At 55.3% G+C, this 44,947-nt stretch carries 50 protein-coding genes, 4 tRNA genes, 1 rRNA gene and 1 pseudogene; 1 reads left to right on the plus strand and 55 read right to left on the minus strand.

Features of this window, described 5'->3' with window-relative positions; all coding sequences use genetic code 11:
• Positions 1-438: 438 nt before the first annotated feature.
• From BMZ57_RS29320 to BMZ57_RS21790, 5 genes and pseudogenes are all read right to left on the minus strand, one after another.
• Positions 439-693 carry a hypothetical protein gene (locus tag BMZ57_RS29320; RefSeq protein ID WP_069673118.1) on the minus strand — a complete coding sequence of 85 codons (255 nt, stop codon included), beginning with the start codon at positions 691-693 and terminating at the stop codon, positions 439-441.
• Positions 690-3,038: pseudogene (locus tag BMZ57_RS21775) on the minus strand (DUF637 domain-containing protein); the annotation flags it as partial. The gene BMZ57_RS29320 and the pseudogene BMZ57_RS21775, both read right to left, overlap by 4 nt.
• 654 nt (positions 3,039-3,692) lie before the next feature.
• Positions 3,693-3,980 carry a hypothetical protein gene (locus tag BMZ57_RS21780; protein ID WP_010206872.1) on the minus strand — a complete coding sequence of 96 codons (288 nt, stop codon included), beginning with the start codon at positions 3,978-3,980 and terminating at the stop codon, positions 3,693-3,695.
• A 63-nt stretch (positions 3,981-4,043) separates the two neighbouring features.
• Complete coding sequence (locus BMZ57_RS21785) at positions 4,044-4,559, minus strand: single-stranded DNA-binding protein (protein ID WP_003232445.1); 516 nt, start codon at positions 4,557-4,559, stop codon at positions 4,044-4,046.
• 9 nt (positions 4,560-4,568) lie between these two features.
• Positions 4,569-5,963 (minus strand): MFS transporter, encoded by a 1,395-nt coding sequence (locus BMZ57_RS21790; RefSeq protein WP_010206876.1) that lies wholly within the window; start codon positions 5,961-5,963, stop codon positions 4,569-4,571.
• Between the two features lie 178 nt (positions 5,964-6,141).
• Here BMZ57_RS21790 and uvrA point away from each other — a divergent pair, with 178 nt between their 5' ends.
• Positions 6,142-8,976 (plus strand): excinuclease ABC subunit UvrA, encoded by a 2,835-nt coding sequence (uvrA, locus tag BMZ57_RS21795; protein WP_010206877.1) that lies wholly within the window; start codon positions 6,142-6,144, stop codon positions 8,974-8,976.
• Positions 8,977-9,042: 66 nt separating this feature from the next.
• On the opposite strand, the gene bfr is transcribed toward uvrA, so the two are convergent.
• From bfr to rrf, 50 genes are all read right to left on the minus strand, one after another.
• Positions 9,043-9,507 (minus strand): bacterioferritin, encoded by a 465-nt coding sequence (gene bfr / locus BMZ57_RS21800; protein WP_003176400.1) that lies wholly within the window; start codon positions 9,505-9,507, stop codon positions 9,043-9,045.
• Positions 9,508-9,662: 155 nt separating this feature from the next.
• Positions 9,663-11,111 carry a catalase gene (locus tag BMZ57_RS21805; protein ID WP_010206879.1) on the minus strand — a complete coding sequence of 483 codons (1,449 nt, stop codon included), beginning with the start codon at positions 11,109-11,111 and terminating at the stop codon, positions 9,663-9,665.
• 238 nt (positions 11,112-11,349) lie between these two features.
• Positions 11,350-11,736: a 50S ribosomal protein L17 gene (gene rplQ / locus BMZ57_RS21810; RefSeq protein ID WP_003176402.1), complete on the minus strand. Its 387-nt coding sequence runs from the start codon at positions 11,734-11,736 to the stop codon at positions 11,350-11,352.
• A gap of 41 nt (positions 11,737-11,777) precedes the next feature.
• Positions 11,778-12,779 carry a DNA-directed RNA polymerase subunit alpha gene (locus BMZ57_RS21815; protein ID WP_003176403.1) on the minus strand — a complete coding sequence of 334 codons (1,002 nt, stop codon included), beginning with the start codon at positions 12,777-12,779 and terminating at the stop codon, positions 11,778-11,780.
• Between the two features lie 22 nt (positions 12,780-12,801).
• On the minus strand, positions 12,802-13,422 hold the full coding sequence (gene rpsD / locus BMZ57_RS21820) for a 30S ribosomal protein S4 (protein WP_003176404.1): 621 nt from the start codon (positions 13,420-13,422) through the stop codon (positions 12,802-12,804).
• Between the two features lie 18 nt (positions 13,423-13,440).
• On the minus strand, positions 13,441-13,830 hold the full coding sequence (rpsK, locus tag BMZ57_RS21825) for a 30S ribosomal protein S11 (RefSeq protein WP_002555466.1): 390 nt from the start codon (positions 13,828-13,830) through the stop codon (positions 13,441-13,443).
• Between the two features lie 30 nt (positions 13,831-13,860).
• Positions 13,861-14,217, minus strand: coding sequence for a 30S ribosomal protein S13 (rpsM, locus tag BMZ57_RS21830; RefSeq protein WP_003194635.1), 357 nt, complete (start codon positions 14,215-14,217; stop codon positions 13,861-13,863).
• A gap of 129 nt (positions 14,218-14,346) precedes the next feature.
• Positions 14,347-14,463: a 50S ribosomal protein L36 gene (rpmJ, locus tag BMZ57_RS21835; protein WP_002555468.1), complete on the minus strand. Its 117-nt coding sequence runs from the start codon at positions 14,461-14,463 to the stop codon at positions 14,347-14,349.
• A 28-nt stretch (positions 14,464-14,491) separates the two neighbouring features.
• Positions 14,492-15,820, minus strand: coding sequence for a preprotein translocase subunit SecY (gene secY, locus BMZ57_RS21840; protein WP_003194637.1), 1,329 nt, complete (start codon positions 15,818-15,820; stop codon positions 14,492-14,494).
• On the minus strand, positions 15,821-16,258 hold the full coding sequence (gene rplO / locus BMZ57_RS21845; protein ID WP_003176407.1) for a 50S ribosomal protein L15: 438 nt from the start codon (positions 16,256-16,258) through the stop codon (positions 15,821-15,823).
• A 3-nt stretch (positions 16,259-16,261) separates the two neighbouring features.
• On the minus strand, positions 16,262-16,438 hold the full coding sequence (rpmD, locus tag BMZ57_RS21850; protein WP_003176408.1) for a 50S ribosomal protein L30: 177 nt from the start codon (positions 16,436-16,438) through the stop codon (positions 16,262-16,264).
• Between the two features lie 2 nt (positions 16,439-16,440).
• Positions 16,441-16,941 (minus strand): 30S ribosomal protein S5, encoded by a 501-nt coding sequence (gene rpsE / locus BMZ57_RS21855; protein ID WP_003176409.1) that lies wholly within the window; start codon positions 16,939-16,941, stop codon positions 16,441-16,443.
• Between the two features lie 3 nt (positions 16,942-16,944).
• Complete coding sequence (gene rplR, locus BMZ57_RS21860) at positions 16,945-17,295, minus strand: 50S ribosomal protein L18 (RefSeq protein WP_003186037.1); 351 nt, start codon at positions 17,293-17,295, stop codon at positions 16,945-16,947.
• A 10-nt stretch (positions 17,296-17,305) separates the two neighbouring features.
• A complete protein-coding gene (gene rplF / locus BMZ57_RS21865) occupies positions 17,306-17,839 on the minus strand; it encodes a 50S ribosomal protein L6 (RefSeq protein ID WP_003194640.1) in 534 nt (177 codons plus the stop codon).
• 12 nt (positions 17,840-17,851) lie between these two features.
• Positions 17,852-18,244, minus strand: coding sequence for a 30S ribosomal protein S8 (rpsH, locus tag BMZ57_RS21870; protein WP_010206883.1), 393 nt, complete (start codon positions 18,242-18,244; stop codon positions 17,852-17,854).
• Between the two features lie 206 nt (positions 18,245-18,450).
• Positions 18,451-18,756 carry a 30S ribosomal protein S14 gene (rpsN, locus tag BMZ57_RS21875; RefSeq protein WP_003176414.1) on the minus strand — a complete coding sequence of 102 codons (306 nt, stop codon included), beginning with the start codon at positions 18,754-18,756 and terminating at the stop codon, positions 18,451-18,453.
• A 13-nt stretch (positions 18,757-18,769) separates the two neighbouring features.
• On the minus strand, positions 18,770-19,309 hold the full coding sequence (rplE, locus tag BMZ57_RS21880) for a 50S ribosomal protein L5 (protein WP_003194642.1): 540 nt from the start codon (positions 19,307-19,309) through the stop codon (positions 18,770-18,772).
• A gap of 22 nt (positions 19,310-19,331) precedes the next feature.
• A complete protein-coding gene (rplX, locus tag BMZ57_RS21885) occupies positions 19,332-19,646 on the minus strand; it encodes a 50S ribosomal protein L24 (protein WP_003176416.1) in 315 nt (104 codons plus the stop codon).
• 11 nt (positions 19,647-19,657) lie between these two features.
• Positions 19,658-20,026, minus strand: a complete 369-nt coding sequence (gene rplN / locus BMZ57_RS21890) for a 50S ribosomal protein L14 (RefSeq protein ID WP_002555479.1) — start codon at positions 20,024-20,026, stop codon at positions 19,658-19,660.
• Positions 20,027-20,049: 23 nt separating this feature from the next.
• A complete protein-coding gene (rpsQ, locus tag BMZ57_RS21895; protein WP_003176419.1) occupies positions 20,050-20,316 on the minus strand; it encodes a 30S ribosomal protein S17 in 267 nt (88 codons plus the stop codon).
• A 2-nt stretch (positions 20,317-20,318) separates the two neighbouring features.
• Entirely contained in the window at positions 20,319-20,510 is a 192-nt protein-coding gene (gene rpmC / locus BMZ57_RS21900) for a 50S ribosomal protein L29 (RefSeq protein WP_002555481.1), read from the minus strand.
• The gene (gene rplP, locus BMZ57_RS21905) at positions 20,510-20,923 is read right to left on the minus strand and encodes a 50S ribosomal protein L16 (RefSeq protein WP_003176421.1); all 414 of its coding nucleotides are present in this window, start codon (positions 20,921-20,923) and stop codon (positions 20,510-20,512) included. The genes rpmC and rplP overlap by 1 nt, the downstream gene beginning before the upstream one ends.
• A gap of 12 nt (positions 20,924-20,935) precedes the next feature.
• A complete protein-coding gene (gene rpsC, locus BMZ57_RS21910; protein WP_003176422.1) occupies positions 20,936-21,622 on the minus strand; it encodes a 30S ribosomal protein S3 in 687 nt (228 codons plus the stop codon).
• 13 nt (positions 21,623-21,635) lie between these two features.
• Positions 21,636-21,968, minus strand: a complete 333-nt coding sequence (rplV, locus tag BMZ57_RS21915; protein WP_003103908.1) for a 50S ribosomal protein L22 — start codon at positions 21,966-21,968, stop codon at positions 21,636-21,638.
• 11 nt (positions 21,969-21,979) lie between these two features.
• A complete protein-coding gene (rpsS, locus tag BMZ57_RS21920; protein ID WP_003232420.1) occupies positions 21,980-22,255 on the minus strand; it encodes a 30S ribosomal protein S19 in 276 nt (91 codons plus the stop codon).
• Positions 22,256-22,271: 16 nt separating this feature from the next.
• Positions 22,272-23,096 (minus strand): 50S ribosomal protein L2, encoded by an 825-nt coding sequence (gene rplB / locus BMZ57_RS21925; RefSeq protein ID WP_003186055.1) that lies wholly within the window; start codon positions 23,094-23,096, stop codon positions 22,272-22,274.
• 14 nt (positions 23,097-23,110) lie between these two features.
• Complete coding sequence (gene rplW, locus BMZ57_RS21930) at positions 23,111-23,410, minus strand: 50S ribosomal protein L23 (protein ID WP_002555488.1); 300 nt, start codon at positions 23,408-23,410, stop codon at positions 23,111-23,113.
• A complete protein-coding gene (gene rplD, locus BMZ57_RS21935; protein ID WP_003176424.1) occupies positions 23,407-24,009 on the minus strand; it encodes a 50S ribosomal protein L4 in 603 nt (200 codons plus the stop codon). The genes rplW and rplD overlap by 4 nt, the downstream gene beginning before the upstream one ends.
• A 12-nt stretch (positions 24,010-24,021) precedes the next feature.
• Entirely contained in the window at positions 24,022-24,657 is a 636-nt protein-coding gene (rplC, locus tag BMZ57_RS21940; protein WP_003194649.1) for a 50S ribosomal protein L3, read from the minus strand.
• 81 nt (positions 24,658-24,738) lie between these two features.
• Positions 24,739-25,050 (minus strand): 30S ribosomal protein S10, encoded by a 312-nt coding sequence (rpsJ, locus tag BMZ57_RS21945; RefSeq protein ID WP_003186070.1) that lies wholly within the window; start codon positions 25,048-25,050, stop codon positions 24,739-24,741.
• 159 nt (positions 25,051-25,209) lie between these two features.
• Positions 25,210-26,403, minus strand: coding sequence for an elongation factor Tu (gene tuf / locus BMZ57_RS21950; RefSeq protein WP_010206920.1), 1,194 nt, complete (start codon positions 26,401-26,403; stop codon positions 25,210-25,212).
• Positions 26,404-26,433: 30 nt separating this feature from the next.
• On the minus strand, positions 26,434-28,539 hold the full coding sequence (fusA, locus tag BMZ57_RS21955; protein WP_033900034.1) for an elongation factor G: 2,106 nt from the start codon (positions 28,537-28,539) through the stop codon (positions 26,434-26,436).
• Between the two features lie 30 nt (positions 28,540-28,569).
• Positions 28,570-29,040, minus strand: a complete 471-nt coding sequence (gene rpsG / locus BMZ57_RS21960; protein ID WP_002555493.1) for a 30S ribosomal protein S7 — start codon at positions 29,038-29,040, stop codon at positions 28,570-28,572.
• A 118-nt stretch (positions 29,041-29,158) separates the two neighbouring features.
• Positions 29,159-29,530, minus strand: a complete 372-nt coding sequence (gene rpsL, locus BMZ57_RS21965; RefSeq protein WP_002555494.1) for a 30S ribosomal protein S12 — start codon at positions 29,528-29,530, stop codon at positions 29,159-29,161.
• A 217-nt stretch (positions 29,531-29,747) separates the two neighbouring features.
• A complete protein-coding gene (gene rpoC, locus BMZ57_RS21970; protein WP_010206924.1) occupies positions 29,748-33,947 on the minus strand; it encodes a DNA-directed RNA polymerase subunit beta' in 4,200 nt (1,399 codons plus the stop codon).
• Between the two features lie 64 nt (positions 33,948-34,011).
• Positions 34,012-38,085 (minus strand): DNA-directed RNA polymerase subunit beta, encoded by a 4,074-nt coding sequence (rpoB, locus tag BMZ57_RS21975; RefSeq protein WP_010206926.1) that lies wholly within the window; start codon positions 38,083-38,085, stop codon positions 34,012-34,014.
• Between the two features lie 219 nt (positions 38,086-38,304).
• Complete coding sequence (rplL, locus tag BMZ57_RS21980) at positions 38,305-38,670, minus strand: 50S ribosomal protein L7/L12 (protein ID WP_021492993.1); 366 nt, start codon at positions 38,668-38,670, stop codon at positions 38,305-38,307.
• Positions 38,671-38,748: 78 nt separating this feature from the next.
• Positions 38,749-39,249, minus strand: a complete 501-nt coding sequence (gene rplJ / locus BMZ57_RS21985) for a 50S ribosomal protein L10 (RefSeq protein WP_010206364.1) — start codon at positions 39,247-39,249, stop codon at positions 38,749-38,751.
• 199 nt (positions 39,250-39,448) lie between these two features.
• Positions 39,449-40,144 (minus strand): 50S ribosomal protein L1, encoded by a 696-nt coding sequence (rplA, locus tag BMZ57_RS21990; protein WP_003176434.1) that lies wholly within the window; start codon positions 40,142-40,144, stop codon positions 39,449-39,451.
• Positions 40,144-40,575, minus strand: a complete 432-nt coding sequence (gene rplK, locus BMZ57_RS21995) for a 50S ribosomal protein L11 (RefSeq protein WP_003176435.1) — start codon at positions 40,573-40,575, stop codon at positions 40,144-40,146. Before rplK ends, rplA begins: the two co-directional genes overlap by 1 nt.
• A 117-nt stretch (positions 40,576-40,692) precedes the next feature.
• Positions 40,693-41,226: a transcription termination/antitermination protein NusG gene (gene nusG / locus BMZ57_RS22000; RefSeq protein WP_003176436.1), complete on the minus strand. Its 534-nt coding sequence runs from the start codon at positions 41,224-41,226 to the stop codon at positions 40,693-40,695.
• A gap of 9 nt (positions 41,227-41,235) precedes the next feature.
• Positions 41,236-41,604: a preprotein translocase subunit SecE gene (gene secE / locus BMZ57_RS22005; RefSeq protein WP_003194658.1), complete on the minus strand. Its 369-nt coding sequence runs from the start codon at positions 41,602-41,604 to the stop codon at positions 41,236-41,238.
• Between the two features lie 45 nt (positions 41,605-41,649).
• Positions 41,650-41,725, minus strand: a tRNA-Trp gene (locus tag BMZ57_RS22010).
• Between the two features lie 161 nt (positions 41,726-41,886).
• Positions 41,887-41,962, minus strand: a tRNA-Thr gene (locus tag BMZ57_RS22015).
• Between the two features lie 26 nt (positions 41,963-41,988).
• Positions 41,989-42,062: transfer RNA gene (locus BMZ57_RS22020), tRNA-Gly, on the minus strand.
• 24 nt (positions 42,063-42,086) lie between these two features.
• Positions 42,087-42,171: transfer RNA gene (locus BMZ57_RS22025), tRNA-Tyr, on the minus strand.
• 143 nt (positions 42,172-42,314) lie between these two features.
• A complete protein-coding gene (locus BMZ57_RS22030; protein ID WP_069673117.1) occupies positions 42,315-42,761 on the minus strand; it encodes a hypothetical protein in 447 nt (148 codons plus the stop codon).
• A 7-nt stretch (positions 42,762-42,768) separates the two neighbouring features.
• A complete protein-coding gene (locus tag BMZ57_RS22035) occupies positions 42,769-43,518 on the minus strand; it encodes a pantothenate kinase (RefSeq protein WP_010206930.1) in 750 nt (249 codons plus the stop codon).
• Positions 43,508-44,467, minus strand: coding sequence for a bifunctional biotin--[acetyl-CoA-carboxylase] ligase/biotin operon repressor BirA (gene birA, locus BMZ57_RS22040; RefSeq protein ID WP_010206931.1), 960 nt, complete (start codon positions 44,465-44,467; stop codon positions 43,508-43,510). The genes BMZ57_RS22035 and birA overlap by 11 nt, the downstream gene beginning before the upstream one ends.
• A gap of 170 nt (positions 44,468-44,637) precedes the next feature.
• Positions 44,638-44,753, minus strand: a 5S ribosomal RNA gene (rrf, locus tag BMZ57_RS22045).
• Positions 44,754-44,947: the final 194 nt, after the last annotated feature.

A 44,947-nucleotide genomic window follows, 5' to 3' on the forward strand; every position in this document is an offset into this window, starting at 1 on the left:
GAAGGTTGGCGGCCGCTCCTTTCCTCACCGGTCATCTCATGGAGGAAAACAACGGGCCAGGCTCCTGAAAAACCCTCATGCGTACGTGCCCTGCTCTCTGACCCCGGTGGGATTTCAATACCAAGCCATTGCGGTATTTCAATATTGCCTTCCACTATTTATAAGGCGTCGGCTTCCACGCTGCGGACATTTCGAGGCTGTATTACACGGCCTATACACTCGCTGTCTAAGCTTCGCAGTGCCGGTTACCCGAGCACCACACAAGACTCGCTTCCGGTGGATGGCTGGTCCTTGCCGGACGGGGTTAGTACCCGCTCGGTTTCTTACGCCATTTCATGACGGCTTGCGCCGTCAATTCCAGGCGACCACGCTTTGTCTGGCGCACATAAATCCGTCCCCTTTTCCTTTCATCCCTTTTCCCCACCGATAGCACAAATACTAGTGCCTTTTTTTTTCTTTACGACTTTTCAGCCATGACAACACCCAAATACCCGCACCTACTGGAACTCCGCAGTAAGCAGCGACTTTCAGAGAGGCATTGATAACGCCAGTCTCAAGCGCCCAATGACCCAGCTTGAAATATGCAATCGTCGCCACAAGTAAATTACCGACAATACCCACCATAAAAAAAACCAGAAAAAAATACACAACTAGCGTACCCAATAGGTACCAACCTACCGTTTTTGGCTTCATTTATTACTTCCCATATTAGATACACCACCGCTGACAATTTCAGACAATACAGAACCTGTCGCCGCTCCTGAGGTTTCGCTCGCAGTATTTCCTATTAATGGTTTCAACTGCCCTGTGATCACATTTCCGGATTTATAACCTATTGCAGTGCCTAGCACAGAGCCCAGCAACGAATACTTCGCATCCTCGCCCTTGATTACACTGCCCAAATAAGCGCCGCTCAATCCGTATCCTTGAGTCAGCCAGAACCCCTTCCCTTGCGTTAATCCTCCAACCGTCGCGGCGATGGATACATCGGTATAGTTAACGTCCTTACCCGTCGATAGCTGATAGCCGAAATTTGCACCGCCGGAAATCAAGGCACCCGCTACCAGCCCTCCTATCCCTACAGCAGGTGCTTCAACTGCCGCCAGGGGCAGACCAACACCGATTGACCATGCTTGTACAAGTCCATTGGCAGGCATTGGCCCATCAAAACCATCGCCCCTCAGGTGCGAACTCATTGCAGCGGTAGCCTGGTCTGGCGTTCCACCCTCTTTAAGCACTTTTTCACCTGCACTCACAGCCCCCGCAATGGCGGGCCCACCAATATGAAACTCATCATTATATTTTTTTGCGTTTCCGGTTACCCAGCTAGCGGTTGCAGGATCACCGTTGACTAGAGCACCCGCCAAAACGCCGACGAGTTGAGCGGTGCCTACCCGGAACTGGGTATCCGTGGCAAACCGGGAGTCCAGGTAGTTACCCAGTTTTTCCGTTGCGAAAGCTGTCAATCCTTCTGAGGCGGCGCCGGCTAAAGCCCCGGTCTTGAAGTCTCCACCTTTAGCGCTTGATAACGCTCCTCCCAATACAGCATGCATCAAGACTTTTTGTGCCGACCCTGGGGTTATTTTCAGGTACTCAGCCAAATCGCCCACCTGCTTGTTGCCAAAGGCTGCCGTCAGGTCCAGCCCTTCGGAAACTGCGGCTGCGCCAAGATTGTCCTTCAAGCTACCGCCGTTAATCGCCGTATTGATGCTGCCGGCTACCAAAGCGTGGGTAGTGCTGCGCAGCACATTGTCACTGACCGTGTTCCAGTCCAGCATGCTCTTGCTATAACCAGGGTTATTGACCCCGTCCGCGTTAAGAATCAACGCCCCGTCGGTATTCCAACCACCGACAGCGGTGTCTATTCCGGCCAGGACTCCGCTAGTGACCATTTGCGTCGCGTAACCCTTGATCGCATCTTTACTGGTGGCCGCTTTCAGTCCCGCACCAATATCACCGCCGCCATTGATTGTCCCAACCGCAAAGTTGCTAGCCATAGCCCCCGCGAGGGGCCCCAGGTAGATGCTGGCGACAATCGAAATAATCAGCGCGGGTGCGGCACCTAATCCCGATTGCTTATAGTCCCAGCTGTCGTGGATCTCCTTGACCATTCGCCAATCAACTTGCCCATTGGCTTCAGCTACTTTGATCCAGGCAAGCTGAGGCTCGGCTTGAACCATTGCATCAATCGTCTGGCTGACAGTTTTTTGGTCAATCTGCTTGAGGTCTATATTGATCTTACCGGCGGCGCGAATAGCGAGTTGCCCCTGCCCCACCATCAAGGTCTGACGTAATGTCTCGTCAGTACTGCCTTCACCTTTGGCACTGTTCCACGCCATATCGCTCTTACTCTTTTCGTGACTCTCCTGCCGCGAGTCTTTAACCGCCTCAAATGTCACCGAGCCACCGCTGACAATCGCAATGTCCCCCCCACTCTGGAGCTTTGCCGCTTGAAACAGCTGATTACTGCCACTTTCGAGCATCATGCTCGAACCGGCTTTGATCTCGCTGCCCACATGGGTGACCTGGGTCACCTCATCACGCTGAGTTTTCTTGCTACCCCAACTGCCCTTTTTATTCATGTCATACAACGAGTAATGACTGTCTTGCGCGGCCAACAGCTTCAACTCCTCACCCGCCTGAATATAGGCTTCGTTGCCGGCGCTGATTTTGCTGGCAACCAGGGTCAGGTCGGTACCTGCAATAGCAACCAAGTTACCGCCAGCGTTTAGCTGAGCGGTTTGCTGGGTCACGTTGTCCAGTTGGGTCGTGGTTTTAGTATTGCCTTTTTTGCCTTTCGAATACTCGTGTTGCTCATTGGCCGCAGAAATAAGCGACACGTTTTCACCCGCTTCAACGCTCAGGTTCTTGGCAGCACTAACGGTGCTGGCAATAACCGCAATATCGCGCCGGGCCTCAATGGCCATGTGGCCGCCAACCTCCACCGTCGACGCATGTTGCAGGATGGTTTGCTCGGTGCCGCTGATGCGCCGCCGCTGATAGGCGTAGTCGTCCTGTTCGGTCTGGCTGGCGATCACTACGTCACGCCCTGCGCTCACACGCTGCGCGGTCTTAACCAACGGTTGATTTCGGCGACTGTCCAGCGGGCTGTCCGCACGTCTAACGATTTTGATCACACCCTGACTGAAATCTACGTCCTCTACCCGCAAATTGAGCAGTTCGCCCCGCCTAATGCCCAGATAGCGAAGCAGCGTTATGATTAAATAATTGCGCTGCTGGAGACCCTTACTAGAAAAAGGATTCTGCGGGTGATCTGGCCAAAGATACTCGAGTACCTAATCCACCAAATGGATGTCCAAGCCCCTCTCATCCCGGTCGACTGCTGAGATGTTCCTTACCTTTGGTCGGCATGCGTTGAGACGCTTAACCATTGCACTCACCTGACTCTCCGTCGCACTACTATCACGCCCGACACGTAATGTTTCAGCCAAAAAGCCAAGGTATTTTGACATTGTGCTGATCCGTGTGAATTGCGTCTGCGCACCGACGCTACGCGTATTACAAGCGACGGTTCTGCCGGCGTTAAGCTTCAAGGTGTGCACCTTCGCGGTTAGTTGTCGGCGCTCCCCACTTAACAGCCGGGCACTAAACGCGACCAACGAAGTAACTTCCTCGCGCAGGAGCAGTCGTCCTGTCGAAAACAACGCTTCAAGATTAATGCCTTGGTTTGCTTACCAGGCATACAGCACTTTAATTGCCGCAAGCGCCCCCTGCACTGTAGAAACGGAGAAGCCGCCAGCACGGACATGGGTCGTGATAAAGAGTGAGGGGTAATACAGAGGGATGCCCGTCTGGGCACTAACCAACAATTTATGCCGCTCGCCATGGCGGAATTGGATGTGTTTTATCGCCAATAAAGTCATCGGGATTACAACCCATGAAAATTTTACATTTTTCAAGGTAGTACACAATCCTGAAAATCGGCAAATCGCGACGTAAAACTTTACAACGTGAACCATCAAAAAAGCCCCTTAAATAGGGGCTTTCCGACAAAAACTTTACAATAAAGTCTCAGGTAAGTCCTAGAACGGAATATCGTCATCAAAGCTGTCAAAATCCGGAGCCGGTTGCGGGGCAGCCTGTTGTGGCGCTGGGCGCGACTCACGCTGTGGCTGCTGGCTTGGCTGTGGGCGGGACTGCTGTGGACGCGGTGCCGAGTTGGACATGCCGCCTTGGCCTTGTTGGTCGCCCTGCGGACGGCCGCCCAGCAGTTGCATGGTGCCTTGCATGTCGACCACGATTTCAGTGGTGTAACGCTTGATGCCGTCTTTTTCCCACTCGCGGGTCTGCAGTTTGCCTTCGATGTAGACCTGCGAACCTTTGCGCAGGTACTCACCAGCGATCTCGGCAACCTTGCCGAACATCGACACGCGGTGCCATTCGGTTTTCTCGACCTTCTGGCCAGTCTGCTTGTCGGTCCACTGTTCGCTGGTCGCCAGACTCAGGTTGGTCACGGCGTTACCGTTAGGCAAGTAGCGAACTTCGGGATCCTGGCCGCATGTACCGACCAATATGACTTTGTTAACCCCACGGGCCATAACGTTCTCCTAGGCTGGGCGCGCTGTCGGCACTGGGTTGACCAGTTGCTCGAGCGTCGCGCGATCCAATAATTCGGTGTCCAATTTGATGTAAATGGCCGCCTCTTCCGCGACCACGACTGCATCTGTTACCCCTACGACGGCCTTAAGGCGCTCTACCAGGCCGCTTTCGCGGATCGCCTCAGGCGATAGCGGCAAACGCAAACTTGTGACGTAGGGAGGTTCGCGCATGGTAACAGCAAAGGCCAGCCAAAGTGCAGCCAGCCCGGCGCATCCGAGGAAGACAACCGACAAACCGCCATGCTGGAACATCCAGCCCCCCATGATGCCGCCCAGTGCAGAGCCGAGGAACTGACTGGTGGAATACACCCCCATCGCCGTGCCCTTGCCACCGGCCGGTGAAACTTTACTGATCAGCGAAGGCAGTGACGCCTCCAGCAGGTTGAACGCAGTGAAGAACACCACCGTGCCGATTACCAGCGCCCGCAGGCTGTCGCCGAACTGCCAGAAGAATAGCTCAGTGAGCATCAGCGTCGTGACGGCACCGAGCAGGATTCGTTTCATTTTGCGTTTTTTCTCGCCATAAATGATGAACGGAATCATGGCGAAGAATGAAATCAGCAGCGCTGTCAGGTAGACCCACCAGTGCTGTTCCTTGGGCAGACCGGCTTTTTCCACCAGTGCCAGGGGCAAGGCAACGAAGCTGCACATCAGCATGGCGTGTAATACGAAGATACCTAAATCCAGGCGCAGCAGGTCGGGGTGCTTGAGTGTCGGCAAGAGTGCCTTGCGCGCGACACCCGATTCGCGATGCTGCAACGTGCCGGTGGAGCGCGGCACCATAAAGGCCACGATCACGATGCCGAACAGCGCCATGCCGCCGGTGGCGAGGAACAGTCCGTGCAGGCCGAACGCGCGGGTCAGCAAAGGGCCGACGACCATGGCCACGGCAAACGACAGACCGATGGTCATGCCGATCATGGCCATGGCCTTGGTGCGGTGTTGTTCGCGGGTCAGGTCCGACAGCAAGGCCATCACGGCCGCGGAAATCGCGCCGGCGCCTTGCAGGATACGCCCGGCAATCACGCCCCATATGGAGTCGGACTGGGCCGCCAGCACACTGCCGAGGGCAAACACGATCAGCCCGAGGTAGATCACCGGGCGACGGCCAATACGGTCGGAAATGATCCCGAACGGGATCTGGAAAATGGCCTGGGTCAGGCCATACGCGCCAATGGCCAGACCAATCAATGCGGGGGTCGCGCCGGCGAGATCCATTCCATAGGTCGCCAGCACCGGCAACACCATAAACATGCCCAGCATACGGAAGGCGAACACCAGGGCCAGACCGCTTGCCGCTCGGGTCTCGCCGCTACTCATGCGCTCGCTGTGGGGATCGTGCATGGAAAAACCTCATGTGAACCGGCGGCGATTCTACCAGTCCCATCGATTGAGAGGGTATATGCGGCGCTTTGCCGCGCAGCTTTCATCTAAGGCTGCAAGCGGCCTTTTGACAGTGTATATTCATCCAGTCTTTAGCCGTATACTCCGGCATTATTTACGCCCGCCGTGCGAGGCCATCTTGGACAAGATCCTGATTCGTGGGGCTAGAACCCACAACCTGAAGAACATCGACCTGACCCTGCCCCGGGACAAACTGATCGTCATCACCGGTTTGTCCGGGTCCGGCAAATCGTCCCTGGCGTTCGACACGCTGTATGCCGAAGGCCAGCGTCGCTATGTGGAATCGCTGTCGGCCTATGCCCGCCAGTTCCTGTCGATGATGGAAAAGCCCGACGTCGACACCATTGAAGGCCTGTCGCCGGCGATCTCCATCGAACAGAAGTCGACCTCCCATAACCCGCGCTCCACCGTGGGCACCATCACCGAAATCTACGACTACCTGCGCCTGCTGTATGCACGTGTGGGTATTCCGCGTTGCCCGGACCACGACATTCCCCTGGAAGCCCAGACAGTCAGCCAGATGGTCGACCTGGTGCTGGCCCAGCCGGAAGGCGCCAAGCTGATGCTGCTGGCACCGGTGATCCGTGAGCGCAAGGGTGAACACCTTTCCGTCTTCGAAGAGCTGCGGGCGCAAGGTTTTGTACGTGCACGCATCAACGGCAAGCTCTATGAGCTGGACGAGGCGCCGAAGCTCGACAAGCAGAAGAAGCACTCGATCGATGTGGTCGTTGACCGTTTCAAAGTGCGCGCCGATCTGCAGCAGCGCCTGGCGGAATCCTTCGAAACCGCGCTGAAGCTGGCCGACGGCATTGCACTCGTGGCGCCGATGGACGACGAGCCGGGCGAAGAGATCATCTTCTCCGCGCGCTTTGCCTGCCCGATCTGCGGCCACGCCATCAGCGAGCTTGAACCCAAGCTGTTCTCCTTCAACAACCCGGCCGGCGCCTGCCCGACCTGTGATGGCCTGGGGGTGAAGCAGTTCTTCGACATCAAGCGCCTGGTCAACGGTGACATGACGCTGGCGGAGGGGGCGATACGCGGCTGGGATCGGCGCAACGTTTACTACTTCCAGATGCTGGGGTCGTTGGCGTCGCATTACAAGTTCAGCCTGGAGGTACCGTTCAACCAACTGCCGGCGGACCAGCAGAAGGTCATCTTGCACGGCAGTGGTTCGCAGAACGTCGACTTCAAGTACCTGAACGACCGTGGCGATATCGTCAAGCGCTCGCACCCGTTCGAAGGCATCGTGCCGAACCTGGAGCGTCGCTACCGCGAGACCGAATCGGCCAGCGTGCGCGAAGAACTGGCGAAATTCCTCAGCACACAACCTTGCCCGGATTGCCGCGGCACTCGCCTGCGTCGTGAGGCGCGGCATGTGTGGGTGGGCGAGAAAACATTGCCGGCGGTGACCAACCTGCCGATCGGTGATGCCTGCGAATACTTTGGCGTACTCAAGCTGACCGGCCGCCGTGGAGAAATCGCCGACAAGATCCTCAAGGAGATTCGCGAGCGGTTGCAGTTCCTGGTCAACGTTGGCCTGGACTACCTGTCTCTGGACCGCAGCGCCGATACCTTGTCCGGCGGTGAAGCACAGCGCATCCGCCTGGCCAGCCAGATCGGCGCCGGCCTTGTGGGTGTGTTGTACATCCTCGACGAACCGTCGATTGGCCTGCACCAGCGCGACAACGATCGCCTGCTGGGTACGTTGAAACACCTGCGGGATATCGGCAACACGGTGATTGTGGTCGAACACGATGAAGACGCGATTCGCCTGGCGGATTACGTGGTTGATATCGGCCCGGGCGCCGGTGTGCATGGCGGACATATTGTCGCTGAAGGCACCCCGGCCGAAGTCATGGCTCATCCGGACTCGCTGACCGGCAAATACTTGTCTGGCCGCGTCAAGATCGAAGTGCCGGCCAAACGCACACCGCGTAACAAGAAGCTAGCGCTGCACCTCAAGGGCGCACGCGGTAACAACTTGCGCAATGTCGACTTGGAAATTCCAATTGGTTTGCTGACATGCGTGACCGGTGTTTCCGGCTCAGGTAAATCGACGCTCATAAACAACACGTTGTTTCCCTTGAGTGCCACTGCCCTGAACGGCGCGACCACCTTGGAAGCGGCGGCGCACGACAGCATCAAAGGCCTGGAACACCTGGATAAGGTGGTCGACATCGACCAAAGCCCGATTGGCCGGACGCCACGTTCCAACCCGGCGACCTACACCGGTTTGTTCACGCCCATTCGTGAACTGTTTGCCGGGGTTCCGGAATCCCGCTCACGGGGTTACGGGCCGGGTCGGTTCTCGTTCAACGTCAAGGGCGGACGCTGCGAAGCGTGCCAGGGCGACGGCTTGATCAAGGTGGAAATGCACTTCCTGCCGGACATCTACGTGCCGTGCGATGTGTGCAAAAGCAAGCGCTACAACCGCGAGACCCTGGAGATCAAGTACAAGGGCAAGAGCATCCACGAAACCTTGGAGATGACCATCGAGGAAGCGCGGGTGTTCTTCGACGCAGTTCCGGCGTTGGCGCGCAAACTGCAGACGCTGATGGACGTGGGTTTGTCGTATATCAAGCTGGGTCAGTCGGCGACCACGCTGTCAGGTGGTGAGGCGCAGCGGGTGAAGTTGTCTCGCGAGCTGTCCAAACGCGATACCGGCAAGACCCTGTATATCCTCGATGAGCCGACCACGGGCCTGCACTTCGCGGATATACAGCAATTGCTGGACGTGCTGCACCGCCTGCGCGACCACGGCAACACCGTGGTGGTAATCGAGCACAACCTTGATGTGATCAAGACGGCCGATTGGCTGGTGGACCTGGGGCCGGAAGGCGGTTCCAAGGGTGGCCAGATCATTGCCGTAGGCACGCCGGAGCAGGTCTCCGAAATGCCGCAGTCGCATACCGGTTACTACCTGAAGCCGTTGCTGGAACGCGACCGGGCCTGACCTTTTCAGGCCCAATGAAAAGCCCCTGTCACCTTGCGGTGACAGGGGCTTTTTTGTAGCCGGAAATCAGAACTGCGATTGCAGGTAATTCTCCAGGCCGATCAGCTTGATCAGGCCCAACTGCTTTTCAAGCCAGTAGGTGTGATCTTCTTCGGTGTCATTCAACTGCACCCGCAGGATTTCCCGGGTGACATAGTCGTTGTGCTGCTCGCAGAGTTCGATGCCTTTGCAGAGCGCGGCACGGACCTTGTACTCGAGGCGCAGGTCGGCAGCGAGCATGTCAGGTACGGTTGTGCCCACGTCCAGATCATCCGGACGCATACGCGGCGTGCCTTCGAGCATGAGGATACGGCGCATCAGTGCGTCGGCGTGCTGTGCCTCTTCTTCCATCTCATGGTTGATACGCTCGTAGAGCTCGGTAAAGCCCCAGTCTTCGTACATACGCGAGTGGATGAAATATTGGTCACGAGCAGCCAGTTCGCCCGTCAGCAACGTGTTGAGGTAATCGATTACGTCGGGGTGACCTTGCATCGCCCTACATCTCCCTGCTTGAAAGTCTGTAGTTTGAACCATGATGACCTGAAGGTCACGGGACCAACGGCAGAAAAGTGAAGATTTCCGGAGAAAAGTAGCTGAAATAACGCAAAAACCGCCCAAATGAGGGCGGTTCTGCTTATCGTTTAGAGTTAGTTAAGCGATACACCCAGTGCCTTTGCGATTGCTTCTCCATAAGCAGGATCTGCCTTGTAGAAGTGCTGCAATTGACGCTGGACCACATCACTGGAAACGCCGCCCATTGCTCCGGCGATATTGCTGGTGAGCAAGGCTTTCTGCTCATCGTTCATCAGGCGGAACAGCGCACCAGCGTGGCTGTAGTAGTCAGTGTCTTCCCGGTGATCGTAACGATCTGCCGCACCGCTCAAGGCCAAAGCAGGCTCAGCGTATTGAGGGGCTTGTTTCGGCGCATCGGCGTAGCTGTTCGGCTCGTAGTTGGGCGCTGCGCCACCGTTGCTGCCGAATGCCATCGAGCCATCACGCTGATAGCTGTTCACCGGGCTACGTGGGGCGTTCACCGGCAGTTGCTGGTGGTTGGTGCCAACACGGTAGCGGTGGGCATCTGCATACGCGAACACACGGCCTTGCAACATACGGTCTGGCGACAGGCCTACACCTGGAACCATGTTGCTAGGGCCGAACGCAGCCTGTTCCACTTCAGCGAAGTAGTTTTGTGGGTTGCGATTAAGCTCCAGTTCTCCGACTTCGATCAGCGGAAATTCCTTCTGCGACCAGGTTTTGGTCACATCAAAAGGATTTTCGTAATGAGCGTTGGCCTGAGCCTCGGTCATGATCTGGATGCAGACACGCCATTTCGGGAAGTCACCCCGTTCGATTGCACCGAACAGATCGCGCTGGGCGTAATCAGGGTCGGTACCGGCCAGACGAGCCGCTTCGGCGGGCGCCAGGTTCTTGATGCCCTGCTTGGTTTTGTAGTGCCACTTAACCCAGTGACGCTCGCCCTTGGCGTTGATCAGGCTATAAGTGTGGCTGCCGAAGCCGTGCATGTGGCGGTAGCCGTCAGGAATACCACGGTCCGAAAACAGGATGGTGACCTGGTGCAGTGCCTCTGGGGAGTGCGACCAGAAATCCCACATCATTTGTGCGCTTTTCAGGTTGCTTTGCGGCAGGCGTTTTTGGGTGTGGATGAAGTCCGGGAACTTCAACGGATCGCGGATGAAAAACACAGGGGTGTTGTTACCCACGATGTCCCAGTTGCCTTCTTCGGTGTAGAACTTCAAGGCGAAACCACGTGGGTCGCGCTCGGTATCAGCCGAACCGCGCTCCCCCCCTACGGTGGAAAACCGCAGGAAGGTAGGGGTTTGCTTGCCAACCGACTCGAACAGCTTGGCGCTGGTGTACTGAGTGATGTCTTGGGTGACCGTGAAAGTACCGTAGGCACCCGACCCCTTCGCATGCACACGACGCTCAGGAATGTTTTCACGGTTGAAGTGAGCGAGCTTCTCGATCAGGTGAAAATCGTCGAGCAGCAGCGGACCGCGCGGGCCGGCGGATCGGGAATTCTGGTTATCCGCAACGGGCGCGCCGCTGGCGGTAGTAAGGATTTTGTTCTGGCTCATGCTCAATTTCCCTCAGGTCGGACTTGGAACTGCCGGCTAATCGGCTTGGAGGAAGTATTGATCATCAATATGACGTCTACAAATTCATTAAATTGTAGGCATCGATAGAGAATAACTACCAAACTCCCCAAACGTCATAGTGCCAAGCCAAACCCCCGGAAGCTTGTACGCATCGCGCTTTTATTACGCGCACAAAAAACCGGGCACTAGGCCCGGTTCTTCGTTACAGCTTGTCGTCTTACTCGGCGCTTACAGCTTCGCCGGCAGTAGCACGATCAACCAACTCGACGTACGCCATAGGCGCGTTGTCGCCAGCGCGGAAACCGCACTTGAGGATGCGCAGGTAGCCACCCTCACGGGTAGCGTAACGCTTGCCCAGGTCGTTGAAGAGCTTACCAACGATAGCTTTCGAACGAGTACGGTCGAAAGCCAGACGGCGGTTAGCCAGGCTGTCTGTCTTGGCCAAAGTGATCAGCGGCTCAGCAACGCGACGCAGTTCTTTAGCTTTCGGCAGTGTAGTTTTGATCAGCTCGTGCTCGAACAGCGACACCGCCATGTTTTGGAACATGGCCTTGCGGTGCGAGCTGGTACGGCTCAGGTGACGACCACTTTTACGATGACGCATGGTTCATTCCTTACCAAACTCACGTTCGGTGATTACGACGATCAGGCAGTCGCCTTGTCGTCCTTCTTAAGACTTGCAGGCGGCCAGTTGTCGAGGCGCATGCCGAGGGACAGACCGCGGGAGGCCAGAACGTCCTTGATTTCAGTCAAGGATTTCTTGCCCAGGTTCGGAGTCTTCAACAGTTCTACTTCGGTACGCTGAATCAGGTCGCCGATGTAGTAAATGTTTTCCGCCTTAAGGCAGTTAGCCGAACGTACAGTCAGTTCCAGATCGTCAACCGGGCGAAGCAGGATCGGATCGATCTCGTCTTCCTGCTCGATTACCACTGGTTCGCTGTCACCTTTGAGGTCGACGAACGCAGCCAACTGCTGTTGCAGAATGGTTGCAGCGCGGCGGATAGCCTCTTCAGGATCCAGAGTACCGTTGGTTTCCAGATCAATAACCAGCTTGTCCAGGTTAGTACGCTGTTCGACACGGGCGTTTTCCACCACGTATGCGATACGGCGAACCGGGCTGAACGAAGAGTCAAGCTGCAAGCGACCAATGCTGCGGCTTTCGTCTTCATCGCTCTGACGCGAGTCGGCCGGTTCATAACCACGACCACGAGCTACGGTGAGCTTCATGTTCAGGGCGCCGTTAGACGCCAGGTTAGCGATTACGTGATCGGGGTTAACGATCTCGACATCATGATCCAGCTGAATATCGGCAGCGGTAACCACCCCCGAACCCTTCTTCGACAAGGTCAGCGTAACTTCGTCACGGCCGTGCAGCTTGATAGCCAGACCTTTAAGGTTCAACAGGATTTCAATTACGTCTTCCTGTACACCTTCGATGGCGCTGTACTCGTGGAGCACACCGTCAATCTCGGCCTCGACTACTGCACAGCCGGGCATTGAGGACAACAGGATGCGGCGCAGCGCGTTGCCCAGGGTGTGGCCAAAACCACGCTCGAGAGGCTCGAGAGTAATTTTGGCGCGGGTTGGACTGACAACCTGCACATCAATGTGGCGGGGTGTCAGGAACTCATTTACCGAAATCTGCATGGATGCACCTATTTTCTAGCCCTTACTTGGAGTAGAGCTCGACAATCAGGCTTTCGTTGATGTCGGCGGACAGATCACTGCGAGCAGGAACGTTCTTGAAAACGCCCGACTTCTTCTCAGTGTCTACTTCTACCCATTCTACGCGGCCACGTTGGGCACACAGATCGAGAGCTTGGACAATGCGAAGTTGGTTTTTTGCTTTCTCGCGAACTGCGACCACGTCACCAGCACGAACCTGGTAGGACGGAACGTTTACGGTCTGACCGTTAACGCTGATCGACTTGTGCGATACCAGCTGACGGGATTCGGCACGAGTAGAACCAAAGCCCATACGGTATACAACGTTGTCCAGACGGCATTCGAGCAGTTGCAGCAGGTTTTCACCGGTTGCACCTTTCTTGCCAGCAGCTTCTTTGTAGTAGCCGCTGAACTGACGCTCGAGAACGCCGTAGATACGACGGACCTTCTGCTTTTCACGCAGTTGGGTGCCGTAATCGGACTGGCGACCGCGGCGTTGGCCGTGGATACCAGGTGCTGCTTCAATGTTGCACTTCGATTCGATCGCGCGCACGCCGCTCTTCAGGAAGAGATCGGTGCCTTCGCGACGAGCGAGTTTGCATTTTGGACCAATGTAACGAGCCATTCTTTACAATCTCCTGGATTACACGCGGCGCTTCTTCGGCGGACGGCACCCGTTGTGCGGGATTGGCGTCACGTCGGTGATGCTGGCGATCTTATAGCCACAGCCGTTCAAAGCACGGACAGCAGACTCACGACCTGGACCTGGACCTTTGACGTTAACGTCGAGGTTTTTCAGGCCGTATTCCAGCGCAGCTTGACCAGCACGTTCAGCAGCTACTTGAGCAGCAAACGGGGTGGACTTGCGGGAACCGCGGAAACCCGAACCACCGGAGGTAGCCCAAGAAAGCGCGTTACCTTGACGGTCGGTGATGGTCACGATGGTGTTGTTAAAAGAAGCATGGATGTGGGCGATGCCATCAACCACTGTCTTTTTAACTTTTTTACGAGGACGAGCAGCAGGTTTTGCCATGATAATTTTCCTGTCGATTCGCTGGGGCGATTACTTGCGGATCGGCTTACGCGGACCTTTACGGGTACGCGCGTTAGTCTTGGTACGCTGACCGCGTACTGGAAGACCACGACGATGACGCAGACCGCGATAGCAACCGAGGTCCATCAAACGCTTGATTTTCATGTTGATTTCGCGACGCAGGTCACCTTCAGTGGTGAACTTCGCCACTTCGCCACGCAGCTGTTCAATCTGCTCGTCGCTCAGATCCTTGATCTTAGCGGCTGGGTTTACCCCAGCAACTGCGCAAATTTTCTGCGCAGTAGTGCGACCAACACCATAGATGTAGGTCAGCGAGATAACAGTGTGCTTGTTATCTGGAATGTTAACGCCTGCAATACGGGCCATTCAGTGGGACTCCAATTGACAGCTACCTACGCCCCGGAAGCCAAGAAATAGGGCGCGAGATAATATCGCTGTAATAACAAATAATCAACCCGGCAGCGCACTAGCTGCCGGGCTTCAAGCGGATCACACTCAGCCTTGGCGCTGTTTGTGACGCGGTTCCGCGCTGCAAATTACTCGAACAACACCTTCGCGGCGAATAATCTTGCAGTTACGGCACAGCTTTTTCACCGATGCACGAACTTTCATCACCAACTCCTCGAACCTTATGGGGTACTCAGCGCAACATGCCGCTGCCGTAGCCCTTCAGGTTGGCTTTCTTCATCAGGGATTCGTACTGGTGCGAAACGAGGTGCGATTGTACTTGGGACATGAAGTCCATCACAACCACGACCACGATCAGCAACGAGGTCCCGCCAAGGTAGAACGGAACGTTTGCTGCAACCACCAGGAACTGGGGCAACAAGCACACGGCCGTCATATATAGAGCACCGAACAGGGTCAAACGAGTCAGAACACCATCAATGTAGCGTGCAGACTGCTCACCTGGACGGATGCCCGGAATAAAGGCACCGGACTTCTTCAGGTTTTCCGCTACGTCTTTCGGATTGAACATCAACGCCGTATAGAAGAAGCAGAAGAAAATAATCCCTGCACTAAACAGCAGAATATTCAACGGCTGACCAGGAGCGATCGACTGAGAGAGGTCCTGCAGCCAGCCCATATTTTCGGACTGACCAAACCAGGTACCCAACGAAGCCGGAAACAGCAAAATGCTGCTCGCGAAAATTGCCGGAATTACACCGGCCATATTCACTTTCAGCGGCAAGTGGCTGGTCTGCGCAGCAAAAACCTTGCGGCCCTGCTGACGCTTGGCGTAGTGAACAGCAATACGACGCTGGCCACGCTCAATGAACACCACAAAACCGATAATCGCTACTGCCAGCAAACCGATGGCAACCAAGGCGAAAATGTTGATATCACCCTGACGTGCAGACTCGAAAGACTGCCCAATCGCTCTCGGAAGACCGGCGACGATACCTGCGAAAATCAACATCGAGATACCGTTGCCAACACCACGCTCAGTAATCTGCTCACCCAGCCACATCATGAACATCGCACCAGCCACAAATGTGGATACCGCGACGAAATGGAAGCCAAAGTCACCAGTGAACGCAACGCCCTGCCCGGCCAGGCCAACGGACATGCCGATAGCTTGGACCAAGGCGAGAACGACAGTGCCGTAGCGGGTGTACTGGCTAATCTTGCGACGGCCAGCTTCACCTTCCTTCTTCAACTGCTCCAGCTGCGGGCTGACGGCGGTCATCAGTTGCATGATGATCGATGCCGAAATGTACGGCATGATCCCCAATGCAAAAATGCTCATCCGTTCCAGCGCGCCGCCGGAAAACATGTTGAACAAGCTAAGAATGGTCCCCTCATTCTGTCGAAACAGGTCTGCGAGTCGGTCCGGGTTGATACCTGGAACCGGGATGTGTGCGCCTATTCGGTAGACGATAATCGCCAGGAACAGAAAACGCAGACGAGCCCAAAGTTCAGACATACCGCCTTTGCCGAGCGCTGAGAGAGCACCTTGCTTAGCCATTTATTCCTCGAACTTGCCGCCAGCTGCTTCGATAGCCGAACGCGCACCTTTGGTGGCGCCGATTCCCTTGCCGATAGTGACAGCGCGAGTCACTTCACCGGACAGCATGATTTTCACACGCTGTACGTTGACGTTGATCACGTTGGCATCTTTCAGGGTCTGCACAGTAACGATGTCGCCTTCCACTTTAGCCAGCTCGGACAGACGCACTTCTGCGCGGTCCATGGCCTTCAGGGATACGAAACCGAACTTAGGCAGGCGACGATGCAGCGGCTGTTGACCGCCTTCAAAGCCTGGAGCGATGGTGCCACCGGAGCGGGAGGTTTGACCTTTGTGGCCACGGCCACCAGTCTTACCCAAACCGCTACCGATACCACGGCCCGGACGATGCTTTTCGCGACGGGAACCCGGCGCTGGACTCAGATCATTGAGTTTCATCGATTAACCCTCTACACGCAGCATGTAGTAAGCCTTGTTGATCATCCCGCGATTCTCGGGAGTATCCTGGACTTCTACAGTGTGACCGATGCGACGCAGACCCAGACCTTTAACACACAGTTTGTGGTTAGGGATGCGGCCGGTCATGCTTTTGATCAGCGTTACTTTAACGGTAGCCATGATCAGAAGATCTCCTTGACAGTCAGGCCACGCTTGGCAGCGATGGACTCAGGAGATTGCATAGCTTTCAAACCTTTGAAAGTGGCGTGAACCACGTTTACCGGGTTAGTCGAGCCGTAGCACTTGGCCAGAACGTTCTGAACGCCAGCAACTTCGAGAACAGCACGCATAGCGCCGCCAGCGATGATACCGGTACCTTCAGAAGCAGGCTGCATGTACACCTTCGAAGCGCCATGGGCGGACTTCATTGCGTACTGCAGAGTGGTGCCGTTCAGATCAACTTGGATCATGTTGCGACGAGCAGCTTCCATTGCCTTCTGGATCGCAGCAGGCACTTCACGCGACTTGCCACGGCCGAAGCCAACACGGCCCTTACCATCACCAACCACGGTCAACGCGGTGAAAGTGAAGATACGGCCGCCTTTAACGGTTTTGGCTACGCGGTTAACTTGAACCAGCTTCTCAATGTAGCCTTCGTCGCGCTTTTGGTCGTTATTTGACATAACTTAGAACTCCAGCCCAGCTTCACGAGCAGCATCAGCCAGCGCTTTCACGCGACCGTGGTACTTGAAGCCAGAGCGGTCGAAAGCCACTTGCGAGACGCCAGCGGCCTTAGCACGCGTAGCGACCAGCTGGCCAACCTTTGTGGCCGCGTCGATGTTGCCGGTGGCACCATCACGCAGTTCTTTATCCAAAGTCGAGGCGCTTGCCAGGACTTTGTTGCCGTCGGCCGAGATGACCTGGGCGTAGATGTGCTGCGACGAGCGGAACACGCAGAGACGCACGACTTCGAGTTCGTGCATTTTCAGGCGTGCTTTGCGAGCGCGACGCAGTCGAGTAACTTTTTTGTCGGTCATTTGCTATGCCCTACTTCTTCTTGGCTTCTTTACGACGGACGACTTCGTCCGCGTAGCGCACACCTTTGCCTTTGTACGGCTCTGGTGGACGGAAGTCGCGGATCTCAGCGGCCACTTGACCTACCAGCTGCTTATCGATGCCCTTGATCAGGATATCGGTCTGGCTAGGGGTCTCAGCAGTGATGCCCGCTGGCAGTTCGTAATCCACAGGGTGCGAGAAGCCAAGGGCCAGGTTCAAAACCGTGCCTTTTGCTTGCGCTTTGTAACCAACACCGACCAGCTGGAGCTTACGCTCGAAGCCTTGGCTTACGCCTTGGACCATGTTGTTTACCAACGCACGCGTGGTACCGGCCATTGCGCGAGTTTGTTGATCGCCATTGCGAGCAGCGAAACGCAGCTCACCAGCTTCTTCAACGATCTCAACGGACGAATGGATGTTCAGTTCAAGAGTACCCTTGGCACCCTTCACCGAAAGCTGTTGGCCTGCGAATTTGACTTCGACACCGGCTGGCAGCTTAACGGGGTTCTTAGCGACGCGAGACATGCTTATCCCCCCTTAGAACACAGTGCAAAGAACTTCGCCGCCGACACCGGCAGCGCGCGCAGCACGATCCGTCATCACACCTTTGTTGGTGGAGACGATAGACACGCCCAGACCGCCACGAACTTTCGGCAGATCTTCAGCGGACTTGTACTGACGCAGGCCTGGACGGCTAACGCGCTTCACTTCCTCGATGACCGAACGGCCTTCGAAGTACTTCAGCTCGATGGACAGCAGAGCTTTAACATCGCTGCTGATCTGATAACCCGCAATGTAGCCTTCGTCTTTCAGGACTTTGGCAACAGCTACCTTCAACTTGGAAGATGGCATGCTTACGACGGACTTTTCAGCCATCTGGGCATTACGGATACGAGTTAGCATGTCCGCTAACGGGTCCTGCATACTCATGGGCTAGACGCTCCTAATACAAAAAAATTAGCCTTGCGGCTACATATGTCGCCGAGAATCTCCGGGTAAAAAACACGGGCTCAGGCGAGCCGCGTATTTTAGACACACTCCAGAAATGAAACAAGCCCCAAAAGGGGCTTGTTCCAGATTCAAGGTCACCGGCGGTCAGTATCTTGCGACATTGACCCCCTGGACGTTGAAAGTACTTACCAGCTGGCTTTAACCAGACCTGGTACGTCACCACGCATTGCCGCTTCACGCAGTTTGTTACGGCCGAGGCCGAACTTGCGGTAAACGCCGTGTGGACGACCGGTCAGGCGGCAGCGGTTACGCATGCGCGAAGCGCTTGCGTCACGTGGCTGCTTCTGCAGAGCTACTGTAGCTTCCCAACGCGCTTCTGGACTTGCGTTCAGATCAACGATGATTGCTTTCAGTGCTGCACGCTTCTTGGCGTACTTGGCAACCGTGAGCTGACGCTTCAGCTCGCGGTTTTTCATGCTCATCTTGGCCATGGTCCTACTCCAATCAGTTGCGGAACGGGAATTTGAAAGCACGCAACAGGGCGCGACCTTCATCATCGTTCTTGGCAGTGGTGGTCAGGGTGATGTCCAGACCGCGGAGAGCATCGATCTTGTCGTAGTCGATTTCCGGGAAGATGATCTGCTCTTTCACGCCCATGCTGTAGTTACCACGACCATCGAAGGACTTGGCATTCAGGCCGCGGAAGTCGCGGACCCGAGGCAGGGAGATCGACAGCAGACGATCCAGGAATTCGTACATACGCTCACGGCGCAGGGTCACTTTGACGCCGATCGGCCAACCTTCACGGACTTTAAAGCCAGCGATGGATTTCCGAGCGTAGGTCACAACGACTTTCTGGCCGGTGATCTTTTCCAGGTCAGCAACAGCGTGCTCGATGACTTTTTTGTCACCGATCGCTTCGCCCAGACCCATGTTCAGGGTGATTTTGGTAACGCGCGGAACTTCCATCACGTTCCCAAGCTTAAGTTCTTCCTTAAGCTTAGGGGCGATTTCCTTCCGGTAAATCTCTTGTAGTCGTGCCATGGTCTAATCTACCTAGCAGTGTTCAAGCATCAACCGCTTTTTGGGTCGACTTGAAGACACGAATTTTCTTACCGTCTTCTACTTTGAAACCAACGCGGTCAGCCTTGTTGGTTTCGCCGTTGAAGATGGCGACGTTAGAAGCGTCCAGCGGAGCTTCTTTCTCGACGATACCGCCCTGCACGCCCGACATCGGGTTAGGCTTGGTATGACGCTTGACCAGGTTCAGACCACCGATAACCAGACGGTTATTAGCGAGAACCTTAAGCACCTTACCGCGCTTACCTTTGTCTTTGCCGGCGATCACGATGATCTCGTCGTCACGACGAATCTTTTGCATGTCGGATCTCCTTACAGCACTTCTGGGGCGAGCGAGACGATCTTCATGAACTTCTCAGTACGAAGTTCACGGGTCACTGGCCCAAAGATACGGGTGCCGATCGGCTCTTGCTTGTTGTTCAGAAGAACAGCAGCGTTGCCATCAAAGCGGATAATGGAGCCATCAGCACGACGTACGCCGTGACGAGTGCGGACTACAACAGCAGTCATCACTTGGCCTTTTTTCACTTTACCGCGAGGAATTGCTTCCTTGACGGTAACTTTGATGATGTCACCGATACCAGCGTAACGACGATGGGAGCCACCCAGCACCTTGATGCACATAACACGGCGAGCGCCGCTGTTATCGGCCACATCGAGCATGGATTGAGTCTGAATCATATAATTTCTCCGACCCCTAGTCCTTAGACTTCCACAGCGCGTTCGAGAACATCAACCAGTGCCCAAGACTTGGTCTTGGCCAGCGGACGAGTTTCACGAATAGTGACTTTGTCGCCGATGTGGCACTGATTGGTTTCGTCGTGCGCGTGCAGCTTAGTCGAACGCTTAACGTATTTACCGTAGATCGGGTGCTTAACGCGACGCTCGATCAAAACGGTGATGGTTTTGTCCATCTTGTCGCTGACAACACGGCCAGTCAGCGTACGGACAGTCTTTTCGGCTTCAGCCATGATCACTTACCTGCCTGCTGGTTGAGCACAGTCTTCACGCGAGCGATGTCACGCTTAACTTGCGAGAGCAGATGAGACTGCCCCAACTGGCCAGTTGCTTTCTGCATACGCAGATTGAACTGGTCGCGCAGCAGGCCGAGCAGTTGCTCGTTCAGCTGCTGTGCGGATTTTTCACGAAGTTCATTCGCTTTCATCACATCACCGTCCGTTTAACAAAGGAGGTGGCGAGCGGCAGCTTTGCAGCAGCCAGGGCGAAAGCCTCACGCGCCAGCTCTTCAGAAACACCCTCGATTTCATACAGGACTTTGCCTGGCTGAATCTGGGCTACCCAGTATTCCACGTTACCCTTACCTTTACCCATCCGAACCTCGAGAGGTTTTTTGGAGATCGGCTTGTCCGGGAATACACGGATCCAGATCTTGCCGCCACGTTTTACGTGACGGGTCAGAGCACGACGCGCTGACTCGATCTGACGAGCGGTGAGACGACCACGAGCTACAGACTTCAGCGCGAACTCGCCGAAGCTGACTTTGCTACCGCGCTGAGCCAGACCACGGTTGTGGCCTGTCATCTGCTTGCGGAACTTCGTACGCTTAGGTTGCAACATTTGGCGTACCCCTTACTTAGCAGCTTTTTTACGAGGCGCTGGTGCTTGTGGTTTCAGTTCTTCTTGGCGACCACCAATTACTTCGCCTTTGAAGATCCAAACCTTTACACCGATCACACCGTAAGTGGTGTGAGCTTCGTAGTTGGCATAGTCGATGTCGGCACGCAGGGTGTGCAGTGGCACACGACCTTCGCGATACCATTCAGTACGTGCGATTTCAGCACCGCCGAGACGACCGCTCACTTGGATTTTGATGCCTTTGGCACCAATGCGCATGGCGTTCTGTACAGCGCGCTTCATAGCGCGACGGAACATTACGCGACGCTCCAGCTGCTGAGCTACGCTCTGCGCAACCAGCATACCGTCGAGCTCCGGCTTGCGGATCTCTTCGATATTGATGTGCACAGGCACACCCATTTGCTTGGTCAGGTCCTGACGCAGTTTCTCAACATCTTCACCTTTCTTCCCGATAACGATACCTGGACGAGCGGTGTGGATGGTGATACGTGCAGTTTGGGCCGGACGATGGATATCGATACGGCTTACGGACGCGCTTTTTAGTTTGTCTTGGAGATACTCACGCACCTTCAGATCAGCGAACAAATAGTCCGCATAAGTCCGACCGTCTGCGTACCAGACGGAGGTGTGCTCCTTGACGATTCCCAGGCGAATGCCAATGGGATGTACTTTCTGACCCATCTCTTCGACTCCGTTACTTGTCAGCAACCTTGACAGTGATATGGCAAGACCGCTTGACGATGCGATCAGCACGGCCTTTGGCACGTGGCATGATGCGCTTCAGCGAACGCCCTTCGTTGACGAAAACGGTGCTGACCTTCAGGTCATCAACGTCTGCGCCTTCGTTATGCTCGGCGTTGGCTACGGCCGACTCCAGCACTTTCTTCATGATCTCGGCGGCTTTCTTACTGCTGAAAGCCAACAGGTTGAGCGCTTCGCCCACCTTCTTCCCGCGGATCTGGTCGGCGACCAAGCGGGCTTTCTGGGCGGAGATTCGAGCGCCCGACAACTTAGCGGCTACTTCCATTTCCTTACCCCTTAACGCTTGGCTTTCTTGTCTGCCACGTGCCCACGATAAGTGCGGGTACCGGCAAACTCGCCTAGTTTGTGGCCGACCATGTCTTCGTTCACGAGAACTGGGACGTGCAAGCGACCGTTGTGTACAGCGATGGTCAGACCGACCATTTGTGGCAGGATCATCGAACGACGCGACCAGGTCTTAACTGGTTTGCGATCGTTCTTTTCCGCCGCCACTTCGATCTTCTTCAGTAGGTGAAGATCAATAAAAGGACCTTTTTTCAGAGAACGTGGCACTGTCGTATCCCTCTATTTACTTGCGACGACGGACGATCATTTTGTCGGTACGCTTATTACCACGAGTCTTCGCGCCCTTAGTCGGGAAGCCCCATGGCGATACCGGATGACGACCACCAGAGGTACGACCTTCACCACCACCGTGTGGGTGGTCAACCGGGTTCATGGCAACACCACGAACGGTTGGGCGAACGCCACGCCAGCGTTTGGCACCAGCTTTACCCAACGAACGCAGGCTGTGCTCGGAGTTCGAGACTTCGCCCAGGGTCGCACGGCATTCAGCCAGCACTTTACGCATCTCACCAGAACGCAGACGCAGGGTCACGTAGACACCTTCACGAGCGATCAGCTGAGCCGAAGCACCAGCGGAACGAGCGATTTGCGCGCCTTTACCTGGCTTCAATTCGATGCCGTGTACGGTGCTACCAACTGGAATGTTGCGCAGTTGCAGAGCGTTGCCCGGCTTGATCGGTGCCAAGGCACCTGCGATCAGCTGGTCGCCAGCGCTCACGCCTTTAGGGGCGATGATGTAGCGACGCTCGCCATCTGCGTACAGCAGCAGAGCGATGTGAGCAGTACGGTTTGGATCGTATTCGATACGCTCGACAGTGGCAGCGATGCCATCTTTGTCGTTGCGACGGAAATCAACCAGACGATAATGCTGCTTATGGCCACCACCGATGTGACGAGTGGTAATACGACCATTGTTGTTACGACCACCAGACTTCGATTTTTTCTCGAGCAGCGGTGCGTGAGGAGCGCCTTTATGCAGCTCCTGGTTGACCACCTTGACCACAAAACGGCGGCCAGGGGAAGTCGGTTTGCATTTAACGATTGCCATGATGCACCCCTTCCTTACTCAGCACTGCTGCTGAAATCGAGATCTTGGCCTGGTTGAAGGGAGATAACTGCCTTCTTCCAGTCATTACGCTTGCCCAGACCGCGAGCAGTGCGCTTGCTCTTACCCAGAACATTCAGGGTAGTAACACGCTCTACTTTCACGCTGAACAGGCTTTCGACGGCCTTCTTGATTTCCAGCTTGGTTGCGTCAGTTGCAACCTTGAAAACGAACTGGCCTTTCTTGTCAGCCAGAACCGTAGCCTTTTCGGAAACGTGCGGGCCAAGCAGAACTTTAAATACGCGTTCCTGGTTCATCCCAGCAGCTCCTCGAATTTCTTCACGGCCGACACGGTGATCAACACCTTGTCGTATGCGATCAGACTAACTGGATCGGAACCTTGCACGTCACGTACATCAACGTGTGGCAGGTTACGAGCAGCCAGGTACAGGTTCTGATCAACAGCTTCAGACACGATCAAAACATCGGTCAGGCTCATGTTGTTCAGTTTGCCCAGCAGATCTTTGGTTTTCGGGCTTTCAACAGCGAAGTCCTGAACCACGACCAGACGGTCAGTACGCACCAGTTCAGCAAGGATGGAGCGCAGAGCTGCGCGGTACATCTTCTTGTTGAGCTTCTGCGAGTGATCCTGCGGACGAGCTGCGAAAGTGGTACCACCGCCACGCCAGATTGGGCTACGGATAGTACCGGCACGAGCACGGCCAGTACCTTTCTGACGCCAAGGGCGCTTACCGCCACCACGTACGTCGGAACGGGTCTTTTGCTGCTTGCTACCTTGACGGCCGCCGGCCATGTAGGCCACGACTGCTTGGTGAACCAGCGTCTCGTTGAATTCGCCGCCAAATGTCAGTTCGGAAACTTCGATCGCTTGAGCGTCATTTACATTTAATTGCATGTCAGCTTCCCCTTAACCGCGAGCCTTGGCCGCTGGACGTACAACCAGGTTGCCGCCAGTAGCGCCAGGAACAGCACCCTTGACCAACAACAGATTGCGTTCAGCGTCGACGCGCACTACTTCGAGGGACTGCACGGTCACGCGCTCAGCGCCCATATGACCGGACATTTTTTTGCCCTTGAATACACGACCAGGAGTCTGGCACTGGCCAATAGAGCCCGGGACGCGGTGGGAGACGGAGTTACCGTGAGTGTTGTCTTGGCCACGGAAATTCCAACGCTTGATCGTACCCTGGAAGCCTTTACCTTTGGACTGACCGGTTACATCAACCAGTTGACCAGCAGCGAAGATTTCAGCGTTGATCAGATCGCCAGCCTGGTAGTCGCCGTCTTCGAGACGGAACTCCATAACAGTGCGACCAGCTGCAACGTTTGCTTTAGCGAAGTGACCTGCTTGAGCAGCAGTCACACGCGAAGCACGACGCTCGCCGACAGTGACTTGCACTGCACGATAGCCATCGGTTTCTTCAGTTTTGAACTGGGTGACGCGATTCGGCTCGATCTCAATGACCGTGACCGGAATGGAGACACCTTCTTCGGTGAAAATACGGGTCATACCGCATTTACGACCGACTACACCAATAGTCATGTTGTAAACCTCATGAGTGTACGGGGCTTTCACCCGCTATGGCCGCCCATTTCAGAGCGTTACACGACTAAGACCCAAGTCTTAGCCGAGGCTGATCTGTACTTCCACACCGGCCGCCAGATCGAGCTTCATAAGTGCATCAACGGTTTTATCCGTTGGCTGGACGATGTCCAGTACGCGCTTATGAGTACGGATCTCGTACTGGTCACGCGCGTCTTTGTTGACGTGCGGGGAGACCAGAACGGTGAACCGCTCTTTACGGGTAGGCAGTGGAATTGGACCACGCACTTGAGCACCAGTACGTTTCGCGGTTTCCACGATTTCCTGGGTGGATTGGTCGATCAGGCGATGGTCAAAAGCCTTCAACCTGATACGGATTTGCTGATTTTGCATTGGATTTCAGACTCCGGCTGCTATTCCCAGCGAGCGCAATACGCCCGTTAAAAGGAGGCGCAATTCTATAGACGGCCCTGATAGGTGTCAACCCAATAAAAAAGGCCCCCGCTGAGCGGGGGCCTTTTCAAAACATCAGAGCTATCTCAGAAGAGATAATTACTCGATGATTTTAGCTACAACGCCAGCACCAACGGTACGGCCGCCTTCACGGATAGCGAAGCGCAGGCCGTCTTCCATAGCGATGGTTTTGATCAGGGTAACAGTCATTTGAATGTTATCGCCTGGCATTACCATTTCTACGCCTTCTGGCAATTCGCAGTTACCGGTCACGTCAGTAGTACGGAAGTAGAACTGTGGACGGTAGCCTTTGAAGAACGGAGTGTGACGACCGCCTTCTTCCTTGCTCAGAACGTAAACTTCTGCGGTGAACTTGGTGTGCGGCTTAACCGAACCTGGCTTAACCAGAACCTGGCCACGCTCAACGTCGTCACGCTTGGTACCACGCAGCAGAACGCCGCAGTTCTCGCCAGCACGACCTTCGTCGAGCAGTTTACGGAACATTTCAACACCGGTGCAGGTGGTGACGGTGGTGTCACGCAGACCAACGATTTCCAGTGGATCCTGAACGCGAACGATACCGCGCTCGATACGACCAGTCACAACAGTACCACGACCGGAGATCGAGAATACGTCTTCGATTGGCATCAGGAACGGCTTGTCGGTCAGACGAACTGGCTCTGGGATGTAGGAATCCAGAGTTTCAACCAGCTTACGAACGGCAGTGGTGCCCATTTCGTTGTCGTCTTTGCCTTCCAGAGCCATACGAGCAGAACCGATGATGATCGGAGTGTCGTCGCCTGGGAAGTCGTAAGTGCTCAGCAGATCGCGCACTTCCATCTCAACCAGTTCCAGCAGCTCAGCGTCGTCTACCAGGTCAGCCTTGTTCAGGAAGACCACGATGTACGGAACGCCTACCTGACGGGACAGCAGGATGTGCTCACGGGTTTGTGGCATCGGACCATCAGCGGCCGAGCAAACCAGGATAGCGCCGTCCATCTGGGCAGCACCAGTGATCATGTTCTTCACATAGTCAGCGTGACCTGGGCAGTCAACGTGAGCGTAGTGACGAATAGTCGAGTTGTACTCAACGTGCGCGGTGTTGATGGTGATACCACGAGCTTTTTCTTCTGGTGCGCTGTCGATCTTGTCGAAGTCAACACGAGCCGAACCGAAAACTTCGGAGCAAACGCGAGTCAGAGCAGCAGTCAGAGTGGTTTTACCGTGGTCAACGTGACCGATGGTGCCAACGTTGACGTGCGGTAGGGAACGATCAAATTTTTCTTTAGCCACGACAATTAACTCCTTGCCTAAAGGACTGAATCAGCCTTGTTTTTTGGATACAGTTTCAGCGATGTGCGCCGGAGCTGTGTTGTATTTTTTGAATTCCATAGAGTAGCTTGCGCGACCCTGGGACATGGAGCGAACGTCGGTCGCATAACCGAACATCTCACCCAACGGAACCTCGGCGCGAATCACTTTGCCGGAAACCGTGTCTTCCATACCCAAGATCATGCCGCGACGACGGTTAAGGTCGCCCATGACATCACCCATATAGTCTTCAGGTGTAACAACTTCTACCGCCATGATTGGCTCAAGCAACTCACCACCGCCCTTCTGGGCCAGTTGCTTGGTTGCCATGGAAGCAGCCACCTTAAACGCCATCTCGTTGGAGTCGACGTCGTGGTAAGAACCGTCAAAAACGGTTGCTTTCAGGCCGATCAGCGGATAGCCGGCAACAACACCGTTCTTCATCTGCTCTTCGATACCCTTCTGGATAGCAGGGATGTATTCCTTAGGAACAACACCACCTACTACTTCGTTCACGAATTGCAGACCTTCCTGACCTTCGTCAGCAGGAGCAAAACGGATCCAGCAGTGACCGAACTGACCACGACCGCCGGACTGACGAACGAACTTGCCTTCGATTTCGCAATTCTTCGTGATGCGCTCACGATAGGAAACCTGAGGCTTACCGATGTTGGCTTCGACGTTGAACTCACGGCGCATCCGGTCAACCAGGATGTCCAGGTGAAGCTCGCCCATGCCAGAGATGATCGTTTGACCAGTCTCTTCATCAGTCTTGACGCGGAAAGATGGATCTTCCTGAGCAAGTTTGCCCAGAGCGATACCCATTTTTTCCTGGTCATCCTTGGTCTTAGGCTCTACGGCAACCGAAATAACCGGCTCCGGGAAGTCCATCCGAACCAGGATGATTGGCTTGGCAGCGTCGCACAAAGTCTCACCAGTGGTGACGTCCTTCATGCCGATCAGGGCCGCGATGTCACCAGCGCGCACTTCCTTGATCTCTTCACGGGCGTTTGCGTGCATTTGCACCATACGACCCACGCGCTCTTTCTTGCCTTTAACCGAGTTGATCACGCCGTCGCCGGAGGCCAACACGCCCGAGTAAACGCGGACGAAGGTCAAAGTACCCACGAATGGGTCGGTTGCGATCTTGAACGCCAAAGCCGAGAACGGCTCGCTGTCATCGGCGTGACGCTCCATCTCTTCTTCCTCGTTATCCGGGTTGGTACCCTTGATAGCAGGAATGTCGGTTGGAGCCGGCAGGTAGTCGATAACGGCGTCGAGAACCAGGGGAACACCCTTGTTCTTGAAGGAAGAACCACAAACAGCCAAGACGATCTCACCAGCGATAGTACGCTGACGCAGAGCAGCCTTGATTTCCACGTTGGTGAGTTCTTCACCTTCGAGGTACTTGTTCATCAGCTCTTCGTTGGCTTCGGCAGCAGCCTCAACCATGTTGTTACGCCACTCGTCAGCCAGTTCCTGCAGCTCTGCAGGGATAGGCTTGCGAACAGGAACCATACCTTTGTCGGAATCATTCCAGTAGACCGCTTCCATGTTGATCAGATCGATCTGACCCTGGAAGTTGTCTTCGGAACCGATAGCCAATTGGATTGGCACCGGGGTGTGACCCAGACGCTGCTTGATCTGACCGATCACGCGCAGGAAGTTGGCGCCAGCACGGTCCATCTTGTTTACGTAAACAAGACGTGGAACACCGTACTTGTTGGCTTGACGCCATACGGTTTCCGATTGCGGCTCAACACCCGAGGTACCGCAGAACACAACGACAGCGCCGTCGAGTACGCGCAGGGAACGTTCAACTTCAATGGTGAAGTCTACGTGGCCCGGGGTATCGATTACGTTGAAACGGTGCTCGTCTTTGTACTGCTTCTCGGAACCTTTCCAGAAGGCGGTAATAGCAGCAGAAGTAATGGTAATACCACGCTCCTGCTCCTGAACCATCCAGTCTGTGGTCGCGGCGCCGTCATGCACCTCGCCCATTTTGTGACTTTTGCCGGTGTAAAACAGTACGCGCTCAGTGGTGGTGGTTTTACCAGCATCCACGTGAGCAACGATACCGATGTTACGGTAGCGGCTAATCGGAGTAGTACGAGCCATAAAGCCCTCGCAAAATTAGTGAAGCTAAGATTAGAAGCGGTAGTGCGAGAAAGCTTTGTTAGCTTCAGCCATACGGTGCACGTCTTCACGCTTCTTAACAGCAGCACCTTTACCTTCAGCAGCGTCCAACAGCTCGCCGGCCAAACGCAGAGCCATAGACTTCTCGCCGCGCTTACGGGCGAAGTCTACCAACCAGCGCATTGCCAGAGCGTTACGACGGGACGGGCGAACTTCGACCGGAACCTGGTAAGTAGCACCGCCTACACGGCGCGACTTCACTTCGACCAGCGGAGCGATGGCGTCGAGAGCTTTCTCGAAGATTTCCAGGGGATCGCTGTTCTTGCGTTCTTTAACCTTTTCCAGCGCGCCATAAACGATACGCTCGGCAACGGCTTTCTTGCCGCTTTCCATCACGTGGTTCATGAACTTGGCCAGGATTTGGCTTCCGTATTTTGGATCGTCAAGCACTTCGCGCTTGGCTGCTACGCGTCTTCTTGGCATGGATAAGCCCTCAAACGGTCTTCAGGTTCGCTCGGAATCGGTGCCCTTTCGGGACGCCTCCGACCTTACTCTTATCGACTCAGAAAATAAGATGATTCAGTGTTACAAAAAGCCGCTACTACTTAGGCTTCTTGGTACCGTACTTCGAACGACCCTGGTTACGACCTTTAACGCCGGAAGTATCCAAGGAGCCGCGTACGGTGTGGTAACGAACACCTGGCAAGTCTTTTACACGACCGCCGCGGATCAGTACCACGCTGTGCTCTTGCAGGTTGTGACCTTCACCACCGATGTACGAGGAAACCTCGAAACCGTTGGTCAGGCGCACACGGCATACTTTACGCAATGCCGAGTTAGGTTTTTTCGGCGTAGTGGTATACACGCGAGTGCATACGCCACGACGTTGCGGGCAGTTCTGCAGCGCAGGTACGTCGGATTTCTCGACGATACGCTTACGCGGCTGACGTACCAGCTGGTTGATAGTTGCCATCTACTAGCTCCACTGTTGTCTTGCGACGCTATTGTCTTGCAAGAAAAGCAAAATGGCAGGAACGAATTCCCGCCAAATTTAGGGGTACAAGAGTCTAAAGAGGATCTTGTCCCCAGTCAAGGCAAGGCCCCGACCTCCCCTCTCATCGAACCGGGACAAAACTGCCTCGATCCGACGAATGGGGGCTGCCAGGGCCCGGTCTTATTTATCGCAGAACTCAGTTACCGCTAGAGTTCAGCGCTTCGGTCAGTGCAGCTTCCACTTCACTGGCGCTTACGCGCAACGGTTTGTCAGCATCACGGCGACGCTTACGCTCGCTGTGGTAAGCCAAACCGGTACCGGCTGGGATCAGACGACCCACAACCACGTTTTCTTTCAGGCCGCGCAGGTAATCGCGCTTGCCGGTTACCGCTGCTTCGGTCAGTACGCGAGTGGTCTCCTGGAAGGAGGCCGCCGAGATGAACGACTCAGTGGACAACGACGCCTTGGTGATACCCAGCAACACGCGAGTGAACTTGGAGACAAATTTGTCTTCCGCGGCCAGACGCTCGTTTTCCACCAGTACGTGAGTCAGTTCCATCTGGTCGCCCTTGATGAAACTGGAATCGCCGGATTCAGCGATTTCAACTTTACGCAGCATCTGACGCAGGATCGTCTCGATGTGCTTATCGTTGATCTTCACGCCTTGCAGGCGGTAAACGTCCTGGATCTCGTTAACGATGTACTTGGCCAGCGCACTCACACCCAGCAGACGCAGGATGTCGTGTGGATCGCTTGGGCCGTCGGAGATAACTTCGCCGCGGTTTACCTGCTCGCCTTCGAAGACGTTGAGGTGACGCCACTTCGGAATCAGCTCTTCGTACGGATCGCTACCGTCGTTCGGTGTAATAACCAGACGGCGCTTGCCTTTGGTTTCCTTACCGAATGCGATGGTACCGCTGACTTCAGCCAGAATCGACGCTTCTTTCGGACGACGCGCTTCGAACAAGTCGGCAACACGCGGCAGACCACCGGTGATGTCACGGGTCTTCGAAGTTTCTTGCGGGATACGCGCGATAACATCACCGATCGCGATCTTCGCACCATCCGCTACACCGACCAGGGCGTTGGCTGGCAGGAAGTACTGAGCGATTACGTCAGTGCCTGGCAGCAACAAGTCCTTGCCGTTGTCATCGACCATCTTCACGGCAGGACGGATGTCTTTACCGGCAGCTGGACGATCTTTCGCATCGAGTACTTCAATGTTGGTCATACCGGTCAATTCGTCAGTCTGACGCTTGATCGTGATGCCTTCTTCCATGCCCACGTAGGTCACGGTACCTTTCATTTCGGTAACGATTGGGTGAGTGTGCGGATCCCACTTGGCCACGATTGCGCCAGCGTCGACCTTGTCACCTTCTTTAACCGAAATCACAGCACCGTACGGCAGCTTGTAACGCTCGCGCTCACGACCGTAGTCATCAGCGATTGCCAGCTCACCGGAACGGGACACAGCAACCAGGTGGCCATCCACTCGCTCAACGTGTTTCAGGTTGTGCAGACGGACAGTACCGCCATTCTTCACCTGAACGCTGTCAGCTGCGGAGGTACGGCTTGCCGCACCACCGATGTGGAACGTACGCATGGTCAGCTGGGTACCCGGCTCACCGATGGACTGGGCAGCGATAACGCCGACCGCTTCACCGATGTTCACCTGGTGACCACGAGCCAAGTCACGGCCGTAGCACTTGGCACAAATGCCGTAGCGGGTTTCGCAGCTGATCGGCGAGCGAACGATCACTTCGTCGATGCTGTTGAGTTCGATGAACTCGACCCACTTCTCGTCTACCAGGGTACCGGCAGGAACGATAACTTCCTCGGTGCCTGGCTTGAATACGTCACGGGCAATCACACGACCCAATACGCGCTCACCCAGCGGCTCTACAACGTCACCGCCTTCAATGTGCGGAGTCATCAGCAGGCCGTGCTCGGTGCCGCAATCGATCTCGGTGACAACCAGATCTTGTGCAACGTCTACCAGACGACGAGTCAGGTAACCGGAGTTAGCGGTTTTCAACGCGGTATCCGCAAGACCCTTACGAGCACCGTGAGTGGAGATGAAGTACTGAAGTACGCTCAAACCTTCACGGAAGTTCGCAGTAATCGGCGTTTCGATGATGGAACCGTCCGGCTTGGCCATCAGGCCACGCATACCGGCGAGCTGACGGATCTGCGCAGCAGAACCCCGTGCGCCCGAGTCGGCCATCATGTACATCGAGTTGAAGGACTCTTGGTCAACTTCGTCGCCGTGACGGTCGATGACTTTCTCTTTCGAGAGGTTGGCCATCATCGCCTTGGAAACTTCGTCGTTCGCCTTCGACCAAAGGTCGATTACCTTGTTGTACTTCTCGCCCTGGGTTACCAGGCCGGAGGCGTACTGGCTTTCGATCTCTTTCACTTCGTCGGTGGCAGCACCGATGATGCGGGCTTTTTCATCCGGGATAACGAAGTCGTTAACACCGATGGAAACGCCGGAAATGGTCGAGTAAGCAAAACCGGTGTACATCAACTGGTCAGCGAAGATCACGGTTTCTTTCAAACCAACCACGCGGTAGCACTGGTTGATCAGCTTGGAGATCGCCTTTTTCTTCATCGGCAGGTTGACGACGTCGTACGACAGGCCTTTTGGTACAACCTGATACAACAGCGCACGGCCGACGGTGGTGTCGACAATACGGGTGTTGGTCACGCTGCCGCCATCACGGTCGTTGACGGTTTCGTTGATCCGCACTTTGACCTTGGCGTGCAGTGCGGCTTCGCCGGCACGGAACACACGGTCAACTTCTTGCAGGTCAGCGAACACACGACCTTCGCCCTTGGCGTTGATCGCTTCACGGGTCATGTAGTACAGACCCAATACAACGTCCTGCGACGGAACGATGATTGGCTCACCGTTGGCTGGCGACAGAATGTTGTTGGTCGACATCATCAACGCGCGCGCTTCCAACTGGGCTTCCAGTGTCAGCGGTACGTGCACGGCCATTTGGTCGCCGTCGAAGTCGGCGTTGTACGCAGCACAGACCAGCGGGTGCAGCTGGATAGCCTTACCTTCGATCAGTACCGGTTCAAACGCCTGGATACCCAGACGGTGAAGGGTCGGTGCACGGTTGAGGAGAACCGGGTGTTCGCGGATCACTTCAGCGAGAACGTCCCAAACCTCTGGCAGTTCGCGCTCGACCATTTTCTTGGCCGCTTTGATGGTGGTCGCGAGACCGCGCATTTCCAGCTTGCCGAAGATGAACGGCTTGAACAGCTCCAGAGCCATCTTCTTAGGCAGACCGCACTGGTGCAGACGCAGGGTCGGGCCTACGGTAATTACCGAACGACCGGAGTAGTCAACACGCTTACCGAGCAAGTTCTGACGGAAACGACCTTGCTTACCCTTGATCATGTCAGCCAGGGATTTCAGAGGACGCTTGTTGGAACCAGTGATAGCGCGGCCACGACGACCGTTGTCGAGCAAGGCGTCGACCGCTTCTTGCAACATACGCTTTTCGTTGCGCACGATGATGTCCGGCGCGGACAGATCGAGCAGGCGCTTCAAGCGGTTGTTACGGTTGATCACGCGGCGGTACAGGTCGTTGAGGTCGGACGTCGCGAAACGACCACCGTCCAACGGTACCAGCGGACGCAGGTCTGGCGGCAGAACCGGCAGAACGGTCAGCACCATCCACTCTGGCAAGTTGCCGGAACCCTGGAAGGCTTCCATCAACTTCAGACGCTTGGACAGCTTCTTGATCTTGGTTTCGGAGTTGGTTTGCGGAATTTCTTCACGCAGACGGCCAATCTCGTGCTCCAGGTCGATAGCGTGCAGCAGTTCGCGGACAGCTTCGGCACCCATGCGGGCATCGAAATCGTCGCCGAACTCTTCCAGCGCTTCGAAATACTGCTCGTCGTTCAGCAGCTGACCTTTTTCAAGGGTGGTCATGCCTGGATCGATAACGACATAGCTCTCGAAGTAGAGAACGCGTTCGATATCACGCAGAGTCATGTCCATCAGCAAGCCGATACGGGACGGCAGCGATTTCAGGAACCAGATATGGGCAACTGGCGAAGCCAGTTCGATGTGCGCCATGCGCTCACGACGAACCTTGGCCAGTGCAACTTCAACGCCGCACTTCTCGCAGATCACACCACGGTGCTTCAAGCGCTTGTACTTACCGCACAGGCACTCGTAATCCTTTACCGGGCCAAAGATCTTGGCGCAGAACAGGCCGTCACGCTCAGGTTTGAACGTACGGTAGTTGATGGTTTCCGGCTTTTTAACTTCACCGAACGACCACGAACGGATCATCTCAGGCGATGCCAATCCAATACGGATGGCGTCGAACTCTTCGACTTGACCCTGGTTTTTCAGCAAATTCAGTAGGTCTTTCAAGGCCTTTCCTCCTGGCGGAGCAGAGAGCGGGCTAAACGGCCCCGCTCTCGATTCGCGTCACGTGTTATTCGGTTTCCAGATCGATATCGATGCCGAGGGAACGAATTTCTTTGATCAACACGTTGAAGGACTCGGGCATGCCCGGCTCCATACGGTGATCGCCGTCCACGATGTTTTTGTACATCTTGGTCCGGCCGTTCACATCGTCCGACTTCACTGTGAGCATTTCTTGCAGAGTGTAAGCAGCACCGTATGCTTCCAGTGCCCAGACCTCCATCTCCCCGAAACGCTGACCACCGAACTGAGCCTTACCACCCAGCGGCTGCTGGGTAACGAGGCTGTACGAACCGGTAGAACGAGCGTGCATCTTGTCGTCTACCAAGTGGTTCAGCTTCAGCATGTACATGTAGCCAACAGTAACCGGGCGCTCGAACTTGTTGCCGGTACGGCCGTCGAACAGCTGCATCTGGCCGCTTTCTGGCAGGTCTGCCAGTTTCAGCATGGCCTTGATTTCGCTTTCCTTGGCACCGTCGAACACCGGGGTAGCCATTGGAACGCCGCCGCGCAGGTTCTTCGCCAGATCCAGGATTTCCTGGTCGGAGAAGGTGTCCAGCTCTTCGTTGCGACCGCCGATCTCGTTGTAGATCTCGTGCAGGAACTTACGCAGGTCTGCGACCTTGCGCTGCTCTTCGATCATACGGTTGATCTTCTCGCCCAGACCTTTGGCCGCGAGGCCCAGGTGGGTTTCAAGGATCTGACCAACGTTCATACGCGAAGGTACGCCCAACGGGTTGAGGACGACGTCGACCGGGGTGCCATTGGCATCGTGCGGCATGTCTTCAACCGGCATGATCACGGAGACCACACCCTTGTTACCGTGACGACCAGCCATCTTGTCGCCCGGCTGGATGCGGCGACGGATTGCCAGGTAAACCTTGACGATTTTCAGCACGCCTGGAGCCAGGTCATCGCCCTGCTGCAGTTTGCGCTTCTTGTCTTCAAACTTGTCGTCCAGCAGACGGCGACGATCAACGATGTAGGCCTGAGCCTTCTCGAGCTGCTCGTTCAGAGCATCTTCAGCCATGCGCAGTTTGAACCACTGGCCGTGCTCAAGACCGTCGAGGATTTCGTCGGTGATGTCCTGACCTTTCTTCAGACCTGCGCCGCCTTCAGCCTTGTGGCCTACCAGGGCGGAACGCAGACGTTCGAAGGTCGCGCCTTCAACGATACGGAACTCTTCGTTCAGGTCCTTGCGGATCTCGTCGAGCTGGGTCTTCTCGATGGACAGTGCACGAGCATCACGCTCAACGCCGTCACGGGTGAAGACCTGTACGTCGATGACAGTACCCTTGGTACCGGTAGGCACACGCAGGGAGGTGTCTTTAACGTCGCTGGCTTTTTCACCGAAGATGGCACGCAGCAGTTTTTCTTCCGGAGTCAGTTGAGTCTCGCCTTTCGGGGTGACCTTACCTACCAGGATGTCGCCTGCGCCTACTTCAGCACCTACGTAAACGATACCGGCTTCGTCCAGCTTGTTCAGTGCAGCTTCACCCACGTTCGGGATGTCTGCAGTGATTTCCTCAGGCCCAAGCTTGGTGTCACGTGCCACACAGGTCAGTTCCTGAATGTGGATCGTGGTGAAGCGGTCTTCTTGAACAACACGCTCGGACAGGCAGATGGAGTCTTCGAAGTTGAAGCCGTTCCATGCCATGAACGCGATACGCATGTTCTGGCCCAGAGCCAGCTCACCCATATCGGTGGACGGGCCATCAGCCATGATGTCGCTGCGCTGAACGCGATCACCCTTGCTCACCAGCGGACGCTGGTTGATGCAGGTGTTCTGGTTCGAGCGGGTGTATTTGGTCAGGTTGTAGATGTCGACACCGGCTTCGCCAGTTTCTACTTCGTCATCGGCAACACGAACCACGATACGGCTGGCATCAACGGAATCGATCACGCCGCCACGACGAGCCACGACGCAAACGCCGGAGTCACGAGCTACGTTACGCTCCATGCCGGTACCTACCAGCGGCTTGTCGGCGCGCAGGGTCGGTACAGCTTGACGCTGCATGTTGGAACCCATCAACGCACGGTTGGCGTCATCGTGCTCCAGGAACGGGATCAGCGACGCTGCAACCGACACTACCTGCTTCGGCGACACGTCCATCAAGGTGACGTCTTCCGGCGCCTTGACGGTGAACTCGTTCAAGTGACGAACAGCTACCAGCTCGTCGACCAGGACTTTCTTGTCGTTCATCGTGGCCGAAGCCTGAGCGATCACGTGATCAGCTTCTTCGATGGCGGACAGGAACACGATCTCGTCGGTGACCAGAGCGTCTTTCACCACGCGGTACGGGCTCTCGAGGAAGCCGTACTGGTTGGTGCGCGCATAAGCGGCCAGGGAGTTGATCAGACCGATGTTCGGACCTTCCGGCGTTTCGATCGGGCAAACACGACCGTAGTGCGTCGGGTGTACGTCACGAACTTCAAAGCCAGCACGCTCACGGGTCAGACCGCCCGGGCCCAGTGCAGATACACGGCGCTTGTGGGTGATCTCGGAGAGCGGGTTGTTCTGGTCCATGAACTGGGAAAGCTGGCTGGAACCGAAGAACTCTTTCACCGCCGCAGCCACTGGCTTGGCGTTGATCAGGTCTTGCGGCATCAGGCCTTCGCTTTCAGCCATCGACAGACGCTCTTTGACCGCACGCTCAACACGTACCAGGCCAACGCGGAACTGGTTCTCGGCCATTTCGCCTACACAGCGAACACGACGGTTACCCAGGTGGTCGATGTCATCGACGATGCCTTTGCCGTTACGGATGTCGACCAGGGTCTTCAGTACCGCGACGATGTCTTCCTTGCACAGCACGCCCGAACCTTCGATCTCGGTACGACCGATACGACGGTTGAACTTCATCCGGCCGACCGCAGACAGGTCATAGCGCTCAGGGCTGAAGAACAGGTTGTTGAACAGGGTTTCGGCAGCGTCTTTGGTTGGTGGCTCACCAGGACGCATCATGCGATAGATCTCGACCAGCGCTTCCAATTGGTTGCTGGTGGAGTCGATCTTCAGCGTGTCGGAAATGAACGGACCGCAGTCGATGTCGTTGGTATACAGGGTCTCGATGCGAACAACCTGAGCCTTGGCGATTTTGGCCAGGATTTCGGTGTTCAACTCGGTGTTGCACTCAGCCAGGATTTCGCCTGTAGCTGGGTGAACGATGACCTTGGCGGTCGTGCGGCCCAGGACGTAGTCCAGAGGCACTTCCAGCTCTTTGATACCGGCTTTTTCGATCTGGTTGATGTGGCGCGCAGTGATACGACGGCCAGCTTCAACAATGACCTTGCCCTTTTCATCCTGAATGTCCAGGACAGCAATTTCACCACGCAGACGCGAAGCAATCAGCTCCAGCTTGAGGGTTTCATCCTTCAGGCTGAATACGTTGGTGGTGTAGAAGGCGTCCAGCACTTGCTCAGTGGTGTAGCCGAGCGCGCGCAGCAGTACCGAGGCCGGCAGCTTGCGACGACGGTCGATACGCACGAACACGCAGTCTTTCGGATCGAACTCGAAGTCCAACCACGAACCACGGTACGGAATGATCCGCGCGGAGTACAGGAGCTTACCAGAGCTGTGCGTCTTGCCGCGGTCGTGGTCGAAGAACACGCCCGGGGAACGGTGCAGCTGGGAAACGATCACACGCTCGGTACCGTTGATAACGAAGGTACCGTTCTCAGTCATCAGTGGGATTTCGCCCATGTAGACTTCTTGCTCTTTGATGTCCTTGATCGCTTTGTTCGACGATTCTTTGTCGAAAATGATCAGACGGACTTTTACCCGCAAAGGTACGGCGTACGTAACACCGCGCAACACGCATTCTTTGACATCAAATGCCGGTTCGCCCAGGCGATAACCGACGTACTCCAGCGCAGCATTGCCGGAGTAGCTGATGATCGGGAAAACGGATTTGAAGGCCGCATGCAGGCCCACGTCGCGGAACTGATCTTTGGTCGCTCCCGCCTGCAAGAATTCACGATACGAATCCAGCTGGATAGCCAGAAGGTACGGGACATCCATGACGTCCGGCAACTTGCTAAAGTCCTTGCGGATACGTTTTTTCTCAGTATATGAGTAAGCCATCAGCGTTCCCCAGCTTGGTCACCTGCTTGTTTGGCCCCCCCGACGGGAGCAGCCAGAAAATCTCGCAAACCCCATGGTTTGCACCACCGCATCGGGTGGCTACAGCGCGTTAATGGCGGCGACCGAGTCGTCAGCCAAGAACGGAAAAAGGCCGGTGGCAAGAGCCACCAGCCATCAGCCTTCAGCTTAACGCTTGGGCTGGAGACGCAAGGTCGATGCTTACTTCAGCTCGACTTTAGCGCCTGCTTCTTCCAGTGCTGCTTTGGCTTTGTCAGCTGCGTCTTTGGTAACAGCTTCCAGAACCTGGGCAGGAGCGCCGTCAACTACAGCCTTGGCTTCTTTCAGGCCCAGACCGGTCAGTTCACGTACTGCCTTGATCACGTTTACTTTCTTCTCGCCAGCTTCCAGCAGCATGACGTTGAATTCGGTTTGCTCTTCAGCAGCAACAGCAGCAACAGCTGGGCCAGCGGAAGCAGCGGCAGCGGAAACGCCGAATTTTTCTTCGAAAGCTTTGATCAGCTCAACAACCTGCAGAACCGACATTTCAGCTACGGCGTTGAGGATATCGTCTTGGGAGATAGACATTGCTGTATTTCCTGAATTGGGGGACGGCCTACTCGGCCATCGAAATAAACAAAAATACGCGAGAGAAGTCGCTCAGCCTTAGGCTGCGGCAGCTTCTTTTTGCTCGCGAACTGCGGCCAGAGTACGAGCCAGCTTGCTGGTAGCGCCTTGAATCACGCTCATCAGCTGCGAAATGGCTTCGTCGCGGGTCGGCAGTGTTGCCAGTACGTCGATTTGGTTAGCTGCGAGGAACTTGCCCTCGAACGCAGCTGCCTTGATCTCGAACTTTTCCTGACTCTTGGCGAATTCTTTGAACAAACGGGCAGCAGCGCCTGGATGTTCTTTGGAGAACGCGATCAGAGTCGGGCCGGTGAACACGTCGTTGAGGACACTGTATTCAGTGTCAGCAACAGCGCGCTTGAGCAGGGTGTTACGTACAACACGTACGTATACGCCAGCTTCACGAGCCTCTTTACGGAGTCCGGTCATAGCGCCTACTGTCACACCACGGGCATCAGCCACGACAGCGGACAGAGCAGCTTTGGCAGCCTCGTTGACTTCAGCGACGATGGCCTTCTTGTCTTCGAGATTAATTGCCACGGGTTTAACTCCTGCTTGTTACCGTTTCATCTGGCCGGAGCCGGATGTCGTTTTGGTGTCTGATTCGGTAAGGAACCGGGAGCACCATCTGCGTAGGCTTGTGGTTTAAGACTTGCGCCGCCTACGGTCTTGGATAGCCCCCGCCAGGCAGGGACCCCAATTTTTTCAATTGGCGCGATCGCTCGCGCCAATCTGTGTCTTATACGTCCAGCGAACCTTGGTCGATGACCAGACCTGGGCCCATAGTGGTGCTCAGGGTAACGCGCTTGACGTAGATACCTTTCGAGGAAGCTGGCTTGATACGCTTCAGATCAGCGATCAGGGCTTCAACGTTTTCCTTCAGCTTGACGGCGTCGAAGCCGACCTTGCCAACGGAGGTGTGAATGATGCCGTTTTTGTCGGTGCGATAACGAACCTGACCAGCCTTGGCGTTTTTAACCGCGGTGGCTACGTCTGGCGTTACAGTGCCGACTTTAGGGTTAGGCATCAGACCACGTGGACCGAGGATCTGACCCAACTGACCCACAACGCGCATTGCATCCGGGGAAGCAATAACGACGTCGTAGTTCAGGTCGCCGCCTTTCATTTCGGCAGCCAGGTCGTCCATGCCAACGCGATCAGCGCCGGCGGCCAGAGCAGCTTCAGCTGCCGGGCCTTGGGTGAAGACAGCTACACGTACAGTCTTGCCAGTACCGTGTGGCAGCACAGTTGCGCTACGAACGACCTGGTCGGATTTACGTGGGTCAACGCCCAGGTTTACAGCAACGTCAACGGACTCGCTGAACTTGACAGTCGACAGCTCGGTCAGCAGAGCAGCAGCGTCTACAAAATTGTAGGACTTGCCCGCTTCGATTTTGCCGGCGATAGCCTTTTGACGCTTGGTCAGCTTAGCCATTACACACCCTCCACGTTAAGGCCCATGCTACGAGCAGAACCGGCGATGGTACGCACGGCTGCATCCATATCAGCTGCAGTCAGATCCGCGTTTTTGGTTTTCGCGATTTCTTCCAGCTGAGCACGAGTTACGGTGCCAACCTTAACGGTGTTAGGACGAGCGGAACCGCTAGTCAGACCAGCAGCTTTCTTCAGCAGAACCGAAGCCGGGGTCGACTTGGTTTCGAAAGTGAAGCTACGGTCGCTGTATACAGTGATGATCACTGGAGTCGGCAGACCTGGCTCAAGACCCTGAGTACGGGCGTTGAAGGCCTTGCAGAATTCCATGATGTTCACGCCGTGCTGACCCAGAGCTGGACCAACAGGTGGACTTGGGTTGGCCTGAGCGGCCTTCACTTGCAGCTTGATGTAAGCGGTAATCTTCTTGGCCATGAGGCACTCCAATTACGGGTTCAAGCGCCTCGAAAGGCTCCCCGGTTACTTGCGCGTTTATCCCAGTGACGACAAAACCCCACAGCCTAAGGCTGCGGGGTTGGGATGCTTGCTCAGCTAGACCTTCTCGACCTGGCTGAACTCCAGCTCTACCGGAGTAGAGCGACCGAAAATGAGCACCGCCACTTGGATCCGGCTCTTTTCGTAGTTAACTTCTTCGACAGTACCGTTGAAATCAGCAAACGGACCATCTGTGACACGAACAACCTCACCCGGCTCGAACAACGTCTTCGGCTTAGGCTTGTCGCTACCATCAGCAACGCGGCGCAGAATCGCTTCTGCTTCTTTGTCAGTGATAGGAGCAGGCTTATCAGCGGTACCGCCAATGAAACCCATGACACGAGGGGTATCCTTGACCAAGTGCCAAGTACCTTCATTCATGTCCATCTGAACCAGCACATAGCCTGGGAAGAACTTGCGTTCACTCTTGCGCTTCTGGCCATTCCGCATTTCAACCACTTCTTCAGTGGGAACCAGAATTTCGCCGAAACCATCTTCCATGCCTGCCAGCTTTACGCGCTCTAGCAAAGAGCGCATAACATGCTTCTCGTAACCCGAGTAAGCATGCACAACGTACCAACGCTTAGCCACGGGACACCCTTAGCCAACAATCAAGGAAACAAGCCAGCCGAGCAGGGAATCAAGCCCCCACAACAGCAACGCCATAACCAGAACAACAGCCACAACGATCAACGTGGTCTGCGTGGTTTCTTGGCGAGTCGGCCAAACGACTTTACGAATTTCGGTGCGAGCTTCCTTTACCAGGACCGCGAAAGACTTGCCTTTGGCAGTCTGCAGGCCTACAAAGGCAGCAACAGCAGCAAGAGCAAGCAAAGCGAGCACGCGGTACAGGATCGGCGAAGCAGAATAGTACTGATTGCCAACAACGCCTACGACCACCAAGGCGACTACAGCGAGCCACTTGACCAGATCGAAACGAGAGCTTTGAGCTTCAGCCTTAGGAGTCATCTATGAAGATCCTGTGAAAAGAAAGCCAGATACACCACGTGAATCTGGCAGGTCAGGAGGGAATCGAACCCCCAACCTACGGTTTTGGAGACCGTCGCTCTGCCAATTGAGCTACTGACCTAAAACAAAATCAGGCCGACCATTATGCAGGCCTGAAAAAGACTTTACAACAACCAACCCCACTAGACTTGAAATCACCTAACCATAAGAGCCAGATACACACCAACAAGCCGAGGCAGCTGTTAAAACAAAGGCAGATATTTTCATATCTGCCTTGTCATATGGAGCTCTTGAGCGGATTTGAACCGCTGACCTCACCCTTACCAAGGGTGTGCTCTACCAACTGAGCTACAAGAGCGAAACATCTTGCACAACCTGCAAACTTGGAGCGGGTAGCGGGAATCGAACCCGCATCATCAGCTTGGAAGGCTGAGGTTCTACCACTAAACTATACCCGCGGAGCTTGCAGCTCACGCTAAAAATGGTGGAGGGGGAAGGATTCGAACCTTCGAAGTCGTAGACGTCAGATTTACAGTCTGATCCCTTTGGCCGCTCGGGAACCCCTCCTAAGCGAGCCGGCATTTTACATCACGCCGGCCTTCTGTCAAGCATTTTCTCATTTAAAAATATGAGGTTAGCTGCGTTGACCTTCGCTTCACGCTGTAGGCCTTAAAGGTCTTCACTGCGAAGCGGGCGCCATTCTATGCAAACTATTCGAGAGATGCAACGCCTTCGCACAACATTATTTTATGTTTTAACTCATTGAATTCCTTAGCAAGGTTTTCAAATGGCAGATCCTCAGCCAGGCGTCGGCTTTCAGGCGCTACACGCAGCCAATAGCCGGAAGCATCGACAGTATTCAGCAATTGAACCTTGACCTTTATATCCAGGCTCGTGAGCCGCTGCTCAACGGCCTGCGCCTGTCGCTGGTCCGCAAAGCCACCAATGTACAAACACGTATTTTGCGCATCAGCTGCCTTTGCACGCTCTTTGCGCACTACAACGTCAGAGGATTCGCTGAGCAGTCGGATGTCCTGTTGCGACCCCTTGTAAAGGCTCAGGGGCGTGACATCTTTGGCGCGCAACGGTGCTTCTTGTTGATGCCAAATGTAATAGAAGGCGTTGAGGACGAGTAAAAGCAAAAACAACCAACGCATAATCACCTCAGGACAAAGGGCAAGCCATCGCCAAACCGACAAAAACCAGATCTGGAACGAGTCTGGCCTGCGGGACTGCATCTACCACCAAATCGGCGTCCCCTCCGGTGAGAAAAACAGTGAAATCATCACCCCAGTAGCTTCGCGCCAACTCCAACTGAGTCAGTACGAACCCTCTCAGCATAAGCGTACAACCTCGTTCCACGGCCTCAGCAGTCGTACGACCTGGAGAGAGTCGTTCCATCGCCCTTTCAGCAGCAGCGTCGTCGTAGCGTATCTTGCGTGTATGAGTTCGCAACTGGTTGCGCATGAGCGGCATACCCGGGCAAATGAAACCGCCAAGGTGCTCACCGTCCGCGGCAATAAAATCCGCCGTGGCTGCCGTACCAAAATCAAGCACCAAGCAAGCGCCGCGTGCCAGCTTGAATCCACCGAGCATTGCCAACCAGCGATCAAGGCCCAGACGCTCAAAATCTTCGTAGCCGTTGCGCACTCCTGCCATCTCACGCGCAGGCACAGCACAGGAAACAGCAACCCCGAAAGCCTCATGCAGTGCCTCGACCAGTTTGCTTGTTTCTTCCAGGGCACGAACACTCACCAATCGGCAACGCGTTAGCAACAGTCCGGGAAGCGCCACAAGGCTGTCAATCAATGCCAGGTCTGAACCGACAACCCCTTCCGCCGACGCACGCGTATCACCGACATCAAGCACACGCCACTTGATAAAGCTATTCCCGCAGTCGAGCTCAAGAATCATCACGCAACCTCAGGCTTAGCTCACCACCACTGTATATTTTCTCAACACCATCAACACTCAAGCGCAATGCCCCCTGGTGATCGACCCCCAGTACAACTCCATCAATTTGGTGGACACCCGCAATAAGGGATACCGGACGCCCCTGCCAAGCGTGATTCTGCTCCCACTCTTCTTGAAGCGCGATAAAACCGCCCAGGCGGTGCCGCTCAAGGTAGTCTTGCAACTGCAACCCCAATCGCGCCACCAAAGCGTTACGATCCACCGGAGAGCCTGTCTGTAACTGAAGTGAAGTCCATTGCTGGTCCACATCGTCGGCTCTCTGCATATTCACGTTGATGCCTATTCCAAGGACAACGTGACAGATATCCGCAGGGTCACCGACCAACTCCAGCAAAATGCCGGCAATCTTCTTCTGACCCACCAGAACATCGTTAGGCCATTTCAGCGCTGCCCCCTGCACACCAGACTCGCGCAAGGCCTGCATGACCGCCAAGCCCACAACCAGGCTCAGCCCCTCCAACTGCCGAAGCCCCGACTCGATGCGCAATACGAGGCTGTAATACACATTCTGCGCAAATGGACTCACCCACTTCCGCCCCCTCCGCCCCCGGCCGGCCGTTTGCTGCTCCGCAAGCACTAGAAACGGCGCCTCGCACCCGGCACCAACAAGACGCAAGGCTTCAGCATTTGTGGAGTCAATGGAGTCAGATATATGAATGGGCCACACCAAGGAGGGCGCATTCAGCGCAATATCTTCAGCAGTCAAGAACACCAGCGGTGACGCCAACTGGTACCCCTTCCCTCGCACCTTATGTATGGGCAGATTCAATTCTGCTTCCAGGTGCTGGAGTTGCTTCCAGACAGCACTGCGGCTAACACCAAGGGCGGCGCCCAGCGCTTCCCCCGAGTGGAATCGGCCATCTTTCAGAAGTTTTAACAGCGTCAGCATGCAAATATCGCCTCACAATGAGGCACGCATGATAGCCATGCGCAGGGTCATTGCATAGAAACGCAGGACTTTAGCACTGAAGGTAGCCGAGAAATGGACATCTCTATGCTTTTCGACCGCCCAAAACAAAACCCCTGTCTGCGTTAGCAAACAGGGGTTCTGGAATTTAATCTTGACGATGACCTACTCTCACATGGGGAAACCCCACACTACCATCGGCGATGCATCGTTTCACTGCTGAGTTCGGGATGGGATCAGGTGGTTCCAATGCTCTATGGTCGTCAAGAAATTCGGGTACTGAGTCGTGACCAAATGGCCTCGCTTCAGCAAATTGGGTATGTGACAGATCGGTGTTTTGTGAGATATCGAACTTTCGGTTCGTATCATCTTCACACACCGCAATCTGATGCTCGTTAGAGTAGTCAAATTGCTTGGGTGTTATATGGTCAAGCCTCACGGGCAATTAGTATTGGTTAGCTC

It is taken from the genome of Pseudomonas simiae (assembly GCF_900111895.1).
Taxonomy (GTDB): Bacteria; Pseudomonadota; Gammaproteobacteria; order Pseudomonadales; family Pseudomonadaceae; genus Aquipseudomonas; species Aquipseudomonas simiae.

Coding starts and splice junctions, on each gene's coding strand:
- BMZ57_RS29320 (WP_069673118.1), bottom strand. CDS start 693: ATGAAGCCAAAAACGGTAGGTTGGTACCTATTGGGTACGCTAGTTGTG.
- BMZ57_RS21780 (WP_010206872.1), bottom strand. CDS start 3,980: ATGGTTCACGTTGTAAAGTTTTACGTCGCGATTTGCCGATTTTCAGGA.
- BMZ57_RS21785 (WP_003232445.1), bottom strand. CDS start 4,559: ATGGCCCGTGGGGTTAACAAAGTCATATTGGTCGGTACATGCGGCCAG.
- BMZ57_RS21790 (WP_010206876.1), bottom strand. CDS start 5,963: ATGCACGATCCCCACAGCGAGCGCATGAGTAGCGGCGAGACCCGAGCG.
- bfr (WP_003176400.1), bottom strand. CDS start 9,507: ATGCAAGGTCACCCCGACGTAATCGATTACCTCAACACGTTGCTGACG.
- BMZ57_RS21805 (WP_010206879.1), bottom strand. CDS start 11,111: ATGAGCCAGAACAAAATCCTTACTACCGCCAGCGGCGCGCCCGTTGCG.
- rplQ (WP_003176402.1), bottom strand. CDS start 11,736: ATGCGTCATCGTAAAAGTGGTCGTCACCTGAGCCGTACCAGCTCGCAC.
- BMZ57_RS21815 (WP_003176403.1), bottom strand. CDS start 12,779: ATGCAGATTTCGGTAAATGAGTTCCTGACACCCCGCCACATTGATGTG.
- rpsD (WP_003176404.1), bottom strand. CDS start 13,422: ATGGCTCGTTACATTGGTCCAAAATGCAAACTCGCTCGTCGCGAAGGC.
- rpsK (WP_002555466.1), bottom strand. CDS start 13,830: ATGGCAAAACCTGCTGCTCGTCCTCGTAAAAAAGTTAAAAAGACAGTG.
- rpsM (WP_003194635.1), bottom strand. CDS start 14,217: ATGGCCCGTATTGCAGGCGTTAACATTCCAGATAACAAGCACACTGTT.
- rpmJ (WP_002555468.1), bottom strand. CDS start 14,463: ATGAAAGTTCGTGCATCGGTGAAAAAGCTGTGCCGTAACTGCAAGATT.
- secY (WP_003194637.1), bottom strand. CDS start 15,820: ATGGCTAAGCAAGGTGCTCTCTCAGCGCTCGGCAAAGGCGGTATGTCT.
- rplO (WP_003176407.1), bottom strand. CDS start 16,258: ATGAAACTCAATGATCTGAGTCCAGCGCCGGGTTCCCGTCGCGAAAAG.
- rpmD (WP_003176408.1), bottom strand. CDS start 16,438: ATGGCTACCGTTAAAGTAACGCTGATCAAAAGCATGACCGGCCGCATC.
- rpsE (WP_003176409.1), bottom strand. CDS start 16,941: ATGTCAAATAACGACCAAAAGCGCGACGAAGGCTACATTGAGAAGCTG.
- rplR (WP_003186037.1), bottom strand. CDS start 17,295: ATGACCGACAAAAAAGTTACTCGACTGCGTCGCGCTCGCAAAGCACGC.
- rplF (WP_003194640.1), bottom strand. CDS start 17,839: ATGTCTCGCGTCGCTAAGAACCCCGTTAAGCTGCCAGCCGGTGTCGAA.
- rpsH (WP_010206883.1), bottom strand. CDS start 18,244: ATGAGTATGCAGGACCCGTTAGCGGACATGCTAACTCGTATCCGTAAT.
- rpsN (WP_003176414.1), bottom strand. CDS start 18,756: ATGGCCAAGATGAGCATGAAAAACCGCGAGCTGAAGCGTCAGCTCACG.
- rplE (WP_003194642.1), bottom strand. CDS start 19,309: ATGGCACGACTACAAGAGATTTACCGGAAGGAAATCGCCCCTAAGCTT.
- rplX (WP_003176416.1), bottom strand. CDS start 19,646: ATGCAAAAGATTCGTCGTGACGACGAGATCATCGTGATCGCCGGCAAA.
- rplN (WP_002555479.1), bottom strand. CDS start 20,026: ATGATTCAGACTCAATCCATGCTCGATGTGGCCGATAACAGCGGCGCT.
- rpsQ (WP_003176419.1), bottom strand. CDS start 20,316: ATGGCTGAAGCCGAAAAGACTGTCCGTACGCTGACTGGCCGTGTTGTC.
- rpmC (WP_002555481.1), bottom strand. CDS start 20,510: ATGAAAGCGAATGAACTTCGTGAAAAATCCGCACAGCAGCTGAACGAG.
- rplP (WP_003176421.1), bottom strand. CDS start 20,923: ATGTTGCAACCTAAGCGTACGAAGTTCCGCAAGCAGATGACAGGCCAC.
- rpsC (WP_003176422.1), bottom strand. CDS start 21,622: ATGGGTCAGAAAGTACATCCCATTGGCATTCGCCTGGGAATCGTCAAG.
- rplV (WP_003103908.1), bottom strand. CDS start 21,968: ATGGAAGTAGCCGCTAAGTTGTCGGGCGCTCGAATCTCCGCCCAGAAA.
- rplB (WP_003186055.1), bottom strand. CDS start 23,096: ATGGCAATCGTTAAATGCAAACCGACTTCCCCTGGCCGCCGTTTTGTG.
- rplW (WP_002555488.1), bottom strand. CDS start 23,410: ATGAACCAGGAACGCGTATTTAAAGTTCTGCTTGGCCCGCACGTTTCC.
- rplD (WP_003176424.1), bottom strand. CDS start 24,009: ATGCAATTAAATGTAAATGACGCTCAAGCGATCGAAGTTTCCGAACTG.
- rplC (WP_003194649.1), bottom strand. CDS start 24,657: ATGACTATTGGTGTAGTCGGTCGTAAATGCGGTATGACCCGTATTTTC.
- rpsJ (WP_003186070.1), bottom strand. CDS start 25,050: ATGCAAAATCAGCAAATCCGTATCAGGTTGAAGGCTTTTGACCATCGC.
- fusA (WP_033900034.1), bottom strand. CDS start 28,539: ATGGCTCGTACTACTCCGATTAGCCGCTACCGTAACATCGGTATCGTT.
- rpsG (WP_002555493.1), bottom strand. CDS start 29,040: ATGCCAAGAAGACGCGTAGCAGCCAAGCGCGAAGTGCTTGACGATCCA.
- rpsL (WP_002555494.1), bottom strand. CDS start 29,530: ATGGCAACTATCAACCAGCTGGTACGTCAGCCGCGTAAGCGTATCGTC.
- rpoB (WP_010206926.1), bottom strand. CDS start 38,085: ATGGCTTACTCATATACTGAGAAAAAACGTATCCGCAAGGACTTTAGC.
- rplL (WP_021492993.1), bottom strand. CDS start 38,670: ATGTCTATCTCCCAAGACGATATCCTCAACGCCGTAGCTGAAATGTCG.
- rplA (WP_003176434.1), bottom strand. CDS start 40,144: ATGGCTAAGCTGACCAAGCGTCAAAAGGCTATCGCCGGCAAAATCGAA.
- rplK (WP_003176435.1), bottom strand. CDS start 40,575: ATGGCCAAGAAGATTACCGCTTACATCAAGCTGCAAGTGAAGGCCGCT.
- secE (WP_003194658.1), bottom strand. CDS start 41,604: ATGACTCCTAAGGCTGAAGCTCAAAGCTCTCGTTTCGATCTGGTCAAG.
- BMZ57_RS22030 (WP_069673117.1), bottom strand. CDS start 42,761: ATGCGTTGGTTGTTTTTGCTTTTACTCGTCCTCAACGCCTTCTATTAC.
- BMZ57_RS22035 (WP_010206930.1), bottom strand. CDS start 43,518: ATGATTCTTGAGCTCGACTGCGGGAATAGCTTTATCAAGTGGCGTGTG.
- birA (WP_010206931.1), bottom strand. CDS start 44,467: ATGCTGACGCTGTTAAAACTTCTGAAAGATGGCCGATTCCACTCGGGG.